The 43,396-nt window shown below is 49.3% G+C and carries 44 protein-coding genes; 34 read left to right on the top strand and 10 right to left on the bottom strand.

Features of this window, described 5'->3' with window-relative positions; all coding sequences use genetic code 11:
- The first annotated feature begins 47 nt into the window (after window positions 1-47).
- Window positions 48-1,802 (top strand): hybrid sensor histidine kinase/response regulator, encoded by a 1,755-nt coding sequence (locus C7B82_RS20235; protein ID WP_106258083.1) that lies wholly within the window; start codon window positions 48-50, stop codon window positions 1,800-1,802.
- 195 nt (window positions 1,803-1,997) lie between these two features.
- Here the strand turns inward: C7B82_RS20235 and C7B82_RS20240 are convergent, their stop codons facing one another.
- The 3 genes from C7B82_RS20240 to C7B82_RS20250 all read right to left on the bottom strand — a co-directional run bounded on the left by C7B82_RS20240 (window position 1,998) and on the right by C7B82_RS20250 (window position 9,483).
- On the bottom strand, window positions 1,998-5,435 hold the full coding sequence (locus tag C7B82_RS20240) for a WD40 domain-containing protein (protein ID WP_106258084.1): 3,438 nt from the start codon (window positions 5,433-5,435) through the stop codon (window positions 1,998-2,000).
- 78 nt (window positions 5,436-5,513) lie between these two features.
- Window positions 5,514-8,504, bottom strand: coding sequence for a toll/interleukin-1 receptor domain-containing protein (locus C7B82_RS20245; RefSeq protein WP_106258085.1), 2,991 nt, complete (start codon window positions 8,502-8,504; stop codon window positions 5,514-5,516).
- 175 nt (window positions 8,505-8,679) lie between these two features.
- Complete coding sequence (locus tag C7B82_RS20250) at window positions 8,680-9,483, bottom strand: MlaE family lipid ABC transporter permease subunit (protein WP_106258086.1); 804 nt, start codon at window positions 9,481-9,483, stop codon at window positions 8,680-8,682.
- Between the two features lie 118 nt (window positions 9,484-9,601).
- Here C7B82_RS20250 and C7B82_RS31585 point away from each other — a divergent pair, with 118 nt between their 5' ends.
- From C7B82_RS31585 to C7B82_RS20260, 3 genes are all read left to right on the top strand, one after another.
- A complete protein-coding gene (locus C7B82_RS31585) occupies window positions 9,602-9,811 on the top strand; it encodes a hypothetical protein (protein ID WP_146141213.1) in 210 nt (69 codons plus the stop codon).
- A 23-nt stretch (window positions 9,812-9,834) separates the two neighbouring features.
- Window positions 9,835-10,110: a hypothetical protein gene (locus tag C7B82_RS20255; protein WP_106258087.1), complete on the top strand. Its 276-nt coding sequence runs from the start codon at window positions 9,835-9,837 to the stop codon at window positions 10,108-10,110.
- A 1,179-nt stretch (window positions 10,111-11,289) separates the two neighbouring features.
- Window positions 11,290-11,577 carry a hypothetical protein gene (locus C7B82_RS20260; RefSeq protein ID WP_245940013.1) on the top strand — a complete coding sequence of 96 codons (288 nt, stop codon included), beginning with the start codon at window positions 11,290-11,292 and terminating at the stop codon, window positions 11,575-11,577.
- A gap of 96 nt (window positions 11,578-11,673) precedes the next feature.
- On the opposite strand, the gene leuC is transcribed toward C7B82_RS20260, so the two are convergent.
- Both leuC and C7B82_RS20270 read right to left on the bottom strand, forming a co-directional pair.
- Window positions 11,674-13,131, bottom strand: a complete 1,458-nt coding sequence (gene leuC / locus C7B82_RS20265; RefSeq protein ID WP_425443638.1) for a 3-isopropylmalate dehydratase large subunit — start codon at window positions 13,129-13,131, stop codon at window positions 11,674-11,676.
- 136 nt (window positions 13,132-13,267) lie between these two features.
- Complete coding sequence (locus tag C7B82_RS20270) at window positions 13,268-14,671, bottom strand: CPBP family intramembrane glutamic endopeptidase (RefSeq protein WP_106258089.1); 1,404 nt, start codon at window positions 14,669-14,671, stop codon at window positions 13,268-13,270.
- 148 nt (window positions 14,672-14,819) lie between these two features.
- On the opposite strand from C7B82_RS20270, the gene C7B82_RS20275 reads away from it, so the two are divergent.
- Window positions 14,820-16,553: an ArnT family glycosyltransferase gene (locus tag C7B82_RS20275; protein ID WP_106258135.1), complete on the top strand. Its 1,734-nt coding sequence runs from the start codon at window positions 14,820-14,822 to the stop codon at window positions 16,551-16,553.
- Between the two features lie 243 nt (window positions 16,554-16,796).
- On the opposite strand, the gene feoB is transcribed toward C7B82_RS20275, so the two are convergent.
- On the bottom strand, window positions 16,797-18,590 hold the full coding sequence (gene feoB / locus C7B82_RS20280) for a ferrous iron transport protein B (protein ID WP_106258091.1): 1,794 nt from the start codon (window positions 18,588-18,590) through the stop codon (window positions 16,797-16,799).
- Complete coding sequence (locus C7B82_RS20285; RefSeq protein ID WP_106258092.1) at window positions 18,587-18,841, bottom strand: FeoA family protein; 255 nt, start codon at window positions 18,839-18,841, stop codon at window positions 18,587-18,589. The genes feoB and C7B82_RS20285 overlap by 4 nt, the downstream gene beginning before the upstream one ends.
- 590 nt (window positions 18,842-19,431) lie before the next feature.
- Between C7B82_RS20285 and C7B82_RS20290 the strand changes: the two genes are divergently transcribed.
- The 29 genes from C7B82_RS20290 (at window position 19,432) to C7B82_RS34370 (ending at window position 42,229) form a co-directional block, all read left to right on the top strand.
- Entirely contained in the window at window positions 19,432-19,968 is a 537-nt protein-coding gene (locus C7B82_RS20290; RefSeq protein WP_106258137.1) for a general stress protein, read from the top strand.
- 234 nt (window positions 19,969-20,202) lie between these two features.
- On the top strand, window positions 20,203-20,556 hold the full coding sequence (locus C7B82_RS20295) for a DUF5335 family protein (RefSeq protein WP_106258094.1): 354 nt from the start codon (window positions 20,203-20,205) through the stop codon (window positions 20,554-20,556).
- 151 nt (window positions 20,557-20,707) lie between these two features.
- Window positions 20,708-21,358 (top strand): hypothetical protein, encoded by a 651-nt coding sequence (locus C7B82_RS20300; RefSeq protein WP_146141214.1) that lies wholly within the window; start codon window positions 20,708-20,710, stop codon window positions 21,356-21,358.
- Between the two features lie 159 nt (window positions 21,359-21,517).
- Window positions 21,518-21,934, top strand: coding sequence for a YggT family protein (locus tag C7B82_RS20305; protein ID WP_106258097.1), 417 nt, complete (start codon window positions 21,518-21,520; stop codon window positions 21,932-21,934).
- Between the two features lie 125 nt (window positions 21,935-22,059).
- The gene (locus tag C7B82_RS20310) at window positions 22,060-22,485 is read left to right on the top strand and encodes a hypothetical protein (RefSeq protein ID WP_106258098.1); all 426 of its coding nucleotides are present in this window, start codon (window positions 22,060-22,062) and stop codon (window positions 22,483-22,485) included.
- Between the two features lie 162 nt (window positions 22,486-22,647).
- Window positions 22,648-23,202, top strand: a complete 555-nt coding sequence (locus C7B82_RS20315) for an HdeD family acid-resistance protein (RefSeq protein WP_106258138.1) — start codon at window positions 22,648-22,650, stop codon at window positions 23,200-23,202.
- A 140-nt stretch (window positions 23,203-23,342) separates the two neighbouring features.
- Window positions 23,343-24,455, top strand: coding sequence for a ferrochelatase (locus tag C7B82_RS20320; protein WP_245940014.1), 1,113 nt, complete (start codon window positions 23,343-23,345; stop codon window positions 24,453-24,455).
- On the top strand, window positions 24,445-25,188 hold the full coding sequence (locus tag C7B82_RS20325) for a ZIP family metal transporter (RefSeq protein ID WP_219904610.1): 744 nt from the start codon (window positions 24,445-24,447) through the stop codon (window positions 25,186-25,188). The genes C7B82_RS20320 and C7B82_RS20325 overlap by 11 nt, the downstream gene beginning before the upstream one ends.
- Before the next feature lie 197 nt (window positions 25,189-25,385).
- A complete protein-coding gene (locus C7B82_RS20330) occupies window positions 25,386-25,832 on the top strand; it encodes a YybH family protein (RefSeq protein WP_106258102.1) in 447 nt (148 codons plus the stop codon).
- A gap of 97 nt (window positions 25,833-25,929) precedes the next feature.
- Window positions 25,930-26,433 carry a DUF1579 family protein gene (locus tag C7B82_RS20335; protein WP_106258103.1) on the top strand — a complete coding sequence of 168 codons (504 nt, stop codon included), beginning with the start codon at window positions 25,930-25,932 and terminating at the stop codon, window positions 26,431-26,433.
- A gap of 263 nt (window positions 26,434-26,696) precedes the next feature.
- Window positions 26,697-27,266 carry a dihydrofolate reductase family protein gene (locus C7B82_RS20340; protein ID WP_106258105.1) on the top strand — a complete coding sequence of 190 codons (570 nt, stop codon included), beginning with the start codon at window positions 26,697-26,699 and terminating at the stop codon, window positions 27,264-27,266.
- A gap of 169 nt (window positions 27,267-27,435) precedes the next feature.
- On the top strand, window positions 27,436-27,783 hold the full coding sequence (locus C7B82_RS20345) for a GFA family protein (protein ID WP_106258107.1): 348 nt from the start codon (window positions 27,436-27,438) through the stop codon (window positions 27,781-27,783).
- A gap of 35 nt (window positions 27,784-27,818) precedes the next feature.
- A complete protein-coding gene (locus tag C7B82_RS32545) occupies window positions 27,819-27,992 on the top strand; it encodes a hypothetical protein (RefSeq protein ID WP_181357585.1) in 174 nt (57 codons plus the stop codon).
- Entirely contained in the window at window positions 27,993-28,298 is a 306-nt protein-coding gene (locus C7B82_RS20350; protein WP_106258108.1) for a hypothetical protein, read from the top strand. It begins immediately after the preceding gene.
- 99 nt (window positions 28,299-28,397) lie between these two features.
- Window positions 28,398-28,802, top strand: coding sequence for a GFA family protein (locus C7B82_RS20355; protein WP_106258110.1), 405 nt, complete (start codon window positions 28,398-28,400; stop codon window positions 28,800-28,802).
- 64 nt (window positions 28,803-28,866) lie between these two features.
- The gene (locus C7B82_RS20360) at window positions 28,867-29,169 is read left to right on the top strand and encodes an antibiotic biosynthesis monooxygenase (RefSeq protein ID WP_219904611.1); all 303 of its coding nucleotides are present in this window, start codon (window positions 28,867-28,869) and stop codon (window positions 29,167-29,169) included.
- A gap of 20 nt (window positions 29,170-29,189) precedes the next feature.
- Window positions 29,190-29,321, top strand: coding sequence for an NAD(P)H-dependent oxidoreductase (locus tag C7B82_RS20365; RefSeq protein WP_245940015.1), 132 nt, complete (start codon window positions 29,190-29,192; stop codon window positions 29,319-29,321).
- Between the two features lie 190 nt (window positions 29,322-29,511).
- On the top strand, window positions 29,512-30,627 hold the full coding sequence (locus C7B82_RS20375; RefSeq protein ID WP_106258112.1) for an Acg family FMN-binding oxidoreductase: 1,116 nt from the start codon (window positions 29,512-29,514) through the stop codon (window positions 30,625-30,627).
- Window positions 30,628-30,639: 12 nt separating this feature from the next.
- Complete coding sequence (locus C7B82_RS20380; protein ID WP_106258114.1) at window positions 30,640-32,052, top strand: alpha/beta fold hydrolase; 1,413 nt, start codon at window positions 30,640-30,642, stop codon at window positions 32,050-32,052.
- The gene (locus C7B82_RS20385) at window positions 32,045-32,878 is read left to right on the top strand and encodes a CPBP family intramembrane glutamic endopeptidase (RefSeq protein WP_106258115.1); all 834 of its coding nucleotides are present in this window, start codon (window positions 32,045-32,047) and stop codon (window positions 32,876-32,878) included. The genes C7B82_RS20380 and C7B82_RS20385 overlap by 8 nt, the downstream gene beginning before the upstream one ends.
- A gap of 11 nt (window positions 32,879-32,889) precedes the next feature.
- On the top strand, window positions 32,890-34,044 hold the full coding sequence (locus C7B82_RS20390; protein ID WP_106258117.1) for a serine hydrolase domain-containing protein: 1,155 nt from the start codon (window positions 32,890-32,892) through the stop codon (window positions 34,042-34,044).
- Window positions 34,045-34,169: 125 nt separating this feature from the next.
- A complete protein-coding gene (locus C7B82_RS20395) occupies window positions 34,170-34,997 on the top strand; it encodes a type II CAAX endopeptidase family protein (RefSeq protein WP_106258119.1) in 828 nt (275 codons plus the stop codon).
- Window positions 34,994-36,559, top strand: a complete 1,566-nt coding sequence (locus C7B82_RS20400) for a phytoene desaturase family protein (RefSeq protein ID WP_106258121.1) — start codon at window positions 34,994-34,996, stop codon at window positions 36,557-36,559. The genes C7B82_RS20395 and C7B82_RS20400 overlap by 4 nt, the downstream gene beginning before the upstream one ends.
- A gap of 15 nt (window positions 36,560-36,574) precedes the next feature.
- Window positions 36,575-36,913, top strand: coding sequence for a hypothetical protein (locus tag C7B82_RS20405; protein WP_106258123.1), 339 nt, complete (start codon window positions 36,575-36,577; stop codon window positions 36,911-36,913).
- A gap of 18 nt (window positions 36,914-36,931) precedes the next feature.
- Window positions 36,932-37,801 carry a DUF6920 family protein gene (locus C7B82_RS20410; RefSeq protein ID WP_106258125.1) on the top strand — a complete coding sequence of 290 codons (870 nt, stop codon included), beginning with the start codon at window positions 36,932-36,934 and terminating at the stop codon, window positions 37,799-37,801.
- A gap of 391 nt (window positions 37,802-38,192) precedes the next feature.
- Window positions 38,193-40,838, top strand: a complete 2,646-nt coding sequence (locus C7B82_RS20415) for a cation-translocating P-type ATPase (protein ID WP_106258143.1) — start codon at window positions 38,193-38,195, stop codon at window positions 40,836-40,838.
- 13 nt (window positions 40,839-40,851) lie between these two features.
- Complete coding sequence (locus C7B82_RS20420; protein ID WP_106258127.1) at window positions 40,852-41,796, top strand: DnaJ C-terminal domain-containing protein; 945 nt, start codon at window positions 40,852-40,854, stop codon at window positions 41,794-41,796.
- Entirely contained in the window at window positions 41,793-42,101 is a 309-nt protein-coding gene (locus C7B82_RS20425; RefSeq protein WP_106258129.1) for a chaperone modulator CbpM, read from the top strand. Before C7B82_RS20420 ends, C7B82_RS20425 begins: the two co-directional genes overlap by 4 nt.
- A complete protein-coding gene (locus C7B82_RS34370) occupies window positions 42,101-42,229 on the top strand; it encodes a hypothetical protein (protein ID WP_281259020.1) in 129 nt (42 codons plus the stop codon). Before C7B82_RS20425 ends, C7B82_RS34370 begins: the two co-directional genes overlap by 1 nt.
- 73 nt (window positions 42,230-42,302) lie before the next feature.
- Here C7B82_RS34370 and C7B82_RS20430 read toward each other — a convergent pair whose 3' ends face one another.
- From C7B82_RS20430 to C7B82_RS33280, 3 genes are read right to left on the bottom strand one after another with little or no spacing between them, the layout of a single operon-like run.
- On the bottom strand, window positions 42,303-42,620 hold the full coding sequence (locus C7B82_RS20430; protein WP_106258130.1) for an RNA-binding protein: 318 nt from the start codon (window positions 42,618-42,620) through the stop codon (window positions 42,303-42,305).
- A gap of 5 nt (window positions 42,621-42,625) precedes the next feature.
- Window positions 42,626-42,988 (bottom strand): hypothetical protein, encoded by a 363-nt coding sequence (locus C7B82_RS20435; protein WP_106258132.1) that lies wholly within the window; start codon window positions 42,986-42,988, stop codon window positions 42,626-42,628.
- A gap of 51 nt (window positions 42,989-43,039) precedes the next feature.
- A complete protein-coding gene (locus tag C7B82_RS33280; RefSeq protein ID WP_219904612.1) occupies window positions 43,040-43,192 on the bottom strand; it encodes a hypothetical protein in 153 nt (50 codons plus the stop codon).
- Window positions 43,193-43,396: the final 204 nt, after the last annotated feature.

Here is a 43,396-nt window from a genome sequence, read left to right on the forward strand (position 1 = left end):
CGTCATTCAATTGAAGGCAAGGGAATCCTTCTCAACTTTACCCCCTTGTGACCCGTCAACAATTAATTGACAGACCACTAGTGCCTCAGGCGCTGGCGCTGCCTAGTCCTGCTCAACTAGAGCAAGCAAATCGAGCGCTCCAAACGTCCCAGAGCCAGCTTGAGCAGCGAGTAGAGGAGCGCACTACGGCACTGTTGCAAGCTAATCAGCAACTGCAACAAGAAATTAGCGAACGCAAAGCCGTCGAAGCCGAACTGCGGGAACGTGAGGGACGCTTTAGCACTCTCTTCAACGGGATGGAAGATTGGGTATTGGTTTACCACCTGACAGCAGATCATAAACCTGGGCAACTGATTGAGGTGAATGAACAAGCGTGTCGGAGGCTAGGCTATGCTCGCGAGGAATTGTTGAGCATGTCGGTGACCGATATTATCGGAGCGTCGGTTATCCCTGCCCAGAGCACTATTGAGCGTCTCTTGGTCGAAAAACATGTGGTGGTGGAATCGGTGCATCGCACAAAGACGGAGCAGCAGATGCCTGTTGAGGTGAGTGCCACCTTATTTACCCTGGGTGGGTTGCCGACAGTACAGGCGATTTGTCGAGACATTACCGATCGCAAGCGCATTGAAGCCGAACGCGAGCAGTTCTTAGAGCGCGAACGAGTTGCACGTGAACAAGCAGAAGCGGCTAATCGGATCAAAGATGATTTTTTAGCCGTCCTCTCTCATGAACTGCGGACGCCACTCAACCCGATTCTGGGCTGGACGCAGTTGCTGCGTCGGGGCACGTTAAATGCCCAGAAGACGGCGATCGCGCTGGAGACGATCGAGCGCAACGCTAAATTACAAACGCAACTGATTGAGGACTTGCTCGATATTTCGCGCATTTTACAAGGCAAGCTCATCCTCAATCTAGATGCCGTTGACTTGGCGTCAACCATTGAAGCGGCTCAAGAAACAGTACGGCTAGCGGCAGAGTCGAAATCGATCGCCATTCAAACCACACTCGAACCAACGACACGCTTCTTGTTGGGAGATGCCAATCGGCTACAGCAGGTGATCTGGAACTTACTCTCCAATGCTGTGAAATTTACAGCGCCCGGCGGTCAGGTGCAGATCGCACTTACCTACAGTGTCGACGAAGCTCAAATTACAGTGCAGGACACGGGCAAAGGCATTAGCCCTGCCTTTCTTCCCTTTGTTTTTGATACCTTTCGGCAGGCGGATGGCACGATCACCCGTACGTTTGGCGGCTTGGGGCTAGGGCTGGCGATCGTCCGGCAAATTGTCGAACTGCATGGCGGGACTGTGCTTGCTAATAGCTCCGGTGAAGGGGCAGGCGCAACCTTTAGCGTGCGCTTACCCTTGCGGGCAAAAGCTTTGCCAATGAGCCAGAGTCATGAGCCAGTATCAACGCTCTTGAGTTTGCAAAACGTCCACATTCTCGTTGTGGAGGATGAGACGGATACACGAGAGTTGCTGACCTTTATCCTGGAGCAGTCTGGCGCTAGAGTGACGGCTGTCGCATCGGCAACCGCTGCCTTAGCCACTTTGCTTGAGTCGATACCCGATGTCTTGCTGAGTGATATTGGGATGGCAGAGATAAATGGCTACAGCCTGATGCGCCAGATTCGATCGCGCGGCCCAGAACAGGGTGGCAAAATCCCAGCGATTGCGCTTACGGCGTATGCAGGTGAATATGACCAGCAGCAGGCGCTGGTAGCAGGGTTTCAACAACACCTTTCAAAACCTGTGGAGCCGGACGTTTTGGTGCGGGCGATCGCGCAGTTGGTGCTGCAATAGGCGCGGTTGTTTTGTTTAATGGCATCGCTCAAGCTCTGAGGGGCATCGTTGATGCTCCAGGGTTCACGCATGATGTTCGGATGCTCGTCGCTGAGTCTTTGAACCTCGCCGTTGAGTCTTTATTGAGAGAAATCGGGTTTCTGGACGCAACCTAATACGGCATCTGCTCGTAGAGAAACCCGTTTTCTGTATCAGTTAAAGCTGTCGCCTCAATTCTTCGGGGGTAAGGGGATTTCTGCCCGCGCGAAGTTCTTTGATCCAGCGCTGTCGATCGGCCTTCTCTTGCTGGATCTCAGGCAATTTGCCGCCGTTCCCATCAACCCAGTTAACAAAGACTTGAAAGTCGGCGATCGCGCCCTGAAAATCCCCCGTCAACGCTCTAGCAACCCCGCGACTATCCTGAATATTGGCATCCTCTGGGGCAAGGGCAACGGCTTTTTCGCAAGCATCTAAGACTTTTGTAGCGTAGCCTTTGAGTGCGCCAACCCAGCAAAGGGTGTTCCAGGTATCCGCAGAGATTTCAATCGTTGGGTCGAGCTGCTGCGCCTTGGCGTATAAGGGGAATGCCTGCTCAACGTCGTTCTTGTTTGCCAGATCTTCGCCTTTGTCTATCAGGGCGATCGCAGCGCTTTGTCTCGCTTTGGTTTGAGGGTCAAAACCCAAACCAGGGTAGCGCTCCAGAGCAAGACGGAATTTTGCAGCGGCACCATCCAGATCGCCACTGATGGCTAGTTCGTCACCCTGGTCGAGCGGCAGAACAGCGGCAATTTGTTGCGCTTTGATTTTGGGATCAAACTTCAAACCAGGCTTCCGCTTCAAAGCTTCCTGAAACCGCTGGGTGGCACCGTCGATATCGCCTGCTCTTGCCAGTTCCTCACCTTCGGCGATCCAGTCTCGTTCCACGCCAGTGCAGAGTTGGCGATCGCGATCGCTCACATTCGGATTTGTCTTGAGATAATCGCTGAGCCAATGGCAGGTATGCACTACCAGTGTGTCGAAGTCTAAACTCCACAGCAGAGCAATGCCGTCCTTTCCAGCCGTTGCCAGCGTTTTGCCATCCGGGCTAAAGCTTAACCCCCAGATGGTGTCATCATGTCCTTTCAACGTTGCCAATTCTTTGCCGTCTCGGTTCCATAGCTTCACCACCCGTTCGGCAGCAGTAGCAATCAGTGTGCCATCGGGGCTAAACGCGACCTGGTTAATTTGGCTGGTATGCCCTCTCAACGTTTTGAGTTCTTTTCCATCCAGATTCCAAAGCTTTATGGTTTTATCTCGACTGGCAGAAGCAAGGGTTTTACCATCCGGGCTGAAACTGATGTATCGTACCGCAGCCGTATGTCCTCTTAAGGTTGCCAGTTGTTTACCTGCCCGATTCCAGAGTGTAATGGTGCCATCTCTACTGGGCACAGCAATGATTGTGCCGTCAGGACTGAAACTGACCTCATTAACCTGCGTCTTGCTTGCCTTAAACTCAACCAATGGCTTGCGTTTGAAATCTAACAGTTTCACGGTGCCATCTTCACCTGCCAGCGCGATCGTTTGACCATCGGGGCTAAAACTGGCACGCTGAAACTCTCCGCTTTGACCCTTCGGAACTTTCAACGCCCGACCGGCTTGATTCCAGAGTCTAGTCGTGCCAACGTTAGTGGCTGAGTTAATGGTCTTACTATCTGGGGTGAAGCTAACCCATTCCACAGGTGCCTCATAGCCTCTCAGTGTTTTCAGAAAGGCTCCGTCCACACTCCAAAGTTTGACCGTCTTATCATTACTGGCAGTCGCTAACAGTTGATTGTCAGGGCTAAACCTGACATCGTTGATGGCTGCGTTATGCTTCAAAACCGGACGATTCACGTTCCATAGCCGGACGGTGTTGTCTCGGCTACCGAGAGCCAGCAGCCGTCCATCTGGGCTAAAGCTGACACCTGCAATGGGCGTATCAAACGTTCCCAGCGTTTCGAGTTCCTTTCCCTCTATAGTCCAGCGCTTCACTGTACCGTCTTCACCAGCAGAAACCAACGATTGTCCGTCTGGGCTGAAGCTTAAGCCCCAAATTTCACTGGTTCGATGTCCGTTGATCGAGGCTAATTCCTTGCCGTCTAAGTTCCAAAGTTTAATGGTGCTATCGAGATCGACTGACGCAATGAGTTTCCCATCAGGGCTAAAGGTTACACGCCTTACTTGGTTGGTGTGACCCATGAAGGTTTTGAGCCGTTCGCCGGATGCCGTCCAAAGTTTAACTGTTTTGTCGTTTCCCGCAGACACCAGCAGTTTACCATCGGGACTAAAACTAGCATTCCAGACACCGCCAGCATGGGCATCCATACTCTTGAGCGCTCGACCGTCCAGAGTCCAGAATTTGATGGTACTGCCTCGACTAACAGCCACTAACTGTTGACCATTCGGACTGAAGTTGACGCTAAAAACTTCGTCTGTATGCCCCTTTAAAGTACGAATTAGTTTCCCATCCCGCCTCCAAAGTTTGATGGTTTTATCGACGCTCGCAGTGGCAATCATCTGACCATCGGGGCTAAAGCTGACCCAGGTCACGGGGTCTGTATGTTCTTTCAACGTTGTCAGAAGTTTCCCGTCTAAATTCCAGAGTTTGACGGTGTTGTCTCTACTTGCGGAGGCAATTGTTCGACCATCTGGACTGAAGCTCACCATCCAAACCTGATCCTGATGCCCCTCAAAGCGGTTGCGTTCGCGCATTTTGTTGAGTGCCTGTTGCAGCGCTGCCATCACCTGCCATTTGGTGTCGTCAGTGACACCCTCGATTGTTTGCAGCTTGCGGGCGGCTCTCAAACCCTGCATCAATCCTTCTAGCCCCTGATTCGCCGTTAAAAAGGCATCCGCAGACATGCTGAGGGTTTCAATCTGGCTGAGTTCAATTTGTTTGCGGCGAGTTTCGGCTGTTTGATATTGCGTGAATGCCAGCAACCCCAAGCCACTGGCAACCAGCAACGCCACTGTGACCGCACCCAACCACCGACGCTGCTTGCGAATTTCCTGGTGCTGCCGCTGAATTTGAGCCTCCTGTCGATCGCTCTCCGCTCTCCGGCTGGCATCAATATACTCGCGCTGAATCTGGGTCGATCGCGGTTCTTTCTCCGCATTCTGAGTGATCCACTGGATCACTGCATCGAGTTCACTGCCGCGTAGCAACAGATCAGGATTGCGCTGCTTGTCGTCCCACTCGATCGCCCGTACCAAAACCCGCGTGTGTTGCCGCACATGCTCCAGATCGGTGTCGATCGCCTCAATCAGCCGTTGAAAAGCGGAGTCAAAGTCATCACAGCCACGAAAAAATAACCAGTTGTGTCGTCGTAACGCATCGTGAGCTTGCTGGGTATCGAAATCATCGCGTCGGATTACAGGTATCAGGCGTTTGTTGTGTTGCACCGCGTGGTCGATTTCCTGATTGCAGACCTTCGAGGCAACAGAATCAGCACTAACGACAAACACAACGGTGTCGGCGGCTTCGATGCCATGCTCAATTTCTTGCCACCAGTCAGCCGTGAGGGGAATGTCTTCCCAGTCTACCCACGCATTGCGATCGCACGTCACCAAAGCTGTATGTAGTGCCTTGACGAAATCCTTGTCTTTACGAGAGTAGGAGATAAAAACGTCTGCCATGTTCCAATCCCCAAAGAAAGGATAATGCTTGCTTCACAGTAACAGGCTTTCGCTCCGGAGAAAGGTTGGGGCGATCGCTCATTTCTGCTGAACCGCAATGCCGTCGCAGAGGTGCCGATCGCGTTCCGTTACCGTTGGATTTTGTGCCAGGTAGTGATGCACCCAGGTACAGCCATGCTCCATGAGTGCATCCAGGCTTACGTTCCAATCCCAGAGAATCATCTGTTTATCAAGACCAGCTGAAGCAAGAAGTTTGCCGTCGGGACTGAAGTCGATGTTTACAACCCCACCTTCATGACCAGTTAGCGTTCTCAAGAGTCTGCCATCCAGGCTCCAGAGCTTGATAGTGTTGTCATAACTAGCAGAGGCAATGGCCTGGCCATCAGGGCTAAAGCGCACATCTCTCACCTCAGCGTTATGCCCTTGAAGGATGGCTAGCAAGGTACCATTCCGTTTCCATAACCGAACGGTATTATCTGCACCTGCCGATGCTAGTGTTCGACCATCTGGGCTAAAGGCAAGTTGAAAAACAGAACCTTGATGTCCAATGAGCGTTTGAAGCAGCTTGCCGTCGTGTTGCCAAAGCTTAACGGTACCATCTTTGCCCGCCGACGCAAGCAGTTGTCCATCGGGGCTGAAGACCACGCGGTAAACGATTGCTGTGTGTCCTGACAAGGTTGCTATATGCGTACCGTCTCGTTTCCAAAGTTTGACAGTTTTGTCTGAACTGGCTGTGGCAATGGTATGCCCATCAGGGCTGAAGCGAATATCATTCACACCATCATGATGCGGGAGCGTTTTGAGTAGTGTGCCGCTAGACTGCCAAAGTTTAGCAGTACCATCCTCGTCGGCTGTGGCTATTTGTTTCCCATCAGGACTAAACCGTGCTTCCCAGACAGTATCTTTGTGACCTTTGAGTGTGGTTTGCAGCGCACCCGTTAAATTCCAGAGCTTTACCGTTTTGTCAGCACTGGTTGAAGCGATCGTTTGGCTATCAGGACTGAAACTTAAGCCTGCAATATCTTTTAGATGGCCCTTTAATGGTGTGACCAGTGTACCGCTTGATCGCCAGAGTATGGGAGTCGCATCGTTACTGCTGGATACCACAAATTTGCCATCAGGGCTAAAAACAACCTTTTGCAGTGGCTCTTGATAGCCCCTCAATATCTTGATTAAGGGCTGGTTAAAGTTCCAAAGCTTAATGGTCTTGTCGTCACTGGCAGAGAATAAAAAGCTGCCATCCCGATTAAACACAAGATGTTTTACCCAGTCTGTGTGTCCAGAGAGCGTTTCGAGTAGTGTTCCAGTCAAGGTCCAGAGCTTGATCGTTTTGTCTCTACTGGCTGTGGCAATGGTGCGGCGATCAGGGCTAAAGGCAACACTTTGCACAATCTCCTGATGCCCATTCAGTGTTGCTATCAGTGTGCCATCCAGTTTCCAGAGTTTGACGGTTTTGTCGTAGCTAATCGAGGCCAGTAGTTGACTGTCAGGACTGAATACAACTTTCGATACCGCATCTGTATGCCCATTCAAAACCTTGACGAGAGTGCCATCCCGTTTCCACAACCGGACGGTCTTATCGGCGCTGGCAGACACAAAGCGCTGACCATCAGGGCTGAAGCTGACGCTTTTAATTTCGTCTTGATGCCCTTTTAAGGTCGCGAGTAAGGTTCCGTCTAGCCGCCATTGCTTAATCAAACCATCTGCTCCAACCGAAAGCAAAAACTGTCCATCCGGGCTAAAGGCAAGATCTCTCACCCCTCCCTTATGCGCTTTGAGTGTGGTAACCAAAGTTCCATCGGGCTTCCACAATTTGACCAGTCCATCCTTGCTGATGGAGGCAAGGATTTTACCATCTGGGCTATAGCTAGTTGCTAAAACTCTTCCAGTATGCCCCTTAAGCGTTCTAAGCAAGGTGCCATTGATGCGCCAGAGTTTAATGGTGTAATCCCCACTGGAGGAAGCAATCGTTTGTCCATCGGGGCTAAAGCTCACCCCCCAGACAGTATAGGTATGACCTTCTAAAGAGTGAATTAAGGAGCCGTCGAGTCGCCAAAGTTTCACGGTGCCATCACGACTCGCCGAAGCAAGGGTTTGACCGTTAGGGCTCAAAACGAGGTCGGTGATGCCGCTTTTGTGTGCTTGTATGCTATTAGCCTGTCTCACCCACGAAACCGCTTGCTGAAGGGTCGTCAGCACCTGGGTCTGTAGAACAGACTGCTGCATGTGCGATTGTTTAAAAAGCCTTCCTGCTCGCAGTGCCTCAATGAGAGCGTCAAACTTTCGGTTCGATGCAAATAAGGCTTCTGATGAAGCAAGAACCGCTTTAACTTCACCTTCTCTTGCAACCTGATACTGCCTGAAAGCAAAGACACCTAAACCTGTAGCTACTGCCAATGCCGCAAAGACTAGACCAAGCCAGAGGCGCTGCTGCTTAATCTCGGCTTGCTGTCGCTTAATTTCAGCGTCTCGACGGGCAGTTTCCGCCTTGCCGCTAGTCAAAACATAATCTGTTTGGAGGGTAGTTGGGTGCGGTTCTTTCGCAGCGCCTTGAAGTAACCACTGTCTGGCTTCAGCTAAGTCCTTGCCACGTAATAGAAAGCTTTCATCTTCTTCTTGGTGATTCCACTCGATTGCCCGCTCCAAAAGGCGTGTGTGCGATCGCACATAGTCTAGGTCAGTGTCAATAGCTCGTAATAACGACTGAAACGCCTGATCAAAATCATCTTGTTCACGAAACAGGAGCCAGTTGTGTCGCCTCAGTGCGTCGTGAGCGTGCTCAGCAGCGAAGTCATCTCGCCGCACTATCGGCACGAGTCGTTTGTTGTGTTTAACCGCGTGATCGATCTCCTGATTGCAGACTTTAGACGCAATGGAATCAGGAGTTACCACAAAGACAAACGTATCCGCCGCTTCAATGCCGCGTTCAATTTCCTGCCACCAGTCAGCTGTCAGGGGAATGTTTTCCCAGTCTACCCAGGCGTTGCGATCGCGCTCAACTAGTGCTGTATGAAGCGTTTTGACAAAATCTTTGTCTTTACGGGAGTAGGAAATAAAGACATCAGCCATAACTCAATTTCCAGGAAGCGATCATTATTGCTACACCGTAGCAGGCTTTCTCTCTGGGAAAAAACTGGTTGAGGCGATCGTTGCAGTTAGTTTACCTTTAGCTCGTCGTGCCGACTTAGAGGTGGCGATCGCGCACTTAGCTAGCCGCGTTTCTGTCAGCGTTTTTCTCACCCCCTCACCCCCCCATCCCCTGCCCCAGCGCGCTGCCCAAGCCCTGAAACATAATCCACGACAGGAAGAAATTAGAAATAAAAATGGCCAGCAGTGAGGTCACAACGGCGGCGGTGGTGGATTGCCCAACGCCTTTTGCGCCGCCCGTGGTCGTTAGCCCCCAACTGGAGCCAATAATGGCAATCAGCGCACCGAAGAAAACAGCCTTGATGGGTGCACCACAGAGATCCCAGACGCTCAAAAAGTTTCGTGCCGAATCGATAAACACCTTCTGTGGAATGCTGTAAAGGGTATTGGCGATGATCATGCCGCCAATCATGCCAGTCAGTAACGAGAGCACCGTCAGAATTGGCAACATCAAGCAGCAAGCAATCACTCTAGGGATTACCAGATAGTCGATCGGGTCTGTCTTGAGCATGTAAAGCGCATCGATTTGCTCAGTCACGCGCATGGTACCCAGTTCGGCTGCGAACGCCGATCCCACCCGACCAGCCAGAATGACTGCTGTCAGCACGGGAGCCATTTCACGGGTTAACGAGATCGCCAAGACCCCACCGACAGCGCTACTCGCGCCAAAATTAATAAATTCTCTGGAAACCTGAATGGTAAAGACCATCCCAATGAAGGTAGAAGTCAGCAGGGCGATCAGTAACGACTCTGGTCCAACGGCTGCCATCTGCTCAAGGGTATTGCGGCGATGGATTTTACCTGCCAGTAAATGCACCATCACCTGTCCACCCAGTAGGATCGCTGCCAGTAAGCGCTGACCCCACAGACTTAAGCCAGTAGTAAGCGGCTTTTCACTCACAAGAACACAATTGAAACAATAACCTTAGCAAGAATAGCGGATCACTGTAAGGTCGTCAGTATAGAATCAGCAATTCTCATTTTGAAGCTCGGTGTTCTGCACCCAAACTCCTTCTTTTGTGGCAGATCGATGGTTGCTGGAGAGCATAGCGTATCAACGATCGCCGCTAGCGCTGGCGCGAACGATTGTCAGTGTGACTGGCCATCTGGGACGGTTTGTATCCGCAAGAAAGTGGGCGCAACGTCGTTTTCTATGCTTGCAAAAATTACCCGTTGGGGTACCCAATGCCGCCCGTAATGTTCTCAGTTCAGACTGGTGTAGTTTTTAAGCCCACTTACTAGGAACATTTCTATGCTGTCTAACGCGTCCTCTTCTGCCACCCTTGCAAAAAGCATCTTTAAAAGCAAGACGTTCTGGGGTGCTGTTTTAACGGCCGTTGCCGCGATCGCTCCTATAGTCGCTAAAAGCGTGAATGACTATCAAGAGAACCATAAAATTGACCCCAATAGCGTTGCTCAAATCGTAGTTGTGCTGGCAACAACCGGTGTCACGATACTTGGACGCTTGGATGCGAGTGGTCCTGTTTATACGCCCAACGGTTTCCCAGGTCCAAATAAACCTGAATAGTGGGGTGATGTTCTGGATCTGCGAACTGACGTCCTTTTAATACAGATTAATTCAGAGAGTAAATCTTAGCCCCTCATTGCAGGGGCTTTCTGCGTTGATGGCATTGCAGCCTGTGGTGTGATGCAATGCTGCCAGCAGCTAACCCAGAGCCAAAACCTGAAGGCTTTGGCTCAATCATCCACGCCTGAGAATGCTCTGAAGGCTGGGTTTATTCTTTTGCTGTTTTCGCTGGCGCCTGTTGTTGCACGAGCTTCATCTGCTCCCCACAGCAGATCTCGGAAACTGACGATTTACCGTCTGCACAAGGGCAGGCCTTCTCATAAACAAGCTGTGCTCCGCACTTTGCGCAAGCGTAACGATCACCGGCTTGACGTTGCATTTCAATTTCCTCCTTCGTTTTGTTGTCTGAGAGTGTGGTCTAACGTTCGGGTCTAACGTTCGATTGAAGGTTGTGTAAGCTATCCAGTTGATCGAGCGGCTCGGCAACCCAGTTGAAAGCATCTATACTGCGTCCGAATCGTTGCGTTTTTGAGGCAATGATCAACTGGTGGAAACAATAAGATGATGTCGGGCTGGCTGAAACACTCTACAGGTCGAATCTGGACGTCATACAGCTTGAAAAAGTAGCAAATGCTGCGATCAGACTCTAAGTCTTTCCAGAACTCTTTCCAGAACTTTAAATCTTCACGAAAATTTTATCACAACGCGCAAGCATTTTGAGCCTCCATGCTTAGAAACGTGAATTAAATCATCTGTAAATCTGGCATCCTGTAGGCGACTGGCATTGCCATGCTCCTAAGGAGCGTGGATTAAATAACATCGGTCATCTTCACGGTAAGGGCTTAGCATTCGGCAGGGTTGCCTTCGGCCACAGCAAGCGCTTTTACCCGAATGCTAAGCCCCTACAAAATTGTCGGTTGATTAAATTCTCATTCCTAAGCGAGACATTCGACCTTATTTAATCGGTCTTCCTTAGCGGATCATGCTATTTGGGCTGCAATGACAAAACTTATGGTTTGATTTGCTGGAAATGTTCACAGAGCTTCAACAAGATATTTAAGCTTGATTTAAGATTTCTCACATCTCCTGGTGATCGAGACGATCGCTCTTATGGTGGGAGAGGAACTTCGCATCGCCCAAACCGCTCGCTGGATAAGCCAGCACCTTATGACTATGGTTATGTCACCCGCCTTTATCCGTTCCCTGTTGCTGACCAGCACCTTCAGCTTTGCCTCTCCATTGGTGCTCATCGGCATTGTGCTGGCGTTGCTGTCAGCGATCGCGCAAATTCCGCTCATGACAGCGATCGCCCAGGTTGCAGCCGAAAAACTTTTACAGTTTCTGGCCGTCTTTGGCAGTGGCGACTCGTTTCAGGGAGCCTTGGTCATTGGTTTGACCTGTGGATTAGTCGGCGCACTGTTCGATGCCTATGCCTTCTACCGCCACCAAAACTTACGCGATAGCTAATGAGAGCCGATGCAAAAACCGGGTTTCTCAACCAAACTATGCCGTTGAGTCACCTGGTAGCGATCAGAAACCCGGTTTCTTTTAAAGCCAGCATCTCTAAATCAACTCCCGCACATCTGTTACTTGTCCCGTTACCGCAGCCGCTACGACCATAGCGGGACTCATCAACAATGTGCGACCCGATGACGAACCTTGCCGACCTTTGAAATTGCGGTTGGATGACGAGGCGCTGAGTTGGCGACCTTGAAGCTTATCAGGATTCATCGCGAGACACATCGAGCAACCGGGTTCACGCCACTCAAAGCCAGCCTCGACAAAAATGTCGTGCAGTCCTTCCGCTTCTGCTTGCTTCTTCACCCGCTCGGAGCCAGGCACGACAAAGGCTTTGATGCCAGCCGCAACGTGTCGCCCTTGCGCAAATTTAGCTGCTTCCCGCAGATCGCTGATTCTGCCGTTGGTGCAGCTACCGATAAAGCAGACATCGACTTTGGTGCCCTGCACTGGCTTACCAGGCTGTAAGTCCATGTATTGATACGCTTCTTCCGCGATCGCCCGTTCATCCACCGGCATTTCATCGGGTGTGGGGACGCTTTCATTGACGGCAATGCCCTGACCCGGCGTGATGCCCCAGGTAACGGTCGGCGCGATCGTGGCTGCATCAAACACAATAACATCGTCGTAAACGGCATCGGCATCGCTACGAATGTTGTTCCACCAGGCAACAGCCTTGTCCCACTCAGCCGCTTTAGGCGCGAAGTCGCGTCCTTTAAGATAGTCAAACGTCACCTGATCGGGATTGACATAGCCACAGCGGGCACCACCTTCGATCGCCATGTTGCAGACGGTCATCCGCTCTTCCATGCTCATCTGCTCAAAGGTGGTACCGGCAAATTCGTAAGCATACCCAACACCGCCCTTCACGCCCAGTTTGCGAATGATATGAAGGATGACATCCTTGGCATACACACCGGGCTTCAGCGTCCCGTTGACTTCAATTTTACGCACCTTCAGCTTCGCCAGCGCCAGAGTTTGGGATGCCAGCACGTCGCGCACCTGGCTGGTGCCAATGCCAAACGCGATCGCCCCAAACGCTCCATGCGTTGCCGTATGGCTATCCCCACATGCGATCGTCATCCCAGGCTGCGTTAAGCCCTGTTCCGGCGCAATGACGTGGACAATCCCTTGATTACCCGACCCAACGTTGTAGAACGTAATGTTGTTTTCTTTGCAGTTCTGCTCCAGTGCCTGCATCATGTCTTCGGCGATCGAGTCGGCAAGGGGACGCGCCAAATTATCGGTCGGGACAATGTGATCGACCGTTGCAACCGTGCGATCGGGAAACAGCACCGTGAGGTTCCGCTCGCGTAGCATCGCAAAGGCTTGAGGACTGGTGACTTCGTGAATCAGGTGCAGACCAATGAAGAGTTGTGTCTGTCCTGAAGGCAAAGTGCCAACGGTGTGTGCATCCCAAACTTTATCAAACAGCGTCCCTGTGCTCATGGTTTTTGTCTTGCCTGCCCGCGATCGGTGTGTGGTGGGACTCCATTCTACCAAGCGATGTTCACAACGGGGATAAAAGCGATCGGCGGTCAGCGGTCAGCGGTCAGCGGTCGGTAGTCAGTAAAAATTGGATCAAGCGCTGCTAACGCTGCAACTAGGCTTGCGATGGCTGATAGCTGATAGCTGATAGCTAAAAAGGCACAACCAGCGATGCACCTAATAGTAGAACAGCCGTCGTATCCACAATGCCGTGAATCGTGATCGAAGCCCAGAGACGATTAGTTTCGCCAAAGGCCAGGGCATAAAACATCGATGCCAGGGTTGCTAACGCTGCATAAATGGCTTTGTACTGCAACGGCGATAGGGCAATACCAGAACCAGGATTATTGCCGATGTGACAAACGCCAAAAATGACGGAGCAAATGATCGCAGACCACAAAACAACCTGTTGACGATTCAGGGGCTGGTGCGATCGCGCCTGCATTTGATCACGAATGAACACCATCAGCCCCGATCGAAACAGCATTTCCTCAAAGATGCCAACACGAAAGCTAAAGAGAACGGCATAGCTGAGGAAAAAAAGGATAGAGCCACCTAAAGCCTGCCAATCGAAGGTTGAAAGCGCTTTGGATGGTGCAAACTTTAGCACCAGCGCCAGCGGCACTAAAAGCACAACCGCCAATAGAATCATCTTAGCGGTGTAGAAGACATCGTCTTTACGCACAGCAAAGCTGTAGCCAAAGTGCGCTCGCCCCAGCCCTGTTCCATAGATTAAGACAAGTGCAAACAGGGTGAGGCTGATAAATGGACCAAAGCTAAACGACGGTCTAGAAAACCAAAAAAGACTGACCAGGCAAGCAGCCGCTAAGAGTAAATCAAACACCATCATGCGATCGGGCGGTGTTGTTCTCACGATCGGCAACTGCATTATAAAGGCGATCAGTACATAGCTTAAACCAATGAAATACCCTGAATATTCAGCTTCAAAAGTAGATGAAATTAGCGATGTATTAACAAGGCTGATGTAAAGCAAATTAGCAATGAGAAAACTAAGGAGCTGCCCGTTTCGCTTCACAAAAGTAGCGATTGTTTGATCTTTCTTTGTGTAGATTCTACGACCACGTAGCTCTAGCAATAAAAAAGGCAATCGCAGAACAACAAAGACTCCCAGCAAAAAGCAGAGGGCATTCAGCCCAAAATTATTGCTTACAATGAGGCTGTCGAATTGCTTGAGCCAACTAAACCGCGTTGGGTTCAACGCTAACAATTTAACAACGGCAATATAAAGCCCCAAGAGTAAGCAAGTCAGCGTTTGAAACCAAAGCCCATTATTTTTTAAGAGCACCCGCCTAGCAAACTCTGCTCCAACATGAGTTGCTAGAAAAAAGATGGGGATGGCAGCAAAGATGACAAACGATGCTGCTTCTACCAAACGCTCTGTAAGCGTCCAAAGCTTATGACTAAGACTGAGCCGAATGACAATTGCGCTAAACCAGAGCACGCAGCCGATCGCTGCCACCATGAGCTCGCCGTTGCCGTCATATCGCTTTGGTTCGGCAAACTCGCAGCGGTTGGTTAAAAAGCCCACATTCATCAATTAGCGTTAGATGTCAAACGAACTCTGAAATCATAGCACTCTGCTTTTTCTCTCTGTCGCTGGGAGTACAGGACTGAAACTTGATAGCGTATTAAAGCCGTCAGCGATCAAACAAGCGATCGCACTACTAACCATGGGGATCTGGATGGAAGCCGTAAAAAAATGGCTGACTCAGCGAGAAAATCATCAATTGCTTGGCCTCCTGGTCTGTGGCTTGTTGCTACGGGGCGCGATCGCCGTCTGGTTACCACCTGGTTTTGATGAAGGCTACTACTATCTCTACACGCGTCATCCCGATTGGAGCTACTTTGACCATCCATTATTAGTAGCGCTGACAACAGGCTTTGGCCCCTGGCTAACCGGCCTTGTTTCGCCGTTCACCATTCGGTTAGGAACGCTCCTGCTACACACGGGATCGCTGCTGCTGCTGGACCTGACCAGTGCACGGCTCTTTTCCACGCGTGCAGCGACCTTGACGCTAGCGATCGCTACTCTAGTCCCCATTTTCCAACTCGGCTTCGGCGTCCTGACCTTACCAGACAGCCCGTTAATGTTCTTCTGGACAGCGGCCCTATACGTAGCCGTCTGCGAATTTTTTGAGCCCCAGGACGCAAAGCAACAGAACGATACCGCTTCGCCCCTCTCTTCCCCTGCTTCCCTTTCTCCCTCCGTCCCCCTTTCCCCCCTCTACCGTCCTAGCTATAAGCTGGCGATCGTCGGTCTCCTCGTCGGCCTCGCCTGCCTGGGTAAATATCACGGACTGGCGCTTGGCTTCGGGCTGCTTGGCTTCTGCCTCACCAATTCGCGCTATCGAGCCGCCCTACTTTCACCCTGGATGCTGGCAAGCCTGGGACTCTTCCTACTGGCCATTTCGCCGATCGTGGTTTGGAATGCCCAACATGACTGGGTTTCACTACGGTTTCAGTCAGGACGCGCCGTTCCCGATCGTGGCTATAGTCTCCTGGATCTATTAGTCACCTTTCTCGCAGGCGTTGCCTACCTATTCCCAACCTTTGGCTTTCCTTTATGGTGGGTGAGCGGAAAAGCCCTGGTAGGGCAGCTCGGCAGGGGAGTGGGGACGCAGGGGGATCAGAGGGAGCAACTCAAAACTCAAAACTCAAATCTTCCCCACACCCCACACCCCACACCCCACACCCCACATTCCTCACCCCTCACTTCCCTCATCCTCTGGCTTGCGCTCCCTTTAATGCTGATCTTTACCTTTATGGGTGGCTACCGCTCCATCTTGCCAACGTGGGCAATGCCAGGTTTTTGGGGTGCAACGCTGTTGTTGGGACAGCAAGCAGTGAGTTGGCAACGGCGCACTGTCAAGCGCTGGTTGGTAGGATCGGGCTTGGTAATCACCAGCCTGCTGCTAGTGGCGTTACTGCATGTGACGATCGGCACCTTACAAAAGCCGAGTCGCTACGCTTGGTTCGGGGGCTTTTTGACACCCAGTAACGATGCGTCCACACAACTCATCGATATTCAGCAACTGCGGCGAGGTTTTGCCGATTCACCGTTGCTCACTACCGCCATGCAAGCGACAGACTTTTTCTTTACCAACGACATATACCTGGCAGGACAATTAGGTATGGCGATCGCGCCTCTCAACCCCAAACCCATTACCTGTTTTGACAAAGATTTACGCGGCTTTGCCTTCTGGTCTACTCGCGACGAATGGGTGGGGCAAAGTGGTCTTCTGGTCACAACGGCAGTACAAGCGCGATCGACAGTTAACCAATACCAGGAGTACTTTAAGGAGATTCAAAAAATTGCCGCGATTCCGATTCAACGGGGTGGCTCGATCGTGCAAGTGATTGAAATCTACCAGTGCAAGACCATGCTGCAACCCTACCCAAGACCATATGGGAGATAATGATAACGGTTGAATTAAAAGTTTTGAATCAGCAGGGCTTTGTTGCATGAACATTCTCGGGAGATTTATCTTCTTATCTCCCAACTTCTACACTAAACCATCTGCCGCTTTAACTGACAGACTGGAGCCGTTGTAGTGCTATTGAAAGCACGGTGCAGGAGCGATCGCTAAAGTAAACGACATCAATCAGGCAAGTTAATTTGAACTCCCAATTCTGGGGAAGACAGGTTTAACGATTCATCCTTAAAACCCCAGCAGCCGCGCACCCTGGTAGAAAACAAAACTCACAAGCCAGGCAAGACTGAGCGACCACCCAACAGACAACAGCGTAAATTTAAGGCTTTTGGACTCGCTTTTGAGTACGGCAACGGTGGAGAGGCAGGGCACATACAGCAGCGTGAATAGCATGAAACTATAGGCCTGTACCCAATCAATTTGTTGCGCGATCGCGCCTGCTAACTCTCCGCCGCTGGCTTTGCCGTAAATCACTGCCAGCCCGCCTAACACAATCTCCTTAGCAATAAAGCCAAAAAACAAGGCGACGGTTAGCTGTGGATTGATGCCGAGCGGCGCGAACAAGGGCTGTAGTGCCTGCCCAACCATGCCCGACAGCGTTTGAGCACTGGCCGGGGGGACATTCGTTGGCAAATTATTTAACAGCCAGATGGCAATGACACCAAAAATGATGAAGCGCCGCGACCAGAACCAGAAATGCTTCACCTCGCACCAGGCGCGTGTCAGCATTTGTCGCAGCGTCGGAAACCGATAGGGCGGCAGTTCCAGCACCAGGGGTTCCTGGCTGGGAAATTTGCCTTTGAAGAGCACCGCTGTGAGGAATGCCGCTGCAAAACTCAGGAGATACAGGCTGAAAATGACGGTGGATGACTGATTAGCGGCAAACAGTGCCGTAGACATAAACAGAAAAACGTTCAACCGGGCTGAACACAGGGAAAACGGAATGATCAGCATCGACAACATTCGTAGTCCGGGCGATCGCATCACTCGCGTCCCCAAGATCGCTGGTACGTTGCAGCCAAACCCCATCAATGCCATCACAAAGGAGCGTCCATCTAACCCCAGACGTTCCATCAGGGCATCCATCAAAAAAGCCGCTCGTGAGAGATAACCACTGTCCTCCACGATCGCCATACACAGAAAAAAGAGGAAGATGACGGGGAGGAACGCCGCCACCGTGCCAATACCGCCATACAGCCCATCGATCAGAAAGCCTTTGATAAAGACGGGCAACGAGGCGAGTAACGGTTCAAGGGCGTTCCCCTTGAACCACTCCAGCCCATCACCCAACCACGCTTGCAGCGGTGTACCCAGCGCGTAGATTGCCTGGAAGATGAGGTACATGATCCCAAAGAAGAGCGGCAATCCCAAGACTGGATGCAGCAAAAGCCGATCCAAACGACTTGTCCACTCGTCCGACAATCTCAAGGGCATTTGGACGGCACCGTTGAGAATTGCCGCCTGGTCATCCACCAGTTGTTGATCGTCTAGCAAGCGTGCTTCAAGCCCTTCCACTGGCACTAAGGCATGGTGCTGCTGGAGCGCTTCCGTAATCGCCGCGATCGCCGCTTCATACCCCATCCCATACTTCGCACTGATGGGCAGCACCGGAATGCCCAGACGCTCTGCCAGTAAGTCGGGCTGCACTTTCACACCAAACCGCTCCGCCTCATCAGCCATATTGAGCAGCAGCACAGCAGGCAATCCCAATTGCTTTACCTGGAGGGGCAAAATCAGTTGTCGATCGATCTGAGTGGCATTGAGAATCATCAGAACCAAATCGAGCGGTGCCTTCTCCAGGAAACGTCGCACCACTGCTTCATCTTCCGAAAAGCCGCGCAAGTCATAAATGCCGGGTAAATCAATGACTTCAACTAACTCATCACCTAATTTCACTTCGGCCATCATCAGATCAACCGTAATCCCTGGCCAATTGCCAATATGAGCCTGGGAGCCAGTCAGACGGTTAAAAAAGGTCGATTTACCAGTGTTGGGCATACCCAGAACGGCAAGCTGTCTCATGCCACTGCTCCAACGGCAGTGATGGCAGTGACAGCAATCTGGCGAGCATCACAGCGACGCAACATCACTTCAGTCATGCCCACCCGCACATGGAGCGGACCGTTCATCCACCCTCGCCGCAGCACCTGGATGTCTTGACCGCAGCGCAATCCCAGCGCACAGAAGCGGTGTTGCAGTCCAGCATCGATCTGCAATGCCAGTATCGTCGCAGACTGACCTGGCTTGAGATCGGCAAGGTAAGTGGTAGGCATCGGATCGTTCAAAGCAAGTTCACTATATTGCCAGTCATTCTCAATTGTACGTTATTTCAATCTGGCTCAATCAACTTACGAGTTGAACCAATGCTTAAACCTCGGAGGGTTTAACCAAGCATTGAACCTGATGGTCAACCTTGGCGCTTAAACCTCCGAGATTTTGGCAAGGTTTTGGTGAGGTTTTGGCAAGATGCATCAGTGATGAGTGGCGATCGCGTCAAAGCTATTACTCACCGACGTGATCGAGACAGAAATCACATAGACCCTAGAGGCAGGAGCACAAGCACCTGTTGAAGTGTGGTCAAAGAAATGTATGACATCGTGTGTGAGTTGTATAAGTTTCACTAAAACATTCAAAAGGGAGAGAGGATCTTGGGCGGATTCTGTCAGCATGCGATCGAGGCTGCAAACACTCAAGCTGAGATTGAAGCGAAGTCCGACGAATCGGAAATGACGCTACACGCTCAATGTCTCGGCTCAGGAAAAGCATCTGAGTGAAATCGGATTGCCGAGGTATGGAAAAACCAGGCGCAAGACCCAACAACTTAACCATCGTGCAGAGCAATTGCACACAAGGACACAAACTCATGGCATATCCACATACACTGATTGGTCAGTTCCCCTCCCACACAGAAGCAGAAAGAGTGGTCTTGGAGCTACAAAAAGAAGGCTTCGATCTACAAAAGCTCTCGATCATTGGCAAAGACTATCAGACTGCTGAACAGGTGCGTGGCTTTCTTACGTGGAAAGATACAGCCCAGGCGGGAGCCGCAGCCGGTGGCTATTGGGGTAGCTTCGTCGGTGGTCTGTTTGGCATTTTAGCGGGGGCTGGCGTGCTCTTCATTCCCGGTATGGCTCCGCTCATCATTGCCGGTCCCATCACAGGCGTGCTGGCGGGTTGGTTAGAAGGCACGCTGGTGGGTGGTGCTGGTGTGGCGGCGGTCGGCGGACTGGCAGGGGCCCTGGCAGGGTTAGGCATCCCAGAACACGAGGTACTGAAGTACGAGACGCAAATTCAAGCTGGTGAGTTCATGCTGCTGGTGACGGGCAGTGAGGCGGATATCAGTCAGGCAAAGCGGATGCTCGACAGAATCAGTCATGAAGTGAGCCTGTCGGTGGTCTAAAGCCTTGAGCAAACACATCAGGCAAATCATCAGGCTTACATATCGAACGCAAACCGTCACATGTGCGGCAAATGATTGCGCTTGATTCGCTGCTTTCAGTCATGAGGAAGCCGAGCAGGTGTCTACTCAGTCAAGGTATTGAGGCAAGCTTCTCTTTTATGCCCCCTTTATACTCAGTGCTTATTTTCTTGCTCGGTGCTCGGTTGCTTCTTCTAGTTTTTCATAAGGAATCGTATGGTCAGCAAAATTGACATTAGCAAAACTGTGCCCCGAGATCGCTGGGGTGAATTTTTTGATCAATTCTCGGACGGTAATCGTGGACGACACATTGCGATCGAAACCATCAGTGCCGAACTGGGTGATGAAACACTGATTCAGAATGCGCCCTTGCTGGCAATCGTTTACGATCGCCCTGGCAAAGGGAATGCTCTGGTGATTGAAGTGGGTAAGGATGAAGTGACGTACGCCCACACGATCGATGCACCCACTGAAGTGTTAACGGGACAAAACGCCGTTGGTCAGATCGTCGCACTTTGGATCACGGATGCTGCCGGAACGAAAACGTTGATCAAGCTGGAAGCCAGTTGAGTGACAGCAACAGGCTTGTGGAAACAGAGCACTAGAGCCATACATGAGGCATTATTTTCCAAACCTGGACACACAACAGAATACATTTGGTGAAGGAGCTAGTAATGTCTAAACCACCGCCTGAAAGCCAACGGCAGCTTTTCCCCATCTCTTGAGCCGGAGCAAAAGCTGGACGTTATGGGAAGCGTGGGTGGCAGCAACTGCGATCGCAGAACTAGTCGGTTTAGTTGTGGTGCTCATTGTCAGTACAACAATGCATCTGCGGGGCACCCCTGAACTCGTCGCCGTTTTGCATACCGTGGGTTTGTTACAAGGGATTGTCCTCGGCTTCGCTCAATGGCTCGTGCTGCGCCGTTACATTAAACACGTTGGCAAATGGATTGCGATGACAGCGATCGCTGTTGCGATCGCTTGGCTCGTTGGCATCAAAGCCATTGCTCTGCTTTCATTTTTCCTTGTGCTTGATCATACAGGTACCGTTGAGATGAAAACCCTGGCTCTTGCCAGAGGCGTATTTCTCATGGGAGCCTGGGTTGGCAGCGTTTTAGGGTTGGCTCAATGGCTAGTGCTGAGAGAGCATATCCGTCGGGCGGGCTGGTGGGTGTTTGCCAATGCGATCGCGTGGGCTTGCGGTCTGCTCGTTGCTTTTGCCGGCACCACCTTCATGACATTCGATCGCTTCGACCTTGCCACCGCCTTGGCGGGTGCTGCTACTGGATTGGCAGCGGGGGCAGTTGTTGGCGGCATTACAGGGATTGCGCTGCTCTGGCTTCTAAGACCCCGTTTGAAACGGCAGGCTTAAACCTTACGTTTTGTATTGTAGTTAATCAATTCAAACCGGAAATAGAACAACGATTCCTTACGCTAAGACCAGGAGCAGAGTGTTCACTCGGCTCAGGTACTGAGTTTCCAAATTCAACCAATCCATCAAAAACAACAATCAAAAAGCAATGGTTTCAGTATGAATCGCGATCAGAATGATGATACCAACCTTGAGCGCCGACAAGACCTTCATCGTGATGAAGAGGCATTCCGACTGCATCAAGGGGAGGAACGTCTGAGCACTGCCCGACGCAATACGACCTTAATCTGGATCATGAATAGCCTTTATTGGCTAGCAGGACTGTTGGAAATATTGCTTGTGATGAGATTTTTGCTGCGGTTGTTTGGTGCCAATCCCCAAAATGGCTTTGCTCGTCTGATTAACGATCTCTCTGCCCCTTTTATTGCGCCCTTCTCTACCTTGTTCATTAGTCCGGCTTCAGCAGGTGGTGCAAATATCTTTGATGTCAACGTTGTGATTGCGATCGTTGCCTACGCGCTCTTGAGCTATCTTGCTGTTTCGCTCATCAGGCTCATTTTTGCTCGCAAAGCCTAAAGTTCTAGAACGCTTGTTATAAGGCGAATCCATCCAGAGGCAAGATGCGGTTCAAGATGCTCTCCATTAAAGATGCGATTAACCATCGACGCGCCCGAAACACTTAACTTACTAGAGGAATCACCATGAGTACTGCAATTGACAATTTTACTAAAAAGCTTCACGACAATCTAGAAGCGATTGAAGACCGGGCAAAAGCGTTGAGAATAAGCATTCGATCGACACCCAAAAAAACTCAAGCTGAAATCCAGGCAAAACTGGATGAAGCAAAAACAAATCTGGACGCGAAGAAACAACAATTTGATGAGTATCGAGCAACGCTCAAAACTCAATTTGAGGCAAAAGAATCTGAGGTGAAAGCAAATGTAGAGGAATGGAAAGCCAGTCGCGCAGTCAAGAAGCTTGAACATCGAGCTGATCAAGCTGAAGGCTATGCCGATACCGCCACCTTCCTGGCGATGGTGACGATGGAAGAAGCCGAAGAAGCAACCCTGTCAGCGATCGCCGCCAGACTGGATGCTGACACGGCTGCGGACACCACAAAGAAGTAAGTCATGCTGATGGCTGTCGCCGTTTAGGTTGGGATCGAGTATCTTCTGAAAGCCTTGCCCCAAAAAGTTTTCAGGAATACCTGTACTCAATCAATCCGGTAAGCGCTATCAATGATGCTTCAGAAAATTCAGCATCGCTATTCAAAAGAAAGAGAAAGCAATATGAGAGTGATTGAATCTGAAACGGATGTGCAAGTTGTTGGTTCTGGATGGCTAACCCCGATCGCTGTACTCATGATTGTATTGGGCATCGCGGCGATCGTCTTCCCCTTCATTGCCACCGTTGCGTCAACGATAGTGTTTGGCTGGATCTTCATGTTTGCTGGCATCGCTCAAATGGTTTATGCCTGGCAATCAAAAGGGGCGGGTCAAGTTGCCTGGAAGCTGATTCTCGGTGCCTTATATCTCTTGGCTGGCATTGTCGTCGTGGCAAGACCGCTCGAAGGGGTGCTTGCTTTCACGCTGGTGTTGGGCTTTACCATTTTTGTGCAAGGCATCATTCAAGTATCGATCGCGTTTCAAATGCGTCGGACTTCACCAAACTGGTGCTGGATGCTAGTAAGCGGACTTGTTGGTATTATTTTCGGTATTTTCGTATGGTCGAGCTTTCCCTTTAGTGCCGCTTGGCTGATTGGCACGTTGATTGGAGTCAATCTCTTGTTCGATGGTGCCTGGATGCTGACTCTACATTCAGGACAGCGAAGCGTTTTACAGTAGATCTCCAGCGCCAATCGATATAAAATAACAAGTCTGAGTTAGTGTTCAGTGATTCGCTATTGCAATACTACGCGAACGAGGCATAGGGGAAATGGCAATGAGAAAACAGCACCGTCGTCCTTCAAGTAAGGAAACACATGATGAGTCATTCAGTGCAAGCCATGCAGCCGATCACATCACATGATGGCGATTGCGAAGCGCTGCAAGCCGATCGCGTTGCCGTGTTGCTAGTCGGGTATGGCGAAGTGCAATCCTATCGGGATCTGAGTCGTTACAACCAGGCTGCAACAAAGTACATTGCGGCTCAGTTTGTGCCCATTCCAGAGTGGCTCTATCCTCTTGCGGGTTGGCTGCTTACACTCCAAGATTTGTACGATTTTGGGATCAAGCACGATCATTTCATGTCGCCCGAAAATGAGATCTTTGAAAAACAGCGTCTTGGTATTGAGACGCTATTACAAAACCAATGGGAAAAGCGGGCGCAAGTGTTCAAAGGATTTTACTTTTGTAAACCCTTTGTGCAAGATGTTGTCACAGACATCATTCAACAAGGTTTCCAGAGTTTACTCATTTATCCATTGCTCGTGGTGGATTCTGCCTTCACCAGCAAAATCGCGGTAGAGCAAGTCAATGAAGTGATTGCCACCACCACTCAGAGTGAACTTCGATCGTCTCCCTTCAGGTCAATACGCTATATTCCAGGCTTCGCAACGGAGCCTACCTACATTGATTTGCTCGTGCGTCAGATGCAGGAAAGACTGCATCAGCCATCCGTAAAGCAATTCTTTGCATCGCAGATTGGCATTGTTTTAACCGTTCATGGTGGACCCGCCAAAGCGAACGGACTCTTAACCGGAGTGATTGATGGACAAGCTCTGTACGATCGCGTCCAAGCGCAGTTGCAGCAGAAATATCCACTCGTCTCGATCGGTTGGATCAATCATGATATGCCGTTCACTCAATGGTCGCAGCCCGATCTCAAACAAGCGGCGAAGAACCTGATCAAAGCGGGTGCCCAAACCATTCTATTTAAACCACTCGGCTGGGCGACGGAGAATTTTGAAACCATCCTTGATGTGGAAGATGCAATCAAAGCCTTGCAGCGCCAGTATCCCACGGTGACTTACACAAGGCTCGATTGTGTTAATGATGATCCTGATTTTCTCAAAATAGCCGCAGAGTGGGCGAATCCTCAGATTGAAGCCATGCTATCCGTACCGCAAAAGGAGCGTGCTCAAACCAATGAAGCCTGAGATGCAGGTCTTTTTCTTTGCGATCACACTGTCGGCATTGCCCGTTGTCAGCAATTTCATGGGAGCTATGCTGGCAGAAGCTTTACCGCTATCAAAACGAACGTTAGGACTGGCACTGCACGCGGTGGCTGGCGTGTTGCTGGCGATCGTTGCGACCGAATTAATTCCTAACGTCATGATCGCGAAACCTGCTTGGGCAACCATCCTGGCGTTGTTTTTGGGTGGCGCTTTCTTTGTCTGGGTGAATCAACTGCTCAACGTCAGCAGGAACCGCTTACATGGCGTTGATCACAATACCGTGAGTTGGGTGATCTTTCTGAGCATGGCGATCGACTTATTTGGCGATGGACTCATGATTGGCACGAGTCTAACAATCTCGCCTCATTTAGGGGTCATGCTGGCATCAGCGAGAGTTGTGGCTCACATTCCAGAAGGATTTGTGACCAACGCAGAGTTTAAGAGTCAAAAGATGCCCCGAACAGAGCGATTTTTGTTACTGATTGCATTCATAATTCCGGTTTGGTTGGGCGCGACGCTGGGCTATTGGGGATTGCGCGGACAAGCCGATCTGCCCAAGCTCATTGTGCTGGCTTTTACAACAGGGACTTTGCTCGTGGCGATCGTGGAAGAAATTATTCCTGAAGCGCATCAAACTCAAGATACGAACTGGTCTATGTTGACGTTTATCGGGAGTTTTGCGCTTTCAATGCTGTTCTCGTCTTATCTCGAATAGTTGAGTAACCTTTAGAAGTTCCTCCACCAAGGGAATAGCCGTAGATCATTGGTGACTTAATTGATTCAGTTTTCCTCTCTGAAATACAGAATATGACATTTATTCAAAGAAACTAAAAATGAGAAACTTTGACCATGATTCAGGGAAATACCTACAGATAGACAGAACAGAATAACCACTCAATAAAGGAAACTGATATGACAACTGAAAATAGTAGATCAAATGATAAAGCCCAAATTTACACGATCATCGAGGAGCGAGTCGGAGCAGTCCGTGACAAGGATATCAACGCGCTTTTGTCTAACCACGCGCCAGATATTCTATCGTTCGATGTGATCAATCCACTGCAACATGTTGGAGCAGATATGGTTAGAGAACGCGCTGAGAAGTGGTTTTCTTCGTTCCAAAGCTCGATCGGCTATGAGGTTCGAGACCTGAGCATCACGACCGGCGAAACGGTGGCTTTCTGTCATTACCTCTATCGTGTAAGCGGAACACTGATAGACGGAGGGAACGTCGAAATGTGGGTGCGGGCGACTGTTTGCTTGGGCAAGGTTGATGACAAGTGGACGATCGTGCATGAGCATCAATCAGTGCCTTTCGACTCAGAGACAGGCAAAGCGTCGCTTAATCTTGAGCCGTAGCGCAAATAAAATGTCGAGCAGCTGCGATCGCTTAACAGATGCGGCGATCTCAGCACACTCAATCAAAGCATCTACATAAATCAAAAGGAAAGCTAAAATGCCACAAAAAACAATCGAAACTAAAAACCAGTCTCCAGAGCCGCCCACACCCAGTAACGAACACAAGCAATTGGGCGTATGGGTCGGTAAGTGGAGTACCGAAGGACAGTCTTATGCAGAAGGAAATTCTAATGAGAACTTGCAAGTCTCATCTGTCAAAATGACATCAGTGGAGACCTTCGAGTTGCTGTTGGACGGATTTTTTCTTGTTCACCGATGGGATGGGCGTGTTGGTGGCGCAGAGTTTAAGGGTATGGAAGTCATTGGCTATGATGCTTCGAGCCAAACATACTGTTCGCGCTTTTTCGACAATGCAGGGAATACCCCGACATACCAAGTGACTGTCTGCGAAAATGTTTGGACGTATATCGGAGAATTACAACGCGCCACATTTGAATTTAGTGATGACGGCAATACGATGACGACTCATTGGGATTGGAAAAAAACCGACAGCGAGAATTGGTTGCCCTTGTGTGATTTGAAGGTGACTAAGGTCAAGTAGGAAGTATGGGTCACTCGCTTTTTTGATCGGCTGCGATCGGCAGTCATCTATAGCTGAACTTCTTCGCATAATACATAAATGGGCGGCTATCGCTCAACGGATGCGGCGATCGCAGCACACTTACAGCCCTTCCCTAGAATAGCCAGTACGGTTCAATTGACTTTAGATTCTTGAAGAACTGGTTTGCCAAATGCTGTCGTTGTACTTAGTAATAAAGGGAAGGGCTGTAATCAAAACATTCACTTAAACCTAGGAGAATTGAAATGAGAAAATTAAAATTGCAAATGAACATAACCGTTGACAGTTTTGTGGCAAGACCAAATGGTGAATTGGACTGGATGAAGTTGGAAGATTGGGACGATGAGGTGAATAACTGCGTAAACGAATTAATTGATTCATCTGACATTATCGTAATGGGCAGAAAAATGACCGATGAATTCGTCAACTACTGGATAAAAGCAGTGGAAAATCCTGAAAGCTCTGAATATGAGTTCGCCAAAAAAATGGTTGATACCCCAAAAGTTGTTTTTACAAAAACACTCGACGAATCTCCTTGGGCAAATACGGTGCTGGCAAAAGGCGATATTGGAGAAGAAGTGAATCGCCTCAAAAATCAGACAGGTAAAGATATTCTCGTCTATGGCGGCGCGGACTTTGTGTCGTCTTTGATTAAGGAAAATCTGATTGACGAATACAATTTTTTCATCATCCCAACGGCGATCGGTCGTGGAATGACGTTATTCGGCAAATTGGAAGATAAAAGTTTGAGTTTGAAACTAAACCGTTCGCAATCCTACAACTGCGGGATTGTGTTCAACACATATCTGAAATAGTTGATAGACGGCGATCGCCATAACGATTCCCTCGACTCGCTCTGGAATATGCTCGATCTCACTTCCGAAAGACGCTCAGATTTTTATCCTCAGTTGAGTTTTACACGTCCGCAAAAATTAGCCTAGTAACGCATCGGAAACAAGCATTTTTTAATTAAGGAGAAAGCACATGAAATATAAAGGAAGCTGTCATTGTGGCAAGGTTGCCTTTGAAGTCGAAGGTGAAGTCACCGAAGCAATGTCCTGCAACTGTTCAATCTGCTCACGCAAAGGTTCGCTTCTCTGGTTCGTTCCACGGGACAAGCTGCGTTTACTCACGCCAGAGCAGGATGCAAGCACGTATCTATTCAACAAGCACGTTATCAAGCATCGGTTCTGTTCAAACTGCGGCATCCATCCCTATGGGGAAGGCAGCGATCCAAGCGGCAATGCAATGGCTGCGGTCAATATCCGATGCCTTGAAGACTTCGATCTGTCGTCCGTTCCCGTAAAACAGTTCGATGGACGCTCTGCTTGAATCAAATGCCGTAATCAAAAAATCGGAGATAGAAAATGACACAAAAAACAATCAAAACGAAAACCAAATCGCTGGAAACCGACACGCAATCTAAAGAGTTATCCACACCAAACCCTTCGTTGAAGAGTTTAGAAAGATTGGTTGGTAAATGGAAAGCAACCGATCCGAGTGGTTCAGAAGCAATAGACGGAGCGACGACATTCGAGTGAATGGAAGGCGGCAATTTCCTTTTGCAGTACGTTGATTTTGGCGATTCTAAAGGGATCGAAATTATCGGATTTGATGAGGAAAGCAAGTCTCTGAAATCCCACTACTTCGATGGTTCGGGCAAGATTCTCGAATATACATACGAATTACACGATGACACGCTAACGGTTTCAATTAATATGCCGCGCGCCAAGGGACAGTTTATCGCCAAGTTTAGCGACAACGGCAACACATACACGGGAAGCTGGAACTGGACAGAAGATGGAGTGAAAAAGGGTTACGACGCGATAATGACCAAGATTAAATAAACGGACAAAATGTTGCTCGTTAAACTTGATGTTGCCTGTTGGCGATCGTTTAACAGATGCGGCGATCGCAACCCAACTAACCAAAATGGAAATTAACTTATGAACAAGACATACAAAGGTAGCTGCCACTGTGGCAAAGTTGTTTTTGAAGCGGACATCGATCTGAGTGAAGGCACAGGTAAATGCAATTGTTCAATCTGTACCAAGACCAGATCGTGGGGGGCAATTGTGAAACCGAATGCTTTTCGTCTTCTTGCTGGAGAATCTGAGCTAACCGACTATCAATTTGGGACAAAAAGCATTCACAAACTCTTCTGTAAACATTGTGGTGTGCGATCGTTTGAGCGGGGATATTTAGAGGTTATTGGTGGTGACTACATTGGTGTCAATCTAGCGTGCCTCGATAACGTCAGTCCAGAAGAACTAATCAACGCACCGATAAAATATTCAGATGGCCGCAACGACACCTGGCAATCAACCCCAGCCGAAACTAGGCATTTATGAACGACCTTTTTCCATCATCAGGAGAAATAAGATACCAACAATTGCCAAAAACAAGCGTTTCACCGTGCTTGTCGAATGGGGAGTCGATTCACAGTACCAGCAAGAATTGATTGATGCAATTTGCGATCTGATCGAACAACACATCAAGAGCGATATTGGGTTCGTTTCAGCAAGTTTCCATGCGAGTGAGGACGGGCGGCGGGTGATTAACTACGGTCAATGGCACTCAAAAGAAGACTGGAGTAAATTTCGGTCATCTGGCAATGACGAAGCTACAGCGGCGATCGCTGCGGTAATTAGTCGCTGTGGTGCCAAAACACTGAAAGTCGAGACCTTTCGCGTTGATCGAGTAATTGAGAATATATGAACACCGAAAAGGAGAAATGCATGACTGCTGCTAAAATTCTTGCCTTTGCCGGGAGTGCCTGCAAAGATTCCTTTAATAAAAAGCTAGTGAAAATTGCGATCGCAGGAGCCAAAGCTGAAGGTGCAGAAGTCAGCTTATCAGGCATTCGATGAGAACGACAATTTGAAAGATGAATTACAACAGGCAGCGATCGCGCAACTAGGCAGTAGGCTCGCAACCATGCCTGCCAAATTGAATGCCTAACTCATCATCGTGATACTCAGAATCCGGATTTTCCAGAGATTAGGAGTGAGATCAAATGCTTCAGTAGACAACAACTCACCCTTTCAACCTAAACGTATTATGAAAAGAAAAAAATTTATCGGCATTGCGGTTGGGACGACTATTGCAACTGGGGCAACAGCGTATTTATTAAGCGATAAAAGTAATCTTTCAAGGGCGGATATTAAACCGATCGATAACAACAACGCAATTCTCAAGCCCGACGAAAAAGAGATTTTGGTTCTCGCCTCGCTTGCGCCGAGCGGTCACAATACGCAGCCGTGGTTTGTCCAATATCTCGAACCTTATCACTGGATCATCGGCAACGACAAAACAAAGTGGCTCCCTGCGGTTGATCCGACTCAGAGAGAAACGATGTTATCGATCGGTGCTTTTATGCAAAACCTGGAATATGCTGCGGGTGCGTTTGGCTACGTCTGCGATTGGAATTTACTCGCTACAACCAATCAAGACGATCGGGTGATGGAAGTCAAACTGATCAAGGAAAAGTCGAAAAATGCTTTCGATACTGCAAAGATTAAAGCCCGCCGGACGGTTCGTTCTGGTTTCTTAAGTGATGTGCTGAAACCAGAAGATGTCAAATATTTGGTCAATGCAGAACTGGAATTTATTCACTATCTGCCTGCTACTAGCAAAGAGAGTCAATTTATCAACGAACAAACGATCGAAGCCAACCGACTGCAAGCCGATCGCGATCCGGCACAGCAAGAATTAGCCGACTGGATCAGATTCTCCAGCAAGGATGCTGATCAATATCGGGATGGACTGACCACAGGAAGTATGGAAATAGAAGGGACTTCCGGCTGGGTAGTGCGGAATTTTTACGGCAAAAATGATGTGATGAAACCTGATTTCAGGTCGCGCGGTATTGATCAGATCAAAAAGGAAGTGTCGGCATCAGCAGGCTGGATTCTGATTACCAGCCAGGGCAATTCGGTGGCGATGCTGCTGGAAACTGGTAAACGAATGCAACGGCTTTTCCTAAAAGTGCGAGAAAAGGGCATCGCCATTCATCCAATGACGCAGATATTGGAAGAAACTTCTACGCAGCGAATGCTGAATCAATCCATTGGGATCAGCGAAAACATTCAATTTATCTTGCGTACAGGTTATGTGAAAAACTATCCGCCGCCAGTGTCACTACGCCGCCCCGTTGATTGGTTTATACGGAAATGATGCGGAATTATCATGAGCAACATCATTCATAAACACAAGCTAAATCGGCTATCCAAGCTGCCAATTATAAAGACGATTCTCCAGAGAGTCTACGCCAGCACATTGCTGCGAATTCTAGTGTTCATCTTGATTGTTCTAACAATGCTGCCTGTCGCATTGCTGCCCATTAGCACCACCATTCCCGCTGCTATCCTAATTCTATTTGTAATGTCAGAGGCTGCCCTGTGGGTGGCGGTGTTTCGGCTTGGCTTTACCGTGCGTGTCGTTCTTGCCGAGCTTGCAGGGTTTATGACGATCGCCCTCCTCGCCATTTTCGCCTCGCAACTCTTCGCGTCCACCCCTCCTATTCTCGATGCAAACGGCAAACCCATGCCCAACAGCATTGCTGTATTGGAAAAAGTGAAGCTCGGCGGTGCTGAAGAATGGATCACGATTCGCGGCAAGGATTCGCGCAATCCAGTGCTGCTCTTTCTAGCGGGCGGTCCCGGTGGTAGCTACCTCGTACTTGAGCAGCGCGCCCTCGCTGGGTTGGAAGATCACTTTGTTGTCGTCAACTGGGATCAACCAGGAGCAGGAAAATCCTTCGATGCGATCGACCATGCCAAATTGACCCCCGATCGCTACATCACCGATGCCCACGAATTGGTCTTGCACCTGCGCCAACGCTTTGGCAAAGAAAAAGTCTATCTGTCAGGACAGTCGTGGGGCAGTGCCTTGGGCATTATGGTGGTACAACGTTACCCAGACTTGTTTCATGCGTTTATTGGTACGGGTCAGGAGGTGGCGTTTCTAGAGAACGAGCTGATCAAGTATGATTTGGCGCTGCGTTTGGCACAGGAACGCGGAGACATGCAGCAAGTGGCAAAACTCAAGCAGCAAGGCCCGCCGCCCTATTACGGCAACGATGTCATGCCCAAGATGCTGAACTACCTCAATGATCTGAATAGGTATAGGAATGATCAACAGAATCTTGCGATCGCCAAACCGAAGTTCAACATAGTGTTTGAACATATTACAAGCTCAGAGTATGGATTGGTCGACAAGGTGAATTTATTTTTATCCCGAGGAGAACTGGAAACGGTAGGCGTTGTCTTTCCACAATTGTGGGATGTGGATTTTCGCAAGCAAGCAACGCGCCTCAAAGTGCCCGTCTACTTTCTGATGGGTCGCCACGATGGCACCACATCGCCGAAGCTGACCGAAGAGTATTTTAATCTCCTGACTGCGCCACATAAAGAATTGATTTGGTTTGAACATTCAGGTCATGGTCTTTGGATGAATGAGTCAGCCAAATTCATGGATGTGATGGTGAATAAGGTTCTGGCTCAGGGCATCATTTCCAAGGCTGACACATATAGCCCTTCTGTCTTAAGCAATACTTTCAAGACACGAAAAGAAACTTCATTTAGCAACCATTATGAATAAAAGCAAACCAGAAAATCGCTCACCATTAAAATTCTTTCTAATAGTTTTCGGTCTTTCGATTCCGTTGTGGATTATTGATTTAATGATTCATGCAAAACGTACATCGTTATTGAATTTTTCTATAATTGATATTATAACTGCTTTCATACCATTAATTGCGGGATGTATTCTTATTTATAAAGAGGAAGGTAAAAGTAGTGTCTATAAATTGTTTAAACGAATTTTCGATTATTCAAGAATCACAAAAAAGATATGGTATGTGCCGATTATTTTTCTGCCGTTTCTAATGTATTTGTTGATATATACGGTAATCCGCGTTTTAGGATTATCTCTTCCAAATGAATTTCACATTTCTTTTCTTTCTATTCCTGTGCTTTTTTGTTTGTTTTTTCTCGGAGGTGTGGCTGAAGAAAGCGGCTATATGGGTTATGCGGTTGAGCCGATGCAAGAACGGTTTGGAGCATTAGCGGCAAGTATTCTGATCGGAATTCCATGGGCAGTTTGGCATTATCCGTCAATCATTCAACAGGGACACAATCTAACTTGGATAGCTTGGGCGACTCTCGGTACAGTTGCTGTCAGAGTTTTGATTGTTTGGATTTACAACAATACTGGCAAAAGTTTATTTGCTTGCATCCTATTTCATACTTTGATGAATTTAGGAAGACCCTTATTTCCAAGGGATGGAATACACAATCCGTTGGTTGACTATCCTGATATTCACTATTCAATCATTGCGATCGCTGCTGTTATTGTCATCTTTCTGTGGGGATCAAAAACATTAGCTCGATATAGATATTCACAAGGCTCTCAACAAGTTAATTAAGATGATTTTTCATGAATAAACTAAAACTTTCTGGTCTATTACTCTTTCTTACTAGTTCAATTGCTTTAATGGGCATCATCACTGCCCAAGCACTGCCAACCTCATCAGCGACGGCCGCCAGTCCACTAACGCAGATACCTCAGATTGAAACCACCACCTCGTCTTTCCCCTCAGATCAGCACATCATTTTCAAAGCTGACACATACCTGAGCAAGCTGACCAAAGCGAGACTCTTTAGCGGGTCAGTGTTGATTGCGCGAAACGGCGAAGTTGTTCTTAGTAAGGGGTATGGCGAGGCAGACCGCGAAAAGCATCTAGTGAACACGGCACAAACGAAATTTCGGATCGCCTCACTGACGAAGCAGTTCACAGCAATGGCGATCCTGATCTTGCAAACCCAGGGCAAGCTCAATGTTCGCGATCGCATCTGCACGTATTTTTCAAACTGTCCGACCTCATGGCAGGCAATTACGATTCATCAACTCTTGACCCATACCTCTGGCATCCCAGATTTCGTCGGCTTCCCAGATTACTTAACCACCCAAGGATTACCGTCGTCTCCCACCCAAACGATCGCCCGGTTCAAAGACAAACCGTTAGACTTCCAGCCGGGGAAAAAGTTTAGCTACAGCAACTCCGGTTATATCGTGCTCGGTGCCATCATTGAGCGGGCATCTAGCGCGACCTATGAAGCGTTCCTCAGAGAGAATATTTTTGTCCCGTTACAGATGGTCAATTCGGGCTACGACCACAATAAGGGCGATCTCGCTGTTGGCTATCGTGATCAGACAAACGTGGCTGAGTTCATTGATATGTCTATTCCCTACGCCGCTGGCGGATTGTACTCCACCGTGGAAGATCTCTACCGTTGGGATCAGGCGTTATACACCGACAAACTGATCCCGAAAAACTTGCGAGACATGATGTTTACTCCTTTTGTCCCGATGCCTGACAATGGTGGACCCGGCTATGGCTATGGTTGGGGTATCGGCAAGGAAGGTAATCACCTATTGGTCTTTCATGAAGGGGTGACTAACGGCTTTCATAGTGTTATTGCCCGCTACCTCAACGACAAGACCGTCATCATCATCTTGGGCAATCGGCAAGACATGGATCTGTTTGAAATGCGTACACAGATCGCCAAGATAGTCTTTGGAGAGAAGTAAGCCAGACTCGTAGAAGTGATGCACGAACAACCAAAAAAACAAATCAAATATGCTTCTTCTGTGTTGGGTAAAGCATTTAAAAATATCCCTTTCAAAGACGCTGAACTCAGCCAGGTTTACTTGTAATGAAAAAATATCCCGTTGTTTGGTTCTATATCTTAGCTTTTGGCATCTCATGGATTGGCTTGATTCCAGTAGTCCTCGGTTCGCGTGGTATTGCTCCATTTGATCATCCCTACTTCCAGTTACTTGGCATCCTATTTTCTATTGGTCCCACCCTTGCGGCTGTGATTATGTCCCAGGTGATGCAAGGTAAGACAGGGGTTCAGAATCTGCTCAAGGGTTTGCTTAAGTGGCGGGTTGGGTTGGTCTGGTATCTAGTCGCAGTGCTGGGTCCCATTGTTATATTCATGGCGGGGCAAGTCCTTACAAAATTAATGGGCTTGACCGTAGAACTCGCAGAGATTCCAAGTAATCCATTGCTCTTTATGATTGCTCTTTCCGTGATGATTCTCTCCAACACGGGCGAAGAAATTGGCTGGCGGGGGTTTGCGCTCCCACACTTGCAAAAAAGATATGATGCCCTATCTGCCAACCTGATTGTGGGACTGTTGTGGAGTTTGTGGCATTTACCGCTTGTCTTTATGACGAACAACGCCATGGCGCAGTCGCCTTTACTTTGGTTGATTAGCATCGTTGCAAGTGCTTTCATTTATACCTGGCTTTATAACAGTACCCAAGGCAGTATTCTGCTGGTGGCACTGTTACATGTTTCGGAAAACCTATTTGGAGCGTTTATAACTGGGGTATCCCCTATGGCCTATGCTCTCTTGAATTGTGTGGTGTCGATCGTCCTAATTGCTGTATTGGGAAAAGTGAATCTCTCTCGCCGAGAAAGGGTTCGTGCGGATCAAAACGAGGTACAGCAAAAATGCATGAAATCTTCAGTATGAAACGTAATTGCAGTGACACGATTATCATCATTGGGGCAGGGATTTCTGGGCTGGCAGCAGGTTGCTATGCTCAGATGAATGGTTATCGATCGCAGATCTTTGAAATGCACGATCGACCAGGTGGACTGTGTACGGCATGGCGACGACAGGGATTTATTGTTGATGGTTGTATTCACTATTTGTTTGGCTCTGGGCGGGGACAACCTTTCTATCGGCTTTGGGAAGAACTTGGCGTTGTGCCGCAGCAACAATTTGTCCATCACGATGAATTGCTACGAGTAAGCGAACCGCATGGTAAAACCTTAATTGTCTATAGTCATCCTGATCGGCTGGAGCAGCATTTAAAAGAACTATCACCCGTCGTTGGCGTAGCCTCTCTGCGAAGGCAGACGTTTCACGAACGGAACGAGGATCGGCGGTTAATTAGCGAATTCTGCGCGGGGATTCGCAAGTTTACTCATTTCGATCTATCCCTACTTCAGCAGCAGCCCAAAGCATTAATGAGTCTGGGAGACTGGGGACGCCTAGTGGGAAAAATGTTGCCGTTTGTATGCCCAATGTCGCGGTGGGGAAACCTCTCGGCAGCAGAGTTTGCCGATCGCTTCCAAGATCCATTCCTTCGTCGTGCAATTCCTCAGATGTTTGGCTGGGAAAGCATTCCAGTGATGGTAGGCATGTCTCTACTGGCGTATATGCATACTAAAAATGCTGGATTTCCGCTGGGGGGATCGCTGCAATTTGCTCAAACAATCGCTGACCGCTATCTGGCATTAGGAGGTGAAATCCACTATGAATCACAAGTAGAAAAGATTTTAATTGAGAAGCATCGAGCGAATGGTGTGCGACTATATGACAACGAAGAATACTTTGCCGATCGAATTATTTCAGCCTGTGACGGGCATAATACGCTCTTTGGGTTGCTAGATCGGCAATATGTCCCTCGCGAGATGCAGCGTTACTATGATGGACACTTACCCATTCATTCCCAACTACAGGTATCACTAGGAGTCAATCGAGATCTATCCTCTAAACCGCATTGGACGACGCATCTGCTGAATGAACCTGTAGTCATTGCGGGGGAAGAACGGTATGAGATTGGAGTCAAGCACTATTGCTTTGATCCCTCGTTAGCACCACCAGGAAAATCGGTTCTAGTCGTGATGTTGACGACTAATTATGAATATTGGCAACGTATTTATGGTCGTTCGAGCTACGATGCGGAGGAACTTCAAGAATCGCAAATTCTCATCGATCTTCTAGACAACTTTTATCCTGGTATTAAGACTGATATTGAATTTGTCGATGTAGCGACTCCCTTGAGCTACGAGCGTTACACTGGAAACTGGAAAGGATCGACCTGTGGCTGGCTACTGACGAAGCAAACCCTCCCACTCTCGATAAAAGGATTGCCGAAAACATTACCTAAACTGCGGGATTTCTATGCGATCGGTCAGTGGGTCGAACCCGGTGGTAGTGTGCCAGTGGTGGCAATGTCAGGACGCAATATTATTCAGCAAATCTGTCGGGAAGACAAGCAGCCTTTTCGGACAATTACACCTTAACAATAGAGAGGTGATGTGGAAAGTAACATCAAATTGATGCTGATTAAAGTCGTTCATACTTTGATCTGGATCTTCTTCAATGGTGTGATTTTCTATATGCTGTATGCTGTGATCGCCCATAAACTCGATCGCTGGCTCTGGATCGGGTATGGCTTTGTCTGCCTGGAAGGGCTGATCCTCCTCACGTTCAAATCCCACTGCCCCTTAAATCTGCTTGCCCGAAAATACACAAATTCCACAAAGGCCAATTTTGATATTTATCTTCCCAGTTGGTTAGCCAAATACACGAAATTAATCTACACCACTATTTTCGCGATCATTATCATCATCACCCTCTATCAAATTCTGCATTAACAAACAGAGATCAATATTATGTGGCTTCAATGGATTGCAATCATTGGTGTTTTAATCGTAGTCAGCTTTGGAATTGCTGCCCTTTATGGTCGTGATCGCTGGCAGTCGCATACGGCTCAGTTACGCACCCAATTAACCAATGGACAGCAACCCATTGAGCCAAAGATCTACGACCCCAAAGAGCTTGAAGGCTTGCCAACTCCCGTACAGCGCTTCTTTCGGACGGTACTTACAGAGGGACAGCCGATCGTCGCTGCGGTCAAACTCTCACAGCAAGGACAGTTCAATCTGAGTGAAACGGAAGCCAAGTGGAATCCGTTTACCGCCACACAAGTTGTGACCACTCAACGTCCCGGTTTTGATTGGGATGCCCGCATCCAGATGGCACCGGGACTGAATACATTTGTCCATGATGCCTATATATCAGGAGAAGGCATGTTACATGCAGCCTTATTCGGTCTTGTCACCGTTGCCAAGATGCGCGGTACGCCTGAATTGAACCAGGGTGAATTATTGCGTTTCTTTGCTGAGGCAGCATGGTATCCCACGGCGCTCTTACCCAGTCAGGGCGTGCGCTGGGACGCGATTTCCCAAAGGGAAGGCTACGCCAACGATGAAACCTCTGCTCGCGCCACTCTGACCGATGCTGCCATCACTGTCTCTGCTGTATTCCAGTTTAATGATGAAGGCGCGATCGCGACGTTTCAGGCTGAGCGCTATCGTGACAAACTAACTGCGATGCCCTGGAGGGGTCGATTCTGGGACTATGCAGTACGCAATGGCATGCTAATTCCCTTAGAAGGTGAAGTGGGATGGGAGTATCCAGACGGCATACGGCTCTATTTCAAAGGAACGTTTACAGAGCTTAACTATGAGTTTGCATCGTAAGGAAAGATCAGAAAACAAATTACCCGTTATTGGTTCGTCTCACGTCGGGACGCAAGTCTTTGTGTTCCTCTAGCTACGGTGTACACACAAGTACTCGAATCTAGCTAAACCGCTACCGAACCGCCCCCTAGCCCCCAATGCTGGGGGAACCGAACCCGTTCCAAGTCCCCCAGTATTGGGGGATTTAGGGGCGAAGAGGACTCAAACGAAGTCAGTTTAGACCTGTGTGTGTACGGTAGGTTCCTCTAGAGGAAAACTCCACCACTACAGAGTTGTTCAAAGCAGAGTTGTTCAAAGCAGAGAGCGATCGCTCTCACAACTTCCTCAAATTTGACCTTTAACATCAAGTTGGCTTGATCTGCGTTTAATGTTTCACAAGGAAAACGAGCTGATGGTTTCTCCGAGCAATCTCGATACAGTGAGTGGCTTATCCGAGCAAGACGCACTCACTCGGCTCAAGCGTGACGGCTTCAATGAACTCCAGTCGGCTCGATCGCGCAGTCTTTTGGCGATCGCCTGGGGCATTGTTCAAGATCCGATTTTTCTCTTATTAGTGGGCGGTGGAGTCATCTATTGGGTTTTAGGTGACCTCCAGGAAGCGTTGATTTTGCTGGGTTTTGTCGTCTTCATTATGGGGATTGGACTGTACCAGGAAGGCAAGACTGAACACGCTCTGGAAGCCTTGCGCGATCTGTCCAGTCCTCGTGCCCTGGTGATTCGGGATGGAGAGCGCCAACGGATTGCAGGGCGAGACGTCGTGCGGGACGATATCTTAGTGCTCGCAGAGGGCGATCGCGTGCCTGCGGATGCCATCATTCTGTCTTGCTCAAACCTTTCTACCGATGAGTCGTTATTAACCGGGGAATCGCTACCCGTTCGCAAAGTTGCCGCTGTGATTGACTCTGGGGAGAAGGTGCAAATGGCGCGTCCGGGAGGAGACGCATTGCCCTTTGTGTATTCCGGGACGTTAGTGGTGCAGGGACAGGGTATGGCTCAAGTCCGTGCGATCGGCGCTCAGACGGAGATGGGCAAGATTGGCAAGGCGTTGCAAACCGTGAAGCCAGAAGCGACTCCCTTGCAACGAGAAATGAATCAGTTGGTGAGTCGCTTGTTTGGCATTGCGTTAGCACTCTGTGTGGCGATCGTGGTGATGTATGGACTCACGCGAGGCGATTGGCTTAAAGGTGTGCTGGCTGGCATTACCTTAGCGATGGCAATTTTGCCCAATGAATTTCCGGTTGTTGTCACCATTTTCTTAGCGTTGGGGGCGTGGCGCATTTCGCAGCATCATGTCCTGGCGCGTCGTGCCTCGGCTGTGGAAACTCTGGGTGCTGCCACCGTTCTATGTGTGGATAAAACCGGGACGCTGACGCTGAATCAAATGGCTGTGCAACAGCTATGCCCTCCTGATACAGAAAAGACTCAGCCGTACGATTTGGCATTGCATGAACGAGAAGCGCTCCCCGAAGCGGTGCATGAATTAGTTGAATTTTGTCTACTCGCCAGTCAACGTGATCCATTCGACCCAATGGAAAAAGCGTTTAAGCAATTGGGCAATCGCTATCTTGCCCATACCGAACATTTGCACAACGATTGGATGTTATTGCGAGAATATCCACTCTCACCGCATCTCTTGGCAATGTCCCACGTGTGGCAATCCGCTGATGGCAAGCAATATGCCATTGCTGCCAAAGGCGCACCCGAAGCGATCGCCGATCTCTGCCATTTCACACCCCAGCAGCAAACCAGCCTGGCCACACAAGTGAGCGCTATGGCAGCACAAGGCTTGCGGGTGTTAGGCGTTGCCAAAGCCTCGTTGGATGCACCACCACCTTTTTTGCCACCCCATCCAGCGCTCAATCCAGCGCATTTACCCGATCAACAGCATGACTTTCCCTTTCAATTTCTCGGCCTGGTGGGGCTGTCTGATCCCGTACGACCCACGGTGGCGGCAGCGATTCAAGAATGCTATACCGCTGGGATTCGAGTCGTCATGATTACGGGTGATTATCCCGGTACGGCTCAAGCGATCGCACGTCAGATCGGCTTGTTACAAATGGGAGCCATCATGACCGGAGCCGAATTGGATGAAATGAGTGACGCTGAACTTCAGCAGCGGATTCAAAGTACGAATATCTTTGCGCGAGCCGTTCCCGAACAAAAATTGCGGTTGGTACAGGCTTTAAAAGCCCAGGGTGAAGTCGTTGCCATGACGGGCGATGGCGTGAACGATGCGCCTGCTCTCAAAGCGGCTCAAATTGGCATTGCGATGGGTCAGCGAGGGACGGATGTTGCCCGTGAGTCGGCGGCGCTAGTGCTTTTGGATGATGATTTTTCATCGATCGTGCAAGCCGTGAAACTCGGACGACGCATTTTTGACAATCTCCGCAAAGCGATGTCCTACCTGCTAGCGATTCACATTCCGATCGCGGGAATGTCTTTAATTCCAGTCTTATTTAAGTTACCGTTAGTGTTGCTGCCTGTACACGTTGCCTTTCTCCATTTGATTATTGATCCGGCGTGCTCGATCGTGTTGGAAGCTGAACCCGCCGAAGCACTGGTCATGCAGCGTCCGCCCCGAAACGCCAAAGAACCCTTATTTGGCAGGAAAACGCTGGGTTTGGCCGTCTTACAGGGGAGCGGCATTTTGGCGATCGTCCTTGCTATTTTTGTGGTGAGTCTATATCGCGGACAAGGCGAACTGGATGCCCGTGCGCTCACCTTTACCACATTGATTTTGGTCAATTTAGGACTTATTTTGAGCGAAAGCTCATCATCCCGTCTCAACCTCAACATATTGAAATCCCCCAATGCGGCACTCTGGTGGGTGCTTGGGGGTGGACTCGTCTTTCTTGCACTGGTACTTTACATGCCATTCTTACGCCAATTGTTTAGCTTTTCGTTTCTCCATCCGATCGACCTGGCGTTTTGTTTGGGGGGTGGGGCGATCGGTCTGCTGTGGTTTGAACTGTTAAAAGGACTCAATCGACCGAAACACGCGAAAGCCAATGTAGGACAGGCGATCAAACATCTATAGTTGAGAGTTCGTGATGCCCACTGCAACAGACTTCAAAGACTACTATGCCGTCCTCGGAGTCAGCAAAACCGCCACTCCCGAAGAAATCAAACGAGCGTACCGCAAGCTGGCTCGCAAACATCATCCTGACCTCAATCCTGGAGACGAAGACGCAGAAGCAAAATTCAAAGACCTGAACGCCGCGAATGAAGTACTCTCTGATCCCGAAACGCGACATAAGTATGACCAATTTGGTCAACATTGGAACCATCCCGGTTACAGTGAAGCGCCAGCACCCACAGGCACCAATGCCGGGACTCAAGGCTTCGATCAGTATGAAGACTTTGATGCGTTTATCAATGATCTGCTGGGTGGCATCAACGGTCGATCGCGCCACCGCACCCGCACCACTGGAACCGATGGTTTTCGCTCGCAGGCTCCTGCACCCGACACCGAAGCCGCGATCGCGCTCTCCTTTTCCGAAGCGTTCCACGGTGTGCAAAAGCGCTTGCAGTGGGATGATGAAACCATCAACGTTCGTATTCCCGCAGGCGCTAAACCGGGCAGTCGCATTCGCCTGAAAGGGAAAGGCCGCCCCAGCCCGTTTTCGCAACAACGCGGTGATTTGTATCTCACGATCGAGGTGTTGCTCCATGCCTTCTGGCGTTTTGAGGGTGACAACCTTGTTTGCGAGGTGCCCATTCGCCCCGATGAAGCGGTTTTGGGGGCTGAAATTAGTGTGCCAACTCCCGATGGTAGCGTGACGATGAAAGTGCCCAAAGGGACACGATCGGGTCAAGCGCTCAGACTGCGCGGCAAAGGCTGGACGCTGCCCAAAGGGGGACGCGGCGACTTATTAGCCAAACTTCAAATTGTGACACCGCAGGACTTGAGCGCGATCGAGCAAGAATGCTACGCCAAAATTCAGGCAAATGCGAGTTTCAATCCGCGTGCCCCCTTAGAGGAGATGAAATTATGACCTTTAGCCTTGCAAAAACTGTGGTTTCAACCGACGGTGAACCACTCTACACCTTTGAAGCGGCTGCCATCCTCACCGAGACTTCGCTGACGGTAGTCGAGGTTTATGTTGAATTAGGCGTGATTGAAGCGATCGACTCAATGCTCCACGCCCGCGAACTCACTCGCATTGCCCAGATTCAGCGGTTGCGGCAAGATTTGGGGCTGAATTTAGTCGGAGCCGCTATGGTGCTCGATATGGCTCAGGAAATTGCCCAATTACGGGCACAGCTTAGTGTTTATCAGTCTCATCGATCGGACGCATGATGAAAGATCTGAACCAATTGGAACGTCTGACGCTTGATCAAGCGCATAGTGAAGTGTCGCAGCAGTGGGAAGCTTGGCTAGAAATGCTGGTGCTAGCACTAACGATTAAGTTGAGCCGCCACCATTAGTCTTTTGTTCTCACAGATAATCTTGATACGGCGGCTTCAACGATTTGTAGCTGGCTCCGCGCAGAGAGTCGTTCTAACTTGCTAAAACAGGAATCTTTAAGGGAACGAGAGCTTTATGCAGCACACTGGGCTTTGCACTTAAATAGACTTCGCGACAATTACTATCGTTATATCCGACGATAACCGCGCCTACTGTTGTGCCGATCTCTGGATACATTTCCTCACTCATTTCTCCCTCATCTAAAAAGTCAGGGATTTTGATCAACCCTTTGACTAAGGATTCATCCATGTTTAAGAAAACTCCGAAGGGCGCATGAAATTCAACTTCGCCCTGGACAAACTGACCTAACCGATACTTTGATTTGATCTGCGCCCAACTTGTACTATCCATTCCGCTCACCGTGGCTTGAGGACTCGTGGAAATTGGTTGAGGACGGGAAACAAGCTCTGAGGCACAACCACCTCAACCCGATCACAATTGTCCTTTTCATCATAGCGATATTCAAGTGGTTTGAAATCTCGGTCGTAGGTTGCCTGATCAATCGACACCTCAAGAATGCCTTCTTGATAGCTTTGGTTGAACTCCTCGGCAATACTTCTGTTATTGGGACCCGCAAAATAGCAGCTTCCATCCAGATAAGGAGGATTGTAGGGAAAATCAAGGGCTTGAAATCCTTCCTCCAGTAGCTTTTGACCTTTACCCTTTTTGGGTGCTTTGTAAATTGTGACAAATTGATTGGGGGGTAAGCCTTGTGTCATTTTCCCTAATTTACTTGCCCTTAGAGGGAATTCTGTAGGGACTTTGGTTGTTTAAGCTTTGCACAGTCTCGATCCCTGGATTTCTTTCAAGAGCCACACACAGCCAGCATTGGCCCAACTGAGGTGGATTGGTTGCTCGATCATGTCTTCCAGTTTGTCCGCTGGAATGGGCACCAACGGTGCTCGCTTCTGAGGTTTCTCCATGCTGTAAAAGCACCTTAATCACTACACCCTCCTGTAGCGCCAGCGTCAACAATCACCATTGGACATTTCCTCTGTGGCGACGAGTTCGTAGCGTTTCTGAAGTCCGTAAGCCTCTGTAATGAACGTAAGGAGATTTCTGGCAAAGAATTTACCCAAGCTTCTAGAATATTCTTATGTTCTTGCAAAAAGTAAGGCACAAGCGTT

This window comes from Stenomitos frigidus ULC18 (assembly GCF_003003795.1).
Taxonomy (GTDB): domain Bacteria; phylum Cyanobacteriota; class Cyanobacteriia; order Leptolyngbyales; family Leptolyngbyaceae; genus Stenomitos; species Stenomitos frigidus_A.

Excerpts from the sequence above, each read along its gene's own strand:
- C7B82_RS20240 (WP_106258084.1), bottom strand. The coding sequence starts at position 5,435 with ATGGCAGACGTTTTTATCTCCTACTCTCGTAAAGACAAGGATTTCGTC.
- C7B82_RS20245 (WP_106258085.1), bottom strand. The coding sequence starts at position 8,504 with ATGGCTGATGTCTTTATTTCCTACTCCCGTAAAGACAAAGATTTTGTC.
- C7B82_RS20255 (WP_106258087.1), top strand. The coding sequence starts at position 9,835 with ATGCTGTCTAACGCGTCCTCTTCTGCCACCCTTGCAAAAAGCATCTTT.
- C7B82_RS20260 (WP_245940013.1), top strand. The coding sequence starts at position 11,290 with ATGTCACCCGCCTTTATCCGTTCCCTGTTGCTGACCAGCACCTTCAGC.
- C7B82_RS20270 (WP_106258089.1), bottom strand. The coding sequence starts at position 14,671 with ATGAATGTGGGCTTTTTAACCAACCGCTGCGAGTTTGCCGAACCAAAG.
- C7B82_RS20275 (WP_106258135.1), top strand. The coding sequence starts at position 14,820 with ATGGAAGCCGTAAAAAAATGGCTGACTCAGCGAGAAAATCATCAATTG.
- feoB (WP_106258091.1), bottom strand. The coding sequence starts at position 18,590 with ATGAGACAGCTTGCCGTTCTGGGTATGCCCAACACTGGTAAATCGACC.
- C7B82_RS20285 (WP_106258092.1), bottom strand. The coding sequence starts at position 18,841 with ATGCCTACCACTTACCTTGCCGATCTCAAGCCAGGTCAGTCTGCGACG.
- C7B82_RS20290 (WP_106258137.1), top strand. The coding sequence starts at position 19,432 with ATGGCATATCCACATACACTGATTGGTCAGTTCCCCTCCCACACAGAA.
- C7B82_RS20295 (WP_106258094.1), top strand. The coding sequence starts at position 20,203 with ATGGTCAGCAAAATTGACATTAGCAAAACTGTGCCCCGAGATCGCTGG.
- C7B82_RS20305 (WP_106258097.1), top strand. The coding sequence starts at position 21,518 with ATGAATCGCGATCAGAATGATGATACCAACCTTGAGCGCCGACAAGAC.
- C7B82_RS20310 (WP_106258098.1), top strand. The coding sequence starts at position 22,060 with ATGAGTACTGCAATTGACAATTTTACTAAAAAGCTTCACGACAATCTA.
- C7B82_RS20315 (WP_106258138.1), top strand. The coding sequence starts at position 22,648 with ATGAGAGTGATTGAATCTGAAACGGATGTGCAAGTTGTTGGTTCTGGA.
- C7B82_RS20320 (WP_245940014.1), top strand. The coding sequence starts at position 23,343 with ATGAGTCATTCAGTGCAAGCCATGCAGCCGATCACATCACATGATGGC.
- C7B82_RS20325 (WP_219904610.1), top strand. The coding sequence starts at position 24,445 with ATGAAGCCTGAGATGCAGGTCTTTTTCTTTGCGATCACACTGTCGGCA.
- C7B82_RS20330 (WP_106258102.1), top strand. The coding sequence starts at position 25,386 with ATGACAACTGAAAATAGTAGATCAAATGATAAAGCCCAAATTTACACG.
- C7B82_RS20335 (WP_106258103.1), top strand. The coding sequence starts at position 25,930 with ATGCCACAAAAAACAATCGAAACTAAAAACCAGTCTCCAGAGCCGCCC.
- C7B82_RS20340 (WP_106258105.1), top strand. The coding sequence starts at position 26,697 with ATGAGAAAATTAAAATTGCAAATGAACATAACCGTTGACAGTTTTGTG.
- C7B82_RS20345 (WP_106258107.1), top strand. The coding sequence starts at position 27,436 with ATGAAATATAAAGGAAGCTGTCATTGTGGCAAGGTTGCCTTTGAAGTC.
- C7B82_RS32545 (WP_181357585.1), top strand. The coding sequence starts at position 27,819 with ATGACACAAAAAACAATCAAAACGAAAACCAAATCGCTGGAAACCGAC.
- C7B82_RS20350 (WP_106258108.1), top strand. The coding sequence starts at position 27,993 with ATGGAAGGCGGCAATTTCCTTTTGCAGTACGTTGATTTTGGCGATTCT.
- C7B82_RS20355 (WP_106258110.1), top strand. The coding sequence starts at position 28,398 with ATGAACAAGACATACAAAGGTAGCTGCCACTGTGGCAAAGTTGTTTTT.
- C7B82_RS20365 (WP_245940015.1), top strand. The coding sequence starts at position 29,190 with ATGACTGCTGCTAAAATTCTTGCCTTTGCCGGGAGTGCCTGCAAAGAT.
- C7B82_RS20375 (WP_106258112.1), top strand. The coding sequence starts at position 29,512 with ATGAAAAGAAAAAAATTTATCGGCATTGCGGTTGGGACGACTATTGCA.
- C7B82_RS20380 (WP_106258114.1), top strand. The coding sequence starts at position 30,640 with ATGAGCAACATCATTCATAAACACAAGCTAAATCGGCTATCCAAGCTG.
- C7B82_RS20385 (WP_106258115.1), top strand. The coding sequence starts at position 32,045 with ATGAATAAAAGCAAACCAGAAAATCGCTCACCATTAAAATTCTTTCTA.
- C7B82_RS20390 (WP_106258117.1), top strand. The coding sequence starts at position 32,890 with ATGAATAAACTAAAACTTTCTGGTCTATTACTCTTTCTTACTAGTTCA.
- C7B82_RS20395 (WP_106258119.1), top strand. The coding sequence starts at position 34,170 with ATGAAAAAATATCCCGTTGTTTGGTTCTATATCTTAGCTTTTGGCATC.
- C7B82_RS20400 (WP_106258121.1), top strand. The coding sequence starts at position 34,994 with ATGAAACGTAATTGCAGTGACACGATTATCATCATTGGGGCAGGGATT.
- C7B82_RS20410 (WP_106258125.1), top strand. The coding sequence starts at position 36,932 with ATGTGGCTTCAATGGATTGCAATCATTGGTGTTTTAATCGTAGTCAGC.
- C7B82_RS20415 (WP_106258143.1), top strand. The coding sequence starts at position 38,193 with ATGGTTTCTCCGAGCAATCTCGATACAGTGAGTGGCTTATCCGAGCAA.
- C7B82_RS20420 (WP_106258127.1), top strand. The coding sequence starts at position 40,852 with ATGCCCACTGCAACAGACTTCAAAGACTACTATGCCGTCCTCGGAGTC.
- C7B82_RS20425 (WP_106258129.1), top strand. The coding sequence starts at position 41,793 with ATGACCTTTAGCCTTGCAAAAACTGTGGTTTCAACCGACGGTGAACCA.
- C7B82_RS34370 (WP_281259020.1), top strand. The coding sequence starts at position 42,101 with ATGAAAGATCTGAACCAATTGGAACGTCTGACGCTTGATCAAGCGCAT.
- C7B82_RS20430 (WP_106258130.1), bottom strand. The coding sequence starts at position 42,620 with ATGGATAGTACAAGTTGGGCGCAGATCAAATCAAAGTATCGGTTAGGT.
- C7B82_RS20435 (WP_106258132.1), bottom strand. The coding sequence starts at position 42,988 with ATGACACAAGGCTTACCCCCCAATCAATTTGTCACAATTTACAAAGCA.
- C7B82_RS33280 (WP_219904612.1), bottom strand. The coding sequence starts at position 43,192 with ATGGAGAAACCTCAGAAGCGAGCACCGTTGGTGCCCATTCCAGCGGAC.